At 58.5% G+C, this 57,671-nt stretch carries 51 protein-coding genes (1 of these 51 running past the window's edge); 27 read left to right on the top strand and 24 right to left on the bottom strand.

Features of this window, described 5'->3' with window-relative positions:
- From tpiA to uvrA, 3 genes are all read right to left on the bottom strand, one after another.
- Positions 1 to 382: the start of a triose-phosphate isomerase gene (tpiA, locus tag IEW17_RS14310; protein WP_188562732.1), read on the bottom strand. It extends 386 nt beyond the left edge of the window; the window shows 382 of its 768 coding nt (coding positions 1-382); the start codon lies at positions 380 to 382; its stop codon lies beyond the left edge, outside the window.
- A 95-nt stretch (positions 383 to 477) separates the two neighbouring features.
- Positions 478 to 1,359: a TspO-related membrane protein gene (locus tag IEW17_RS14305; protein WP_188562731.1), complete on the bottom strand. Its 882-nt coding sequence runs from the start codon at positions 1,357 to 1,359 to the stop codon at positions 478 to 480.
- A gap of 154 nt (positions 1,360 to 1,513) precedes the next feature.
- Positions 1,514 to 4,402: an excinuclease ABC subunit UvrA gene (gene uvrA / locus IEW17_RS14300; protein WP_188562730.1), complete on the bottom strand. Its 2,889-nt coding sequence runs from the start codon at positions 4,400 to 4,402 to the stop codon at positions 1,514 to 1,516.
- Positions 4,403 to 4,570: 168 nt separating this feature from the next.
- On the opposite strand from uvrA, the gene IEW17_RS14295 reads away from it, so the two are divergent.
- From IEW17_RS14295 to IEW17_RS14265, 7 genes are all read left to right on the top strand, one after another.
- Positions 4,571 to 5,965 carry an alpha/beta hydrolase family protein gene (locus IEW17_RS14295; RefSeq protein WP_188562729.1) on the top strand — a complete coding sequence of 465 codons (1,395 nt, stop codon included), beginning with the start codon at positions 4,571 to 4,573 and terminating at the stop codon, positions 5,963 to 5,965.
- 170 nt (positions 5,966 to 6,135) lie between these two features.
- Positions 6,136 to 7,614: an alpha/beta hydrolase family protein gene (locus IEW17_RS14290; RefSeq protein ID WP_188562728.1), complete on the top strand. Its 1,479-nt coding sequence runs from the start codon at positions 6,136 to 6,138 to the stop codon at positions 7,612 to 7,614.
- Positions 7,615 to 7,732: 118 nt separating this feature from the next.
- Positions 7,733 to 8,785: a ComEA family DNA-binding protein gene (locus IEW17_RS14285; RefSeq protein ID WP_188562727.1), complete on the top strand. Its 1,053-nt coding sequence runs from the start codon at positions 7,733 to 7,735 to the stop codon at positions 8,783 to 8,785.
- A gap of 265 nt (positions 8,786 to 9,050) precedes the next feature.
- Positions 9,051 to 9,692, top strand: coding sequence for a (2Fe-2S)-binding protein (locus tag IEW17_RS14280; protein ID WP_229749011.1), 642 nt, complete (start codon positions 9,051 to 9,053; stop codon positions 9,690 to 9,692).
- A gap of 9 nt (positions 9,693 to 9,701) precedes the next feature.
- On the top strand, positions 9,702 to 10,682 hold the full coding sequence (locus IEW17_RS14275) for an FAD binding domain-containing protein (protein ID WP_188562726.1): 981 nt from the start codon (positions 9,702 to 9,704) through the stop codon (positions 10,680 to 10,682).
- Between the two features lie 17 nt (positions 10,683 to 10,699).
- Entirely contained in the window at positions 10,700 to 13,033 is a 2,334-nt protein-coding gene (locus IEW17_RS14270) for a xanthine dehydrogenase family protein molybdopterin-binding subunit (RefSeq protein ID WP_188562725.1), read from the top strand.
- On the top strand, positions 13,030 to 13,674 hold the full coding sequence (locus IEW17_RS14265) for a nucleotidyltransferase family protein (protein ID WP_188562724.1): 645 nt from the start codon (positions 13,030 to 13,032) through the stop codon (positions 13,672 to 13,674). Before IEW17_RS14270 ends, IEW17_RS14265 begins: the two co-directional genes overlap by 4 nt.
- Before the next feature lie 46 nt (positions 13,675 to 13,720).
- Here IEW17_RS14265 and IEW17_RS14260 read toward each other — a convergent pair whose 3' ends face one another.
- Positions 13,721 to 15,010, bottom strand: coding sequence for an MFS transporter (locus tag IEW17_RS14260; RefSeq protein ID WP_188562723.1), 1,290 nt, complete (start codon positions 15,008 to 15,010; stop codon positions 13,721 to 13,723).
- 130 nt (positions 15,011 to 15,140) lie between these two features.
- On the opposite strand from IEW17_RS14260, the gene IEW17_RS14255 reads away from it, so the two are divergent.
- The 4 genes from IEW17_RS14255 (at position 15,141) to nth (ending at position 17,510) form a co-directional block, all read left to right on the top strand.
- Positions 15,141 to 15,545: a hypothetical protein gene (locus IEW17_RS14255; protein WP_188562722.1), complete on the top strand. Its 405-nt coding sequence runs from the start codon at positions 15,141 to 15,143 to the stop codon at positions 15,543 to 15,545.
- Between the two features lie 285 nt (positions 15,546 to 15,830).
- Positions 15,831 to 16,466, top strand: coding sequence for an RNA polymerase sigma factor (locus IEW17_RS14250; protein WP_188562721.1), 636 nt, complete (start codon positions 15,831 to 15,833; stop codon positions 16,464 to 16,466).
- On the top strand, positions 16,444 to 16,635 hold the full coding sequence (locus tag IEW17_RS14245; protein WP_188562720.1) for a hypothetical protein: 192 nt from the start codon (positions 16,444 to 16,446) through the stop codon (positions 16,633 to 16,635). Before IEW17_RS14250 ends, IEW17_RS14245 begins: the two co-directional genes overlap by 23 nt.
- A gap of 200 nt (positions 16,636 to 16,835) precedes the next feature.
- A complete protein-coding gene (gene nth, locus IEW17_RS14240; RefSeq protein WP_188562719.1) occupies positions 16,836 to 17,510 on the top strand; it encodes an endonuclease III in 675 nt (224 codons plus the stop codon).
- A gap of 136 nt (positions 17,511 to 17,646) precedes the next feature.
- On the opposite strand, the gene IEW17_RS14235 is transcribed toward nth, so the two are convergent.
- Both IEW17_RS14235 and IEW17_RS14230 read right to left on the bottom strand, forming a co-directional pair.
- On the bottom strand, positions 17,647 to 18,855 hold the full coding sequence (locus IEW17_RS14235; RefSeq protein WP_188562718.1) for a glycosyltransferase family 4 protein: 1,209 nt from the start codon (positions 18,853 to 18,855) through the stop codon (positions 17,647 to 17,649).
- Between the two features lie 82 nt (positions 18,856 to 18,937).
- Positions 18,938 to 19,960 carry a gliding motility protein GldB-related protein gene (locus IEW17_RS14230; RefSeq protein ID WP_444542861.1) on the bottom strand — a complete coding sequence of 341 codons (1,023 nt, stop codon included), beginning with the start codon at positions 19,958 to 19,960 and terminating at the stop codon, positions 18,938 to 18,940.
- Between the two features lie 80 nt (positions 19,961 to 20,040).
- Between IEW17_RS14230 and IEW17_RS14225 the strand changes: the two genes are divergently transcribed.
- The gene (locus tag IEW17_RS14225; RefSeq protein ID WP_188562716.1) at positions 20,041 to 20,733 is read left to right on the top strand and encodes a porin family protein; all 693 of its coding nucleotides are present in this window, start codon (positions 20,041 to 20,043) and stop codon (positions 20,731 to 20,733) included.
- Positions 20,734 to 20,851: 118 nt separating this feature from the next.
- Here IEW17_RS14225 and IEW17_RS14220 read toward each other — a convergent pair whose 3' ends face one another.
- The 3 genes from IEW17_RS14220 to IEW17_RS14210 all read right to left on the bottom strand — a co-directional run bounded on the left by IEW17_RS14220 (position 20,852) and on the right by IEW17_RS14210 (position 24,175).
- Positions 20,852 to 22,456, bottom strand: a complete 1,605-nt coding sequence (locus tag IEW17_RS14220) for an Rne/Rng family ribonuclease (protein ID WP_188562715.1) — start codon at positions 22,454 to 22,456, stop codon at positions 20,852 to 20,854.
- 342 nt (positions 22,457 to 22,798) lie between these two features.
- A complete protein-coding gene (locus IEW17_RS14215; protein ID WP_188562714.1) occupies positions 22,799 to 23,719 on the bottom strand; it encodes a tetratricopeptide repeat protein in 921 nt (306 codons plus the stop codon).
- A 147-nt stretch (positions 23,720 to 23,866) separates the two neighbouring features.
- Entirely contained in the window at positions 23,867 to 24,175 is a 309-nt protein-coding gene (locus tag IEW17_RS14210; RefSeq protein WP_188562713.1) for an HU family DNA-binding protein, read from the bottom strand.
- 189 nt (positions 24,176 to 24,364) lie between these two features.
- Between IEW17_RS14210 and mutY the strand changes: the two genes are divergently transcribed.
- From mutY to recG, 4 genes are all read left to right on the top strand, one after another.
- The gene (gene mutY, locus IEW17_RS14205) at positions 24,365 to 25,447 is read left to right on the top strand and encodes an A/G-specific adenine glycosylase (RefSeq protein WP_229749010.1); all 1,083 of its coding nucleotides are present in this window, start codon (positions 24,365 to 24,367) and stop codon (positions 25,445 to 25,447) included.
- 139 nt (positions 25,448 to 25,586) lie between these two features.
- Positions 25,587 to 26,021: a single-stranded DNA-binding protein gene (locus tag IEW17_RS14200; RefSeq protein WP_188562712.1), complete on the top strand. Its 435-nt coding sequence runs from the start codon at positions 25,587 to 25,589 to the stop codon at positions 26,019 to 26,021.
- Positions 26,022 to 26,347: 326 nt separating this feature from the next.
- Entirely contained in the window at positions 26,348 to 26,926 is a 579-nt protein-coding gene (gene gldD, locus IEW17_RS14195; protein ID WP_188562741.1) for a gliding motility lipoprotein GldD, read from the top strand.
- A gap of 9 nt (positions 26,927 to 26,935) precedes the next feature.
- The gene (gene recG / locus IEW17_RS14190) at positions 26,936 to 29,035 is read left to right on the top strand and encodes an ATP-dependent DNA helicase RecG (RefSeq protein ID WP_188562711.1); all 2,100 of its coding nucleotides are present in this window, start codon (positions 26,936 to 26,938) and stop codon (positions 29,033 to 29,035) included.
- Positions 29,036 to 29,096: 61 nt separating this feature from the next.
- Here the strand turns inward: recG and IEW17_RS14185 are convergent, their stop codons facing one another.
- Positions 29,097 to 29,327 carry a hypothetical protein gene (locus tag IEW17_RS14185; protein WP_188562710.1) on the bottom strand — a complete coding sequence of 77 codons (231 nt, stop codon included), beginning with the start codon at positions 29,325 to 29,327 and terminating at the stop codon, positions 29,097 to 29,099.
- A 359-nt stretch (positions 29,328 to 29,686) separates the two neighbouring features.
- Here IEW17_RS14185 and IEW17_RS14180 point away from each other — a divergent pair, with 359 nt between their 5' ends.
- Positions 29,687 to 31,141: a hypothetical protein gene (locus IEW17_RS14180; RefSeq protein ID WP_188562709.1), complete on the top strand. Its 1,455-nt coding sequence runs from the start codon at positions 29,687 to 29,689 to the stop codon at positions 31,139 to 31,141.
- Between the two features lie 154 nt (positions 31,142 to 31,295).
- On the opposite strand, the gene IEW17_RS14175 is transcribed toward IEW17_RS14180, so the two are convergent.
- The 6 genes from IEW17_RS14175 to IEW17_RS14150 all read right to left on the bottom strand — a co-directional run bounded on the left by IEW17_RS14175 (position 31,296) and on the right by IEW17_RS14150 (position 40,555).
- A complete protein-coding gene (locus IEW17_RS14175) occupies positions 31,296 to 33,086 on the bottom strand; it encodes an acyl-CoA dehydrogenase FadE (protein WP_188562708.1) in 1,791 nt (596 codons plus the stop codon).
- 301 nt (positions 33,087 to 33,387) lie between these two features.
- Positions 33,388 to 34,578, bottom strand: a complete 1,191-nt coding sequence (locus tag IEW17_RS14170; RefSeq protein WP_188562707.1) for an acetyl-CoA C-acyltransferase — start codon at positions 34,576 to 34,578, stop codon at positions 33,388 to 33,390.
- A gap of 96 nt (positions 34,579 to 34,674) precedes the next feature.
- Entirely contained in the window at positions 34,675 to 37,083 is a 2,409-nt protein-coding gene (locus IEW17_RS14165; protein WP_188562706.1) for a 3-hydroxyacyl-CoA dehydrogenase/enoyl-CoA hydratase family protein, read from the bottom strand.
- A 180-nt stretch (positions 37,084 to 37,263) separates the two neighbouring features.
- Positions 37,264 to 37,743 (bottom strand): MarR family winged helix-turn-helix transcriptional regulator, encoded by a 480-nt coding sequence (locus IEW17_RS14160; protein WP_188562705.1) that lies wholly within the window; start codon positions 37,741 to 37,743, stop codon positions 37,264 to 37,266.
- Between the two features lie 122 nt (positions 37,744 to 37,865).
- Positions 37,866 to 38,681: a carboxypeptidase-like regulatory domain-containing protein gene (locus tag IEW17_RS14155; protein ID WP_188562704.1), complete on the bottom strand. Its 816-nt coding sequence runs from the start codon at positions 38,679 to 38,681 to the stop codon at positions 37,866 to 37,868.
- Positions 38,682 to 38,791: 110 nt separating this feature from the next.
- Positions 38,792 to 40,555, bottom strand: coding sequence for an AMP-dependent synthetase/ligase (locus IEW17_RS14150; RefSeq protein ID WP_188562703.1), 1,764 nt, complete (start codon positions 40,553 to 40,555; stop codon positions 38,792 to 38,794).
- Positions 40,556 to 40,753: 198 nt separating this feature from the next.
- Between IEW17_RS14150 and IEW17_RS14145 the strand changes: the two genes are divergently transcribed.
- The 4 genes from IEW17_RS14145 (at position 40,754) to IEW17_RS14130 (ending at position 43,836) form a co-directional block, all read left to right on the top strand.
- Positions 40,754 to 41,911: a formimidoylglutamase gene (locus IEW17_RS14145; protein ID WP_188562702.1), complete on the top strand. Its 1,158-nt coding sequence runs from the start codon at positions 40,754 to 40,756 to the stop codon at positions 41,909 to 41,911.
- A 107-nt stretch (positions 41,912 to 42,018) separates the two neighbouring features.
- Positions 42,019 to 42,276 carry a cytochrome b5 domain-containing protein gene (locus IEW17_RS14140; RefSeq protein WP_188562701.1) on the top strand — a complete coding sequence of 86 codons (258 nt, stop codon included), beginning with the start codon at positions 42,019 to 42,021 and terminating at the stop codon, positions 42,274 to 42,276.
- 70 nt (positions 42,277 to 42,346) lie between these two features.
- Positions 42,347 to 43,144, top strand: a complete 798-nt coding sequence (gene murQ, locus IEW17_RS14135; RefSeq protein ID WP_188562740.1) for an N-acetylmuramic acid 6-phosphate etherase — start codon at positions 42,347 to 42,349, stop codon at positions 43,142 to 43,144.
- A 107-nt stretch (positions 43,145 to 43,251) separates the two neighbouring features.
- The gene (locus tag IEW17_RS14130) at positions 43,252 to 43,836 is read left to right on the top strand and encodes a hypothetical protein (RefSeq protein WP_188562700.1); all 585 of its coding nucleotides are present in this window, start codon (positions 43,252 to 43,254) and stop codon (positions 43,834 to 43,836) included.
- A gap of 62 nt (positions 43,837 to 43,898) precedes the next feature.
- Here IEW17_RS14130 and IEW17_RS14125 read toward each other — a convergent pair whose 3' ends face one another.
- The 3 genes from IEW17_RS14125 to era all read right to left on the bottom strand — a co-directional run bounded on the left by IEW17_RS14125 (position 43,899) and on the right by era (position 46,758).
- On the bottom strand, positions 43,899 to 44,150 hold the full coding sequence (locus tag IEW17_RS14125) for a hypothetical protein (protein ID WP_188562699.1): 252 nt from the start codon (positions 44,148 to 44,150) through the stop codon (positions 43,899 to 43,901).
- A 184-nt stretch (positions 44,151 to 44,334) separates the two neighbouring features.
- On the bottom strand, positions 44,335 to 45,663 hold the full coding sequence (gene der, locus IEW17_RS14120) for a ribosome biogenesis GTPase Der (RefSeq protein WP_188562698.1): 1,329 nt from the start codon (positions 45,661 to 45,663) through the stop codon (positions 44,335 to 44,337).
- 198 nt (positions 45,664 to 45,861) lie between these two features.
- Positions 45,862 to 46,758, bottom strand: a complete 897-nt coding sequence (era, locus tag IEW17_RS14115) for a GTPase Era (protein WP_188562697.1) — start codon at positions 46,756 to 46,758, stop codon at positions 45,862 to 45,864.
- Positions 46,759 to 47,020: 262 nt separating this feature from the next.
- On the opposite strand from era, the gene hemH reads away from it, so the two are divergent.
- A complete protein-coding gene (gene hemH, locus IEW17_RS14110) occupies positions 47,021 to 48,064 on the top strand; it encodes a ferrochelatase (RefSeq protein WP_188562696.1) in 1,044 nt (347 codons plus the stop codon).
- 5 nt (positions 48,065 to 48,069) lie between these two features.
- Here hemH and IEW17_RS14105 read toward each other — a convergent pair whose 3' ends face one another.
- The 5 genes from IEW17_RS14105 to glmM all read right to left on the bottom strand — a co-directional run bounded on the left by IEW17_RS14105 (position 48,070) and on the right by glmM (position 53,170).
- Positions 48,070 to 48,738, bottom strand: coding sequence for a hypothetical protein (locus tag IEW17_RS14105; RefSeq protein ID WP_188562695.1), 669 nt, complete (start codon positions 48,736 to 48,738; stop codon positions 48,070 to 48,072).
- 129 nt (positions 48,739 to 48,867) lie between these two features.
- A complete protein-coding gene (locus tag IEW17_RS14100; RefSeq protein ID WP_188562694.1) occupies positions 48,868 to 49,311 on the bottom strand; it encodes a PRC-barrel domain-containing protein in 444 nt (147 codons plus the stop codon).
- A gap of 26 nt (positions 49,312 to 49,337) precedes the next feature.
- Complete coding sequence (locus IEW17_RS14095; RefSeq protein WP_188562693.1) at positions 49,338 to 49,997, bottom strand: hypothetical protein; 660 nt, start codon at positions 49,995 to 49,997, stop codon at positions 49,338 to 49,340.
- 476 nt (positions 49,998 to 50,473) lie between these two features.
- Positions 50,474 to 51,634, bottom strand: coding sequence for a cysteine desulfurase family protein (locus IEW17_RS14090; RefSeq protein ID WP_188562692.1), 1,161 nt, complete (start codon positions 51,632 to 51,634; stop codon positions 50,474 to 50,476).
- 138 nt (positions 51,635 to 51,772) lie between these two features.
- Positions 51,773 to 53,170 carry a phosphoglucosamine mutase gene (gene glmM, locus IEW17_RS14085; RefSeq protein WP_188562691.1) on the bottom strand — a complete coding sequence of 466 codons (1,398 nt, stop codon included), beginning with the start codon at positions 53,168 to 53,170 and terminating at the stop codon, positions 51,773 to 51,775.
- Between the two features lie 74 nt (positions 53,171 to 53,244).
- On the opposite strand from glmM, the gene mazG reads away from it, so the two are divergent.
- From mazG to IEW17_RS14060, 5 genes are all read left to right on the top strand, one after another.
- Positions 53,245 to 54,102, top strand: a complete 858-nt coding sequence (gene mazG, locus IEW17_RS14080; protein WP_188562690.1) for a nucleoside triphosphate pyrophosphohydrolase — start codon at positions 53,245 to 53,247, stop codon at positions 54,100 to 54,102.
- Between the two features lie 268 nt (positions 54,103 to 54,370).
- Positions 54,371 to 55,258 (top strand): MotA/TolQ/ExbB proton channel family protein, encoded by an 888-nt coding sequence (locus IEW17_RS14075; protein ID WP_229749008.1) that lies wholly within the window; start codon positions 54,371 to 54,373, stop codon positions 55,256 to 55,258.
- Between the two features lie 85 nt (positions 55,259 to 55,343).
- Positions 55,344 to 55,979, top strand: a complete 636-nt coding sequence (locus IEW17_RS14070; protein WP_188562689.1) for an ExbD/TolR family protein — start codon at positions 55,344 to 55,346, stop codon at positions 55,977 to 55,979.
- Between the two features lie 57 nt (positions 55,980 to 56,036).
- A complete protein-coding gene (locus IEW17_RS14065; RefSeq protein ID WP_188562688.1) occupies positions 56,037 to 56,573 on the top strand; it encodes an ExbD/TolR family protein in 537 nt (178 codons plus the stop codon).
- Positions 56,570 to 57,397 carry an energy transducer TonB gene (locus tag IEW17_RS14060; RefSeq protein WP_229749007.1) on the top strand — a complete coding sequence of 276 codons (828 nt, stop codon included), beginning with the start codon at positions 56,570 to 56,572 and terminating at the stop codon, positions 57,395 to 57,397. The genes IEW17_RS14065 and IEW17_RS14060 overlap by 4 nt, the downstream gene beginning before the upstream one ends.
- Positions 57,398 to 57,671 lie beyond the last annotated feature (274 nt).

The following is a 57,671-nucleotide window of genomic DNA, read 5'->3' as shown; positions in this document are numbered from 1 at the left end:
GTTTGAGGCCAGCGGCCAGCGCGGCCTTCAGCTTCTGGCCGAGCAGCTTGTCGTCCTCGCCGAAGTACTGGCGACGCTCCGAGTGGCCCAGAATCACGTATTCGCAGCCCACCGATGCCAGCATAGAGGCCGACACTTCGCCGGTGAAGGCGCCGCTTTCTTTCTGGTGGCAGTTCTGCGCGCCCAGGTGGAAATTAGCCGATTTGGGCAGCAGTTGCCCCACGCCGTGCAGCAATGGAAAAGGCGGGCAGATAACAACTTGCGGCGCGTTGGCGGCCGGAGCGGCCTCGCCGGCCAATCGAGCCATTTCTTCTACCAGAGCCATCCCCTCAGGGTAGGTCAGGTTCATTTTCCAGTTGCCGGCAACGAGGTTTTGGCGCATAATCAAGCGGGACAGGTAAGGGGAAGTACTACCCGCAAAGCTAAGCCCCAAACCACTGCGTGGGAGGAATGAGCGTGTGGAAGAACGTCCTGTTCTCAGTCAACCCGTCGGCTCGCGTTGCGGGCGGCGATTTCGGCCTCCGCAGCGGCCGCAGCTTCGTCGCGCAGCTGCCAGGGAGTTTTGCGGCCGCCCATCCGTGAAAACACGAAGCCGGCCACAACGCTCACGGTGGCCCCGACCAGCGCGGCCCAGCCCAGCTCGGGCACTTCGCCCAGCCGCGCCACCCACAGCCAAGCCAGCGCCCACGCCACCACCAACGGGAATACCAGGTCGCGGAATACGCGGCTCATCAGCAGCCCTATGGCTACCACCGCGAAAATCAGCCCCAATGTGAGCGTCACGGACAATCCTGCGGCGGGCTGCCAGCCCAGCTGTTGCAAGCCAATGGTGATGTTGATGACCGAGGCCACCGAAATCCACCCCAAATACAGCGAGAAGGGTACGCCAGCCAAGACGGGAGCAGCCTCGGCGAAGATGCGCCGTCGGGCCCGGCCGTAGGTCACAATGAGGCAGCCCAGAATGAGCACCATGACGCCCACGCTGGGCAAAATCATTTCGTTGGCAAACAGCACCACCCAGCTCGCGGTAGCCACACTGGCCAGCGTGAGGGGCTTGGCCAGCGCATCAGGCAGCGACAGTTTCTGCTGCCCGGGCAATAACTGCCACACGGCGTACACCGCCAAGCTCAGAAAAATCAGTCCCCAGATGCTAAATGCATAACCAGCGGGCGTGAGCAACGTTGGGTATTTGGCTGACACCATTCCCATGGTTTGCCCCGCAAACGGACGCGTATTGGCGTAGTAATTGAGGAAAATATTGCCAAAAATGGCGGCGGCGGCTAGCCAGCGCCACGCCCGGCCAGTGGCCGTGCGGTCGGGGGTGGCGTAGTGGTCGGGAGCGGAAGCGGTGAGCGGCATGATGGCGCGATAGGTGGGTGACCTACGAAGCTGCAAGTGAATCGGATTAGGTGCCAGAGGCACTCAAGGCGACGCACTGGGAGCGCGGGCGGTGGGGTAGAAACAGACATCGAACCTGCGCAATTAATCAGGCGACAGGCTCAGTGCCGCAACATTACACTTTCTCCGCTAGAAAACGCGCGGTATGGTTCGAATCTTTCAATTTCACCAACTCCTCCGGCGTGCCTTCAAAAAGCAAGTGGCCGCCGTTGAGGCCGCCTTCGGGGCCCAGGTCGATGAGCCAGTCGGCGCATTTAATGATATCGACGTTGTGCTCGATGATGAGCACGGAATTACCCTGCTCGATGAGCGCATTGAGGGCTCCCAGCAGCTTGGCGATGTCGTGGAAGTGCAGGCCGGTGCTGGGCTCATCAAAGATGAACAGGATTTTATCTTGGTGAAGGGTAGCGCCTTTGGTGAGGAAGCTGGCCAGCTTCACCCGCTGGGCCTCCCCGCCCGAGAGCGTGTTGGCCGACTGCCCCAGGCGGATATAGCCCAGGCCCACATCCTCCAGCGGCTTGAGGCGCTCGGCTACTTTGGGCTGGCTTTTGAAGAACTGAACGGCATCGGTCACAGTCAGCTCCAGCACTTCGTCGATGCCCTTGTCCTGGTACTTAATGTCCAGAATGTCCTGCTTGAATTTTCGACCGCCGCAGCCTTCGCAGGTCAGGTAGATGTCGGCCATGAACTGCATTTCGATTTTCACCTGGCCTTCACCCTGGCACACTTCGCAGCGCCCGCCGTCCACGTTGAAGGAGAAGTGCGACGGCTTGAGGCCCCGAGCCTTGGCCAGCGGCAGCTCCGAAAACAGGGTTCGGATGGCATCGTACGCCTTCACGTAAGTCACTGGGTTCGAGCGCGACGACTTGCCGATGGGGTTCTGGTCCACAAACTCGACGTGCGACACCTGCCCGTTCACGCCGGTGAGACGGTCGAACTTGCCGGTGCTTTCGCCCGCGCCACCGCCCAGCATCTTCATCAGGGCCGGGGCCAGAATGCGCTTGATGAGCGTGGATTTGCCCGAGCCCGACACACCCGTCACCACGGTCATCACGCCAAGCGGAATCTTCACGCTCACGTTTTTGAGGTTATTTTCGCGGGCTCCCGTTAGCTCCAGCGCGTTGCGCCAGGGGCGGCGCACGGCGGGCACGGCCACTTCCATGCGGCCGCTCAGGTACTGGCCGGTGTACGTGGTGGTGTCCTGCAGCAGCTCGGCCATGGTGCCCTGAAACATCAGGTTGCCGCCGCCGCTGCCGGCTTCGGGGCCGATGTCGATAATCTGGTCGGCGGCTTCCATCATTTTCTCCTCGTGCTCCACCACCACCACGGTGTTGCCGAGCTGCTGCAACGAGCGCAGCACGCCGATGAGTTGCTCCGCATCCTTCGGGTGCAGGCCAATACTGGGTTCATCGAGCACATACATGGAGCCCACCAAGGCTGAACCCAACGAGGTGGCCAGCGAAATGCGCTGACTTTCGCCGCCGCTGAGCGTGTTGCTCAAGCGGTTCAAGGTCAAGTAGCCCAGTCCCACGCGGTTGAGGTAACCGAGTCGATTGGTGATTTCCGTCACGAGGCGTTCGGCCACTTTGGCGTCGTGCTCGCTCAGGCTCATGTTCTGAAAAAACGTCAGCGCGTCGGAGATGGGCAGCAGCACGATATCGGCAATGCTGCGGCCGTCGATGCGCACATACTGGGCATCTTTGCGCAGGCGGGTACCGCGGCAGTCGGGGCAGGTAGTGCGGCCCCGGTAGCGGCTTTGCAGCACGCGGTACTGGATTTTATGGGTTTGCTCGCTCACCCATTTGAAATATTTGTCCAGGCCGTCGAAGTGCTTGTTGCCGGTCCAGAGCAGGCGCTGCTCGGCTTCGCTCAGGTCGTTGTAGGGCCGGTGAATGGGGAAGTCGAAGCGGATGCCGTTTTTCAGCAGCGGCTTCAGCCACTCGCCCTGCTTCTCGGTGCGCCAAGGGGCAATCGCGCCTTCGTACACCGTCAGGCTCTTATCCGGAATCACCAAATCCTCGTCAATGCCCAGCACCGAGCCAAAACCCTCGCAGGTTTGGCAGGCGCCGTAGGGGTTATTGAAGGAGAAGAAGTTGACGCTGGGTTCTTCAAACACCAGGTCGTCCAGCTCAAACTTATCAGAGAAAGTTCTCGTTTCTGGTGCCGGGCTTTTCTCTGTTGAGGCGATAGCTGCCGCTTGCTCACTGCTGACTATTAACTGAACCTGGCAAGTGCCGTGGCCTTCGAAAAAAGCGGTTTGCACCGAGTCCGCGAGGCGGAAGAGCAGGTCCTCGTCATCGGGGCGCAGCACGGCGCGGTCAATCATAATAAAAACGTCGCCCTTCACTTCGGGCTGCCCCTCCCCTATCAGGTCCTCAATCTGGGAAGTCACGCCGCCGGCCACCACGCGGCTGTAGCCTTTTTGCAGCAGCAGGTCCAGCTCCTTATTCATGGTGCGGGTGTGGTCGGCGCGGTGCAGCGGGGCCAGAATCATGACCTTGGCGCCCTCGGGCTGCGCGGCCAGAAAATCGACCACATCGGCCACGTTATCCTTGCGCACCTGCTCGCCGCTGACGGGCGAAAACGTGCGGCCCACCCGCGCAAACAGCAGCTTGAGGTAGTCGTAAATCTCGGTGCTCGTGCCCACCGTCGAGCGGTTGTTCTTGATGCTAACCTTCTGCTCGATGGCAATGGCCGGCGAGATGCCCCGGATATAGTCTACGTCGGGCTTGTCCATGCGGCCCAGAAACTGGCGGGCGTAGCTGCTCAGACTTTCCACGTACATGCGCTGGCCTTCAGCATACAGTGTGTCAAACGCCAGGCTCGACTTGCCCGAGCCGCTCAGGCCCGTGATGACGATGAATTGGTTGCGCGGCAGGGCTACGCTGAGATTTTTAAGGTTGTGAACCCGAGCGTTTTTGATGAGGATAAATTCGCGCGGGTCGAGGTTATCAATGGCGTTGTCGGCGGGGGCCGAAACTTGCAGCGAGTCTTTTTTGGGCATAAACGAACTAACAATGGGAGGGGGCCGGAAGGTTTCGGCCCAGGCCCATTTGCTTGGGGCCACGAAGGTACGGCCGGTAGGAAGGCAGGAATAAATTGTTTTTAATAATTAGAGGCTTGCCTAATCATCTTTGTACTATTGCATGTCCATTCTCACCTTCCACTTCCCATGCGCACACTTACCCGCTTTCTGTTCGGCACCTGCTTCGCCCTCATTGCCGCCCGCACCCACGCCCAAACCGCCCGCCCCAGCCTCACCGGCAACTGGGCAGGCACGCTAATGGGCACGCTGGATTTTACCGCCCATCTCACCGACCCGGCCAGTGGGCCGCGCACGGCCACGCTGGATATTCCGGCGCAAAAGGCGCAAGGGTTAGTCATGCAGTTTACCACCCCCGCCGACAGCGTGTACCTGCGCATGCGCCAGCCCGTGGCCGCACAATTTGCCGGCCGGCGCTCAGTCGATGGGCAGCAGCTGGTAGGCGAATGGCAGCAGGGGCTGCGCTCGTTCCCGCTCACGCTCAGCCGCCAAGGCAGCACCGGAAAAGTATCGGGCCCCAACCGCCCCCAAACGCCGCAACCGCCCTTCCCCTATCAGTCGGCCGATATCACCTTCAAAAACGAGAAAGCCGGCGTGACGCTGGCCGGCACCTACACCGTGCCCGCCGACATGGGCCCGTTTCCGGCTGTGGTGCTGCTCACCGGCTCGGGGCCGGAGGACCGCAACGAAACCATCCTTGGCCATCAGCCCTTCGCGGTGCTGGCCGACTACCTCACGCGCCGGGGCATTGCCGTGCTGCGGTTTGATGACCGGGGCGTGGGCCAATCCGGCGGCACGCTGGCCGGCACCACCAGCGCCGACTACACCGCCGATGCCCAGGCCGCGCTGGCGTGGCTGCGCGCCCAGCCGGGCATTCGCAAAAACCAGGTGGGCCTGGTGGGCCACAGCCAAGGCGGCACGGCCGCGATGGGGGCCGCCATACTGCCCGCCGGGCCCGACTTTCTGGTGTTGCTGGCCACGCCGGGCATCCCCGGCGATGAGCTGATTGTGCAGCAGTCGTTGGCCATAGCACGCTTGCAAACCACGGATGCCGCGCAACTGGCTACCACTGAAAAGATGCAACGGGCCATGACCCAGATTGTGCAGAAAAACCCCGATAATGCCCGGGCAAAGGCCCAGCTCCGGGCCTACTATACCGCCATCGACCCGCAGCTGGCGGCCCGGCTGGAACCGCAACTGGCGATGCTAACCTCGCCCGACTACCGTAGCATTCTGGCCGACCGGCCCGCTCAAACGCTGGCGAAAGTGCATTGCCCGGTACTGGCCATCGGGGGCAGCAAGGATGTTCAGGTGCCCGCTACGGCCAGCCTCGCGGCCACTGCGGCGGCCCTAAAAACGGCGGGCAACCGCGACGTGACCGTGAAGGAATTGCCCGGCCTCAACCACTTATTCCAGACTGCGGACACGGGCAGTACGGCCGAGTACGGCACCGTTGAGGAAACCTTCGCGCCGGCTGCTCTTCAGGTAGTAGGCGACTGGATTACGCAGCACACCCGCAAGTAGAGTAGGCCGCATTTATGGCTGATGATTTTCAAATGGTCGGCCCCGTAGGCTGACCAGCTGCTTTTTAACACCGCTCAAAAGCCGGGCATAAATCAATTGCCAAAAGAAAAGATTTGTTGTACTTTTCAGCCTCAATATGCCCAAATCTACGTCTATTATAGGCTGATTCCATGATACGATTTCTGCTTGCCGCCCTTTTTCTGCTTCATTTTCTTCCTTCGGCTGGCGCAGCCACTCTACCTACTCCCGTTCCGCTCAACGGCCAATGGAAAGGCCCCCTGAAGCTGCTCGGCGGCGAAATCTCCCTCATTATCACCATTGTGCCGCTCACCGACGGCACTTTTTATGCGGCCCTCGACGCGCCGCAGCAGCGCATCAGCCGCATGCCGGTGGAGGTAGAGCTGAAAGACGATAACCTCACCCTGCGCATCGAGCAGGCTGGCAGCAGCTTCGTGGGCAAGGTCCTCGATGGCGGGGCTACCCTGCAAGGCACCTGGAAGCAACCCGGTGTGACGGCTCCCATGGTGCTCACGCGGGTGGTGGCCTCCACGCAGGCCGTCACCCGGTTTAAAGCCACCCCGCCCTACCGCGAGTCGGAGGTCAGCTTTGTGAATCCCACCACCAAAAGCCACCTCAGTGGCACGCTCACGGTGCCGGCCGGCGAAGGCCCATTTGCGGGCGTGGTGCTGCTTACCGATTCGGGCCCCCAAACCCGCGACGTGGAGGTGAACGGCTACCGCATGTTTGGCCAGCTCGCCGATTACCTCACCCGCCACGGCATCGCCGTGCTGCGCTTCGACGACCGGGGCGCGGGCAAATCGACCGGCAATTATGCCACTGCTACCACCGCCGGCTTCGTGACCGATGCCCAGGCCGCGCTCACGTTTCTGCGCTCACGTCCGCTGGTATCGGCGCACCGCGTGGGCTTGCTCGGGCACGGCGAAGGGGCCAACGTGGCCCTGCTCACGGCCGCCGAGCCGGGCCGGGCCCCGGCCTTTGTAGTGTCCTTGGCCGGCTACGGCCAGCCCGGCGACGAAGTGCTCCGGCGGCAGCAGGGCGAAATCATGCGCCTGATTGGGGCCGACCCGTCGCAGGTGAAAGCCGCGCAGGACGTGTACCAGCGCACGGTCGACGTTATCCGCCAAACGCCTGACAACCCCACCGCCCGCACCAAAGTAGCCTCGCTGCTCACCGGAGCCAACATGGGCGTTGATGCCAGCATGGCCCGCGCCCGCGCCGTGCAGCTGACCTCGCCGTGGTCACGGTATTTTTTCGATTTCAACCCCCAGGCGCAGCTGGCCAAGGTGCAGTGCGCGGTGCTGCTGCTCAACGGCACCGCCGATTTGCAGGTATCGGCCCGGCGCAATATGACGCCGCTCTACAAAGCCCTGCGCCGCGCCAAGCGCACGGCCGTTTCGTATAAGCTCGACGGCATCAACCACCTGTTTCAACCCGCGCCCGCCCGGTGGCCGATGATAAACGGCGTGCAGCAAGCCGTTTTCTCCCCGGATGGGTTGAAGCTCATCCAAACGTGGGTAGCGCAGGAAACCCGCCTGCCCGGCGGCCCGCTACCCGTCACGGTGAAGCGCCCCCCGTCCTCGGCCCGTAAGGTGAACCGTACGCCCAGCACCACGAAATCACGCAGCTGATTCAACCGGTTGGGGTGAGTGGTTTTGCGGGCATTTTGCCTATACTTGCAGCTACTGCCGAAGGTGAATCGGCCCACGCCGAACACCTTCGCCACCCTCATCCTTCGTTTCTACCACGATGCCGCCCTCGCCGCCACCGCGTCCCCGCCGGTTTTGGGATGCTATTAGTCCCACGCGCTGGCTGCGGCGCTACTTCGGTTACTCGCGCGGCGAGGCCCGGGGCGTGGTTGGGGTGTTGCTGCTCATGCTGGCCTTCATCGTGGCCCCCATGCTGCTGCGCCCGGAACTGCCCAAGTACCTGCCCGCCGCTGACCAGCAAGGACTGAATGAGCTGGCCGCGCAACTAAAAGAGCACCGCACGGCCGAGCAAGGCTTTGCGAACCGCTACCCCCGGCGCGACTATAAAAAGTTTGCGCGCGGCGGCTCGCGCTACCCCAAAGTCGCGCCGGTGCGCCTCGCTCCTTTCGACCCCAATGCCCTGACCGCCGAGGGCTGGGAGGCCCGCGGGGTGCCGCATTTTGTGGCGGCCCGCATCGTGAAATACGGCGCGGCGGCCGGCGGCTTCAAAGCCAAAGCGCAGGTGAAGAAAATGTACGGGCTCGATGATTCGGTGTACCAGCGGTTGGCTCCCTTCATGCAGCTGCCCGACGCAGCACCGAAGCGCGAGTACGCCGCCAACCGGCCGGGGCCGGATGGCAAGTTCCCACCCTTCGCCAGCCCCGATGCTGCGGCTGGCAAGTTCCCCCGCAAGCCCCGTAACCTCCAGCCCTTCGACCTGAACACCGCCGATACCACGCAGCTAATGCAAATTCGCGGCATTGGCGCGGGGCGCGCCAAGTGGGTGGTGCGGTTCCGCAACCAGCTCGGCGGCTACCTGCGCGAAGACCAGCTCGACGAGGTATTCGTGCTACGGGATGCCCCGGATTTGCGTGACAGCCTCAAAAAATACACGTTCGTGACGGCTGGCTACGCTCCCAAAACTTTGAATGTAAATATCGCCACCTTCGATGAGCTGTACCTGCACCCCTACATCGGCAAGCCGCGGGCACGGCTCATCATAGCCTACCGGCAGCAGCACGGCCCGTACAAAACGGTGGAGGATTTGAAGCAGATTCCAATTCTGAAGCTGACCGACTGGGAAAAGATGCGGCCTTACGTGCGCTGCGAGTAGCAGATTAGGTAAGCTACCCATACTGCAATAAATGCAGCAACTGAAACCACAAGAATCAAGGTATTTTTGTGGTTCACCTAGTGGTGGTTAGCCTTGCCCTAGTGGCACCTGTCTGCATAAACCAGTAAAAAGTCTTGCTGATTAATGCCCTTGGTGAATAGTATGACCGTACACAAGTAGTTAAACCCAGCAACGCTGGCTGTGCTGCCAGCCCAACCAAAGGCCGTTGGGCCGGTTAGCTTTCTCAATTCAGCCCCTTATCGCTATGATGGATACCAACACGCCCGATTCTGCCGCGCAGCCCGACGGCCCCGTCCCGCAGGACAGCCGCCGCAGCTTTATCAAGCAAGCCTCCGGACTGCTGGGGCTGGCCCTGGCTCCGCCGCTCATCAGCCAGGCCGAGCGCCTCACCGCCATGTCGAAGAAGGTGGAGGGCGTGAGTGAGATGCGCCTGAAGGTGAACGGCACCGTACGTACCATTCAAGCCGAGCCGCGGGTGTCGCTGCTCGATGCTTTACGCGAACAGCTGGACCTCACCGGCTCGAAAAAAGGCTGTGACCACGGCCAGTGCGGGGCCTGCACCGTGCTGGTTGACGGCCGCAGCGTGAACAGCTGCCTCACCCTGGCCGTGATGGTGCAGGGCAAAGAAATAACCACTGTGGAAGGGCTGGCCAAGGGCGAGGAGCTGCACCCACTGCAGCAGGCCTTTATTGAGCACGACGGCTTTCAGTGCGGCTACTGCACGCCGGGCCAGCTCATGTCGGGCGTGGCCTGCCTGAAAGGAGGCCACGCCAAAACCGACGCCGACATCCGCGAATGGATGAGCGGCAACCTCTGCCGCTGCGGGGCTTATCCCAACATCGTGGCCGCCATCCGGCAGGTCGAGAAAAGCGGTTTCAAGTCCTAGTCCCCTGCCATGAACAACTTCAGCTACATCCAGGCCAATTCGGCCAAAGAAGCCACCGGCATCCGGCAGGCCACGCCCCAGGCGGCGTACATCGCGGGCGGCACCACGCTGCTCGATTTGATGAAGGCCCATTTGGCAGAACACCCGCAGCTGGTAGATATCAACGCGCTGCCCTTCAAAGGCATTGAGCAAACGAGCGACGGGCTGCGCATCGGGGCCATGGAGCGCATGAGCGACGTGGGCGAGCACCCGCTGGTACTGCAGCAGTACCCGGCCGTATCGGAGTCGCTGCTGCTGGCGGCCTCGCCCCAGTTGCGCAACATGGCCAGCATCGGGGGCAATATTTTGCAGCGCACCCGTTGCGGCTATTTCCGCGACGCGGCCTTTCCGTGCAATAAGCGCGTGCCCGGCTCTGGCTGCCCGGCCCTGGAAGGCGACAATCATAACCTCGCCATTCTGGGCACGAGTGATGCCTGCATCGCTACCGCCTACCCCGGCGACTTATCAGTAGCCTTGGCGGCGCTGGATGCAGTACTAACCCTGGAAAACGCCAAGGGCAAGCAACGCCGCGTGCCCGTAACCGAATTCTACGTGCTGCCCGGCAAAACGCCCCAGCGCGAAACTGTATTGGAGCCCGGCGAGCTGATTGTAGCCGTGACCATTCCGGCCGCCGCCCATGCCCGCCGTTCTACCTACCTCAAGGTGCGCGAGCGCGCCAGCTATGCCTATGCGTTGGCCTCGGCCGCAGTGGGGCTCGATGTGCAGGGCGGCATCATCCGCTCGGCCCGGGTGGCGCTGGGCGGCGTGGGCACCAAGCCCTGGCGCAGCCCCGAAGCCGAAAAAGTACTGACCGGTGCGCCCGCTACGGAAGCCACTTTCCGGGCCGCCGCCGCCGCCGCCCTGCGCGGAGCCCAGCCGCGTGATGATAACCGCTTCAAGGTGGAGCTGGCGCAGAACACGCTGGTGCAGGCACTGCTGAAAGTGGCGTAACCCTCATATCGCTCCCTATGGATACCGAACCAAAATTTTTCGAAACCAACCCTACCGCCGGTGTGGTGGGGCAGCCGCTGAACCGCGTGGACGGCCGGGACAAGGTGATGGGCCGGGCCAGGTATTCGGCCGAGTTCAACAACCTGCCGGGCTTGGTGCATGCCGTGCTCAAAACCAGCGACGTGGCCAAGGGCCGCATCACCGGTTTCGACACCACGGCCGCGATGAAGCAGCCGGGCGTACTGGCCATCATCACGCATCAAAACCTACCCAAGCTGGCTAAAACGCCCAACGATGCCGAAGGCAAGAAGGCCATTGGTGCGCCCATGGGCTACCTGCCACTCACCGACGACCAGATTCACTACGCCGGCCAGCCCGTGGCCGTGGTGGTGGCCGATACGCTGGAGCGGGCCCAGTACGCTGCTGCCCTGCTGAAAGTGCAGGTAGCCGCCGAAAAACCCCTGGCTTCCTACGAAGACCCCAGGGCCCAGCTGTTTGACCCCACCAAAATTCAGGACGGCAAGGCCCAGGCTCATGTGGTGCGCGGCAATGCCCAGGCGGCCTTCGCGGCGGCTCCCATCCAGCTCACCCACAAGTACACCCACGCCACCAACCACCACAACCCGATGGAGCCCGGCGCGACCACCGCCCATTGGGAAGCGCCTGACCGCCTCACGGTGTATGAGTCGACCCAGGGCGTGACGCGCACCCAAAAGGCGCTGAGCACCATGCTGGGCCTCGCAACCGAGCAGGTGCGAGTGGTCACGAAGTACCTCGGCGGCGGCTTTGGCTGCAAAGGCTCGTGCTGGCCGCACACCATCCTTACGGTACAGGCCGCCAAATTCGTGGGCCGTCCGGTAAAGCTGGCGCTTACCCGCCCGCAGATGTTCACGAGCATGGGCCACCGCGAAGACCAGACCCAAACGCTACGCCTGGGGGCGACCAAAGAAGGTAAGCTGACGGCACTCATCCACGAGAAAACCTCCACCACCTCGCCTTGGGACAACTACGCGGAGTCTAACAGCAAAATCGTCAATATGCTCTATGAGTGCCCCAATTTCGAGGCCTCGTATCAGCTGGCCCGGGCCAATGTGATGACGTCGACCTTTACCCGCGCCCCCGGCGAGGCGCCGGGCTCGTTCGCCATTGAGAGTTCGATGGATGATTTGGCGTATCAGCTGGGCATCGACCCCGTTGAAATCCGCCTGCTTAACTACGCTGAAAAAGACTCCAGCACCGGCCAGCCGTGGAGCAGCAAGAGCCTGAAGCAGTGCTACGCCCGCGGGGCCGAGCTCTTCGGCTGGAGCAAGCGCAATCCCAAGGCCGGAGCCACCCGCAACGGCCGCCTGCTGGTGGGCTGGGGCATGGCCACGGCCAGCTACCCGGTCCACAATTCACAGGGCACTGCCCGCGCCCGCCTCTACGCCGACGGCCATGCCGTGGTGCAGTCCGGCGCGACCGACCTCGGCACCGGCACCTACACCGTGATGACCCAGGTAGCGGCCGATGCCCTGGGCCTGCCCGTGGAGAAAGTCCGGTTCGAGCTCGGCGACACCAAGCTGCCCACGGCCCCCAACTCGGGCGGCTCGGTGGCGGCGGGCACGGTGTCCTCATCGGTCTACATGGCCGTGCAGGACCTGTGGCAGAAGCTCATCAAGGTGGCGGTGCTCGATAAAAAGTCGCCCCTTTACCGCGCCAAGCTTACCGATGTGGAGGCCAAACAAGGCCGCTTGCAGCTGAAAGCCGACCCGAAAAAAGGCGAGGATTTCGCCGCCCTGATGAAGCGCGCCGACATGGCCGATGTGGAAGGCAACGGCCAGGGCCGCTACGGCAGCGGCTACGAAGATGCCCAGGCCGCCGCCAACGCCGACCCCGCCAAAAAGGACGAGGCCGCCCACCACTCCATGCACTCCTTCGGCGCGCATTTTTGCGAAGTGCAGGTCGACCCCGACCTCGGCACCGTGCGCGTTACGCGCTGGGTGAGCGTGCACGGGGCCGGCCGCATTCTCAACGCTAAAACTGCCCGCAGCCAGATTATCGGCGGCAGCGTTTTCGGTATTGGCGCGGCGCTGATGGAAGGCACCGTGCGCGACCAAAACCTGGCCCGCTACACCAACGCCTCACTGGCCGACTACCACATCCCCGTGAATGCCGACATCCCGGACATGACCGTGGAGTTCATCGAAGAGCACGACCCTTACATCAATGCCATGGGCGTGAAAGGAATTGGCGAGATTTCGACGGTGGGCGTGGCCGCTGCTGTGGCCAATGCCGTGTTCCATGCCACCGGCAAGCGCGTGCGCGAGCTACCCATTACGCCCGATAAAATACTGGGCACCAAATCGGTGTGACGTCCACTCTTGCATCAATCAAAGCCAGCGCCACCGTTCCGGAACCGTCCGGGGCGGTGGCGCTGCTGTTGCTGGCCGCTGGGGCTTCCACCCGCATGGGCCGGCCCAAGCAGCTACTGCCCTACCACGGCCGCACCCTGTTGCGCCACGCCGCCGAAACGGCCGTATCCGCGGGCTGTGCGCCCATCGTCCTCGTCACCGGGGCCCTGCACGATGAATTGCTGGCAGAAATCGTGGGCCTACCCATCCTGGCCGAGCGTAATCCCGATTGGGAAACGGGCATGGCCTCGTCTATCCGCGCAGGCCTGGCTGCCGTGGCAGCGGCCGCGCCCCGCGCCGTGCTCGTCATGCTAACCGACCAGCCACTGGTGACGCCTGAGCTGCTCCAGCAGCTCATCGTGCAGCAGCAAGCGACCCAGGCCCCCATTGTGGCCGCAGCCTACGGCGAAACACTGGGGGTACCCGCTATTTTTGATAAATCTTTGCTGCCTGAGCTGCTGAAGCTGCAAGGCGCGCAGGGAGCTGGCCGCCTCATTGCGCGGCTAGGCGCGGCCGTGGGGCAGGTAGCGTTTCCGGCCGGTTTGCTCGATGTGGACACGCCCGCGCAGTACACGGCCCTGCTGCAAGGGTCGCTCGAATAACGCGGTGGCCTTCGCCATCGGCGGTTGGCCGTATTCAAGGATACTTCTACTTCGTGCCCGACTCCAGCTTGCGCAGCTTGTCGGCCTTTAAGGCCGTCACGGCCACCACCACCAGCGTCATCAGGCCGCCAAATACCACGCTGGGTACCGTGCCCATGAGCTTGGCCGCCGCGCCGCTCTCAAAGCCCCCAATCTCATTGCTGGAACCGATGAAGATGTTATTTACCGCCGACACCCGACCCTTCATATACTCCGGCGTGTAGGTGTGGATGAGCGTAGAGCGCACAATGACCGAGACCGAGTCGAACACCCCCGTCAGGAACAGCAGGAACAGCGACAGCGCGAAGCTTTTCGACAGGGCAAACCCAATAGTAGCGAGTCCGAAGCCCGCCACGGCCCACAGCAGTTTGCGCCCCGCACCGCGCTTCATGGGCGAATAGGTGAGCCACACGGCCATCAGCACCGAGCCCACGGCCGGGGCGGCCCGCAAGTAGCCCAGTCCGTCGGGCCCGGTTTGCAGAATATCCTTGGCGAAGATGGGCAACAGCGCCACCGCCCCACCAAAGAGCACGGCGAACAGGTCCAATGACAGCGCCGCCAGCACAATCTGATTGGCAAAAATGAAGCGTACGCCGCTCAGAATACTCTCGCCCAAGTTCAGTTGTTCGCCCTCCCGGGTGGGCAGCGCCCGGCCGGCAATGCTCAGAAACAGCAGAAGCGAGAGCAGCATCAGCCCCGAATCAATGCCATAGGCGAAGCCCTTGCCCATTTTGGCAAACAGCAGCCCGCCAATGGCCGGCCCCAGCACCGCCGCCGCCTGCCAGCTGCTCGAATTCCACGTCACCGCGTTCGAGAGCAACGCCCGATTGGGCAGCAGCTGCGGCATGAAGGAGAACACCGCCGGACCCAGAAACCCGCGCGCAATGCCACTCACGAACAGCACCGCGTACAGCATCACCACATACAGCGGAAAAGCGAGCACCTGCTGGTTGGCAAACAGCGCCATGCCGCTCGGCCGGGTCAATAAAAACAAGCTCAGCGAACACAGGAACAGCACTATCATCGTCGGCACGATGATGCGCTTGCGCGGCACCGAATCGGCCACGTGCCCGGCATAGAGCGACACCGCGATGCTCGGAATGGCCTCGGCCAGGCCAATCAGACCCAAAGCCAGCGGGTTGTTGGTGAGTTCGTAAATCTGCCAGCCCACCACCACACCCTGAATCTGGCTGGCGACGGTGAATAGCACCCGGGCCGACACCAGCCGACGAAAATCAGGAATACGAAGGGCCGCGTACGGGTCGTGGGCCGGCGAGGAATCAGCAGATGGGAGCATAGCGCGCAAAAACCGCCGGTGCGGCGGCCAGTGGCAAAGGTAGCCCGGGCCACCCGTCGGCCGTTTGGCTTAGCCGTGGGTTTGGCCTACATTGCACCTTTCCTTTTCACTGCCCGCGCAGCCCCAAACAATGCACTCCCACGGCCTGGAAATAACGCCCCGCCCCGACCTCCCGGCCATCGTGGCCCGCTGGCAGCGCGAAATCACGCCTATTGAGCTGCAAACTGGCTATTTCGCCATCCTGGCCGCCGCCGATGAGCTGGGCTGCTGGCGCTGGCTGCTCGACCTGCGCCGCCGCGAGGAACTGGCCTCGCCCGCGCTTACGACCTGGATGAACGCCGATTTTTTCCCCCAGCTCGTCGGCCGCTACGCTAATCCCGTGCGCATTGCCTTTCTGATTTCACCGCTGCGGGCTGCCCACGGCCAGTCCGATAGCTCGGTGGCGGTCATCAGCACTGCTGTACGGCCCGATTCAAGCTATTTTACCTCGCTTTTTACCGATGAAGCTGTTGCCTATCGGTGGTTAGCCCAATAGAAGAGGGGGATTTTTTTCGGCAATTGAAACTTTTTTTACTTTTTTTATTCCTTCAGGATTACAAAAAGTGGTCTGGATGAAGTTTTGAGGAAGGTTGCTCCTTGGAAGCAAAAAGATTTTGTCTTTTTTCGCTTTCCTCTGTTGCAGATATTCATTCCCTCGCTCTACATTTGGTCCGATAGTAGCGGGGTTTAACACACCCGCATTCGTCGCTCCCCCAGTTTTTTTCTCGGTAACTGCATACTATGGCCTAAAGCTCTACGTTCCCCTCATCCGTAGCCCTTTATGGACCTCTTGCAACCGAGCGACTCCGCGCTCATCTCGCTCTACCTGGCTGGCCAGGAATCCGCCTTCGCCATCCTGTTGGAGCGGCATCGCAGTCGTGCGTTCACGACCATCCTCCTCATCGTGCGCGACGAGGACGTGGCCGAGGACCTGTTGCAGGACACCTTCATCAAGGCCATTCACACCATGAAGAGTGGCCGCTACAACGAAGAGGGCAAGTTTGCCCCCTGGATTTGCCGCATTGCCCACAACCTGGCCATCGATTCGTTCCGGCGCGGCAAGCGGATGCCCCACATCAGCCTCACCGACAACGACCGCCTCGCCAATACCCTTACCATCGCCGACGACGGCCCGGACGATATTCTGTCCCGCGAAGAAACCCATACGCGCCTTCGGGCGTTAATTCAGCAACTGCCCGCCGCTCAAAAGGAGGTATTGCTGATGCGCCACTACGGGGATATGAGCTTTCAGGAAATTGCCGACGCAACCGGCGTGAGCATCAACACGGCCCTGGGCCGGATGCGCTATGCGCTGATTAACCTGCGGAAAAAGATGACCGCCAACCATCCTTATTATGATTCAAACCTTACCCCATTCGACACTACTCCAGTATGTGTACAACGAATTGCCGGCTGAAAGGCAGCGCGAGGTAGAAGAGGCCCTGCAGCACGACCCCGACCTGGCCGCCAGCTGTGCCGACCTCCTTTTGGCCCAGCGGGCGCTCGACGGTGTCCGTCGCGAGCCCCGGCCCGAAACTTCCGAGGCCATTTTGCGCTACTCGCGCACTTTTTTAGCCAGGTCCTAAGCCCGTTTATCTTTCTATTGCTGCCGCTCCGCGCGCGGCGGAAAGCATAGCTTACGTCTTTAGAAGTCCGGTCATGCTGGATTTGTCGACGCATCGTAACAGCAGTGGCTAACCCAATTGATGGGAGTACTGTTGTGGTCGCGCTGCTTCGACAAGTCCAGCATGACCGTTTTATTTCCGCCTGTTTATCTCCACTCCGCATGCTCCGCGCCGACCGGTTTCGTCACTTCCTCGACTACTTCACCACCAATTTTCCGGAGCCCAAAACCGAGCTGGCCTACCGCAGCCCCTATGAATTAATTGTGGCCGTGGTGCTCAGCGCCCAGTGTACCGACAAGCGCGTGAATCTGGTGATGCCGGCCCTGCTGGCCGAATTTCCCACGGCCGCCCACTTGGGTGCGGCCACGGCCGATGACATTTTTCCCTTCATCCGCAGCGTTTCTTATCCCAACAACAAGGCGAAGCACCTGGCCGGCTTGGGCCGCATGCTCACCGAGGAGTTTGGGGGCGAAGTACCGAGCCAGATTGACGAGTTGCAGCGCCTGCCCGGCGTGGGCCGCAAAACGGCTAACGTGGTGGTTTCCGTCATCTACAACCAGCCCGCAATGGCCGTCGATACCCACGTTTTCCGGGTATCACACCGCATCGGGCTCGTGCCCAAAACTGCCACCACTCCGCTGGCCGTGGAGAAAGGATTGGTCCGCTACATTCCGCAGGAACTGATTGCCAAAGCCCACCACTGGCTCATTTTGCACGGCCGCTACGTCTGCGTGGCCCGCACGCCCAAGTGCGGCATCTGCCCGCTGGCCCCCAGCTGCGCCTACTTCGCGAAGAATGCAGTGGTACCAACTGCCAAAAAAATAGCGGCCGCTTAGCCTTGCAATGGCAGCCTGACGGCCCCATTCTAGCCGTTACAAATGTGTCCGATGCAGACGGCCGCACATGGCAGTATAAGCGCGGCACTACCAACCACAAAACGCTGCTTGTTAAACTGTAATGCGCATCACTCTTTTATGCCTGCTGAGCTGCGGCCTCCAGTATTTGCTGCACTTGTTGGGCTAACTGCTGCCGGTCGAATTCCCGCTCTGCCAGCCGCCTACCATTGAGGCCGGCTGCTGCTACCTGTTCGGGCTGTTCCAGGAGGCTTTGCAACTGCGCCACCAGTGCGGCTACATTGCCGGCCGGCACGTACCAGCCGCACCCATGCTCGTCCACCAGCGCCTTGGTCCAGCCACGATTAGTGACGATTACCGGCGTGCCCACCGCCAGCGAATCATAGAGCTTGGCCGGAGAGTTAGCATCAAGCACCGGCAAGCCCAAAAATGAAACCACCGACACCTCGGCCAACGCAAACCAACCGAAAACCTGGTGCCGCGCCTGCCCGCCCACCAGTCGGATATGCGCCGGCCACCGCGCCGCTGCCGCTGCAATCAGCGGCTCGTAAAAGCCGTGCCCCAGAAATACCCACACGGCATTAGTATCGGCGGCAGCCATTGTTTCCGCAGCCGCTACCAGCTCCGGAATGCCATTGGCCCGCCCGAAGGCACCTGCATACAAAATAACTTGCTTACCAGTCAGCCCCTGTGCTCGCCGCAGGTTCTCAACCACCGCAGGCGTGGCGCGGGCGGCCAGTTCCAGGTCGGTGCCGTTGAGCACGGTGGTCACTTTTTCAGGCGCAATGCCCAAATCAGTCACGTAGCGCGCCATATCAGGCGAGAGCGGCAGAATGTGAGCCGCGCTTTTATACAGCCGTTTTTCCAACTGATAAAGCTGCCGCCGAGCCAGCGCCGTGGGCACCGCCCCCATCGCAATCGGGAATGACGGCCATAAATCCTGCACCTCAAACACCCACGGCACGCGGCGGAACCGCGCGACCTGCGCCGCCGCCCACGCCGCCGTCAGTGGCGTACTGATGCCCCAAACCACATCGGGCTTGTCAATTCGCAAGCCTTCGCGCACGGCCCAAGCGGCGTATTGCGCAAATGCCAGCGCCCGCCGGGCGGTCCCCATTTTGTTGTCGTAGGCTACCTGCGCCTCGCGGATTTCTACCCCCGCCGGCACCCACGGAAACTCCTGCGCGAGTTGTTGCCCACGCCAGGCGGGCGTGGTCAGCAGGGTTACCCGGTGCGTTTTGGCCATGTGCGCCAGCAGCGTGTAGTGCCGGCTGGTGGCCGGGCAGTCGGGGCTGGTATGGTACTGGCTAAAAACGACGATGTGCATGGGAGTCAAAGAATGACCGAGTAACTGAGCGAGTGACTTGCTGAGGTGATTCCTCCACTCAGTCACCCACTAATTCACTCAGTCACCGTTTTGGTCGATAGTGCGACTCGTTCAGCATGCGCTGGGCATCCTTTTCCCCCATCAGGCGCGCTAAGCTCACTTCGGGGTGCTCGGCCACGTACTTGCGCACTATTTGCAGGCCTACCCACTGCCCTACCCGGCCGGGGCACGTTTTGTCGATTTCGGGCACATTGGGACGCTCGCCTACGTATTTCTGAAGCAGAAACGGCGTGGTGGCATACAGCAGATTTTTCTCCAGAAAATGTCCCCACACCCGCGCCTCGTTATCTTTAAGGCCCGCCAGCTCACGCCCGGTGTAGCCCATCAACAGCGAATCGGAGGCGCAAGGCAGTACTTGGCTGGCGAAGTACAGAGCCTTGCCCGCGTGCACCATGGCATCGAGCACAGTATTGGCCGTGAGTTCGTGGCGGTTGTATTTGCTCGACACGTTCTGGGCCAGCATGGGTAGCAGGCCAGCCGGCGTGTAGCGCCGCAGCATATACTGCGGCAAGTCAGGTCGCTTGCTGGCTTTCGGACCCACAAACCAATCCAGACTCAGTACCAATAGGCTGTCGTTCACGTAAATATCCTTATTCAGGAAGCCGCTCACATACGTCACCGTTGGCGGCACCCGAAAATCGGGGAAGTAATAGTGCACCCGCCGAAACAGTTCGCCCAAATCCTTGGTGAGAGCGGCACTGTCTGGGAAAGCCGCGGCCGTTTCGCGGCCTAACTGCTGAAAGGCGGCATTAGTAGCCAGTTGCGGCAGGCCACCTGCTAATTCTTTCTCATTGGCGGGTTGGCGCTGCAAATAGTACCGGGCAAATGTCCGGTTCGCATCCATAAACTGCTGGGCATCAGCCGGAGTCTTTATCCCAAAGAGAACCGGTTCCAGGCGTTGCACCCGCATGGCTACCGCCGGAGCCCCGGCAGCAGCATCGGGCCGGCAACCGTCGGCGGGGCCGCTTTTACAAGCTCCCAGGCTTAGGCTGAGCCCAAGAAATAAGGGCAGCCAACGCCGCCAGGCAAAATTATTCGTGTCCACGCGCATTACTTTTGGGTAAAATTAGCCAAAACCCACCGCCGGTTAGTGCCTTCCCTAATTAATCCGTTCATTCGCGTCACATGAAAAAAATATTCCTTGCCCTGGCAGCTCTGGTAGCTTCGGTCAGCACTGCATCAGCCCAGGTTGAAATTGGCCTGAAACTTTCGCCGTCCATTACCAGCCTACGAGCCGAATCAACTTCCAAAAACAGCTTTGCCAGCGACGGAAGCCAACTCGGTTTTAGCGGTGGGTTGGTTGTTGATTATTTCTTTGGCGAAAACTACGCCTTTAGCACGGGCCTGGAACTGGCCGGCAAAGGGGGCACCATCCGCTATACCGACTACCTGAATAGCGGCAGCGGCAATGGTAATCCTGTTGCGGTTTCGATGAAAATCAGCACCCAATACTTGCAAGTTCCGCTTTCGGTGAAACTCTTTACCAACGAAATTGCCCCCGCTACGCGCCTTTACTTCCAGGTGGGCGGCTCGCTGAACGTGCCCATCGGCACGCGCATCAGCGGCAGCAAATTTTATAAGGACCCCGTCACCAACGCTGAAAACAAGGGCAGCGACTACGTCTACCTCTTTGATGCCGACGCTTTGGTGGCAGCTGGTGCCGAATACACGCTGGGTAAAAGCACGAAGCTTTTTGCTGGACTCGGCTACCACCGCGGCCTGGTCGACATTGACCGTTACTTTGAAAGCAAGCGCGGCTTTTCAGATGTAACTATAAAAAACAGCTCGTTCGGACTCGATTTGGGCATCAAGTTTTGATAATCACGCCCAATGCACTGCGAGTGCGGCACCATATAAATAAATAGCAGGTCACAAAAAGCCCCAACTCCGTCGGAAGTTGGGGCTTTTTGCTGAAGCGAGGATTTAATTCCTTCTCTTAATCCACGATTTCAACTTCGCGGTCCTGCAAACGGCTCATGGCCGCAGCCGATGAGCGCAGTTGTATTTCCTCGCCCCGCTCGTCTTCGATGCGGTAGTCGGTGAGGCCCAAACTGCTGTCTTTCACCACTTTCACCCATTTGTAGTACTTGAGGTACCACTTCATCTGGCGCGAAACCAGCCCTTTGGTGTAGTAAGCGTGCAGGAACGGATGCACCGACAGCGTGATGCCCGATTGGTTCTGGTTCACCAGCAGGTCGTCGATACTGTTATCAATATCATCCGTAACCTGGATGGAGGCCGAAATCTTACCGGTGCCACCACAAGTAGGGCATACCTCACCGGTGATGATGTTTTCGGCCGGCCGCACCCGTTGCCGGGTAATTTGCAGCAGACCAAACTTGGTGATAGGCAACACGGTGTACTTGGCTTTGTCAAGCTTCATCACATCGCGCACGGCATCTTCCACCTTCTTGCGGCTTTCAGCAGCGCGCATGTCAATGAAGTCGACCACAATGATGCCGCCCATATCGCGCAGCCGCAGCTGACGAGCCACTTCTTTGGCAGCCAGCATGTTAATCATCAGCGCCGTTGCTTCCTGGTCGTTTTCCTGGTTGCTCTTGCTGCCCGAGTTCACGTCGATAACGTGCAGAGCTTCAGTATGCTCGATGACGAGATAGCCGCCACCGGGCACAGTCACCGTCTTGCCAAACAGGGTTTTAAGCTGTTTTTCGATGCCCGTTTGCTCGAAGATTTTAATTTTCGAGTTGTGCAGCTTTAGCAGACCCAATTTATCGGGCGCAATTTTCTGGAGATAATCGCGCATTTCGTCATACATCGTCGGAGCATCGACCATGATGCTGTCGAACGACTCGTTGAGCATATCACGGAGCATCGACGATGTACGGCCGAGTTCGCCCAGCACTTTGTCGTTGGACTTGGCCGTGCGTAGCGTGGTGGAGAGTTGCTCCCACTTCGCCACCATGTCCTGCATGTCCTTATCCAACTCGGCTACTTCGCGGCCCTCCGCCACAGTGCGGATTATGACCCCGAAGTTTTCGGGTTTGATGCTGGCGATGAGCCGCTTGAGGCGGTCACGTTCGCCCTTGCTCACAATTTTCTTGCTGACGCTGATGGTGTTCGAAAACGGCATCAGCACGAGGTAGCGTCCGGCCATCGAAATGTCGGTGCTAACGCGGGGTCCTTTGGTCGAAATCGGCTCTTTGATGATTTGCACCACCATTTGCTGACCTTTCTTGAATACGCTTTCGGCCTTGCCCACTTTTTCAAGTACCGGCTCAAACTTAAAGTCGTTCAGCCCAGTACCCGACCGGCCGTTCTGTACCCCACGCGCCCACTTGGTGAGGGAAGGGTATTGTTCGCCAAGGTCGCCGTAGTGCAAAAACGCGTCTTTTTCGTAGCCAATGTCTACAAAAGCTGCGTTCAGGCCGGGCATCACCTTTTTCACGGTGCCCAGGAAGATGTCGCCTACTGAGTAGTTGGTGTCGTTGCGGTCAAAGTGGTACTCAATGAGCCGCTTATCCTGCAACAACGCAATCCGCTCGCCTTCCTGAGTAGAATTAATCACTAATTCATTACTCAAAGCGTTGATTTAGTTAAGGTAACCTGCGGGCTAACTCACCGAAGCACTACCCCAAAACTAGCAAAGGGAAGCCAGAACCGATGGTTCTGGCTTCCCTCGCGAGCCACGGGAAAAGCACCCAGTAAGCCACACCCGGGAGGCTACGTGAGAGATTGACAACTAGCTCCTTTCCCGTTAGGAAAACTGCCAGCCGCCGCTACGCCCCGTGAGGCTTATTTCTTCTTGTGACGGTTCTTGCGCAGGCGCTTCTTGCGCTTGTGAGTAGCAATTTTATGACGCTTTCTTTTTTTACCGCAGGGCATGATGCTTGGGGGTTAAGTTGGTGATTGTTTGTGTCGTAAACTATTTTAATTTGGCAATTTCCTCGTCTACCGAAGCGGCCAGAGCCGGGTCGGCGCTGAGGCTTTTGGCAGCCAGGAAGGCCGCCTTGGCTTCTTCTTTGGCTCCGGTACGGGCCAAAGTTACACCAAGGTAAAATTGGCCGTTCACGTTCTTCGGATTGACTTTCACCAAATCCTGAAACCGCTTCACAGCTTTATCAAACTGGTTGCTTTGAACCGCTAAGATACCCATATTGTAAAGGGCTTTCTCGTTGCGGGGGTCGGCTTCCAGCACTTCGCGCAGCAGCGCTACGCCCTGCACGGGGTTTTCGGAGGCCATATAGGCCATACCGAGGTTGGTTTTAGCGTCGAGGTTGCCGGGCTCGTCCTTCAGCACCTTGGTGTAAAGCTCGCGGGCTTTGCCGCCGAGCAGTTTCACCCGCTCATCGGTAGCCGCAAAGCTAAACGCCTGGAAGTAAGCATCGGCGGCCTGCTGCCAGTTTTGGGCGCTGGGCCGAGCCAATGCCACCTGCTCCAGGTAATACCCGGCGCTGTCGAACCGCTCCACGCTGTTGTAGCGGCGGGCCAGGGTGGTAGCCACTGTGGCTTTAGCTGCTGCATTAGGGGCGGCCTCATACTCAGCCAGCAAACGCGCCAGTTCCTGGCGTTGGGCTGCGGTAGCCGAAGTGTGCGGGGCGGCATCGGGACCGTTGTTCTCGGTGGCCGTGGCCGGCACAGGGCCAGAAGACGCCTCTGTTTTGGAGCCGTTGGTGGCCTTGCCGCCACCATCGCGATTGGCAGTAGCCGCCGCGTCCTTGCTCAGCTCTGATTTGCTTTCCTTGGGCTTCATGATGCCCTTGGGCAACACAAATAAGCCCCCGACCAGCGCGAGTGCGGCGGCGAGGACGACCAATTGATGCGTAGCGGAACGGGAAATAGCCATGGGCTGGAAAAGCCGGCCGCCGGGTTTTTCCTTTCGGAAAAGACACCGGCGGCCGGGCTGAAAATTCAGTAGCAAGTATCTAGCATTGAGCGAGTTCGGCAATCACCAAGCTCATGCTCAACACTAGACACTTAATTGCTTACAAAATTAGGCTTTGGCCGCAACGGCTTTCACCTTCTTGCTGTTTTTGATTTTTGCCACGAAGGTCTTCGATGGCTTGAAGCTCGGAATGTAGTGCTCCTCAATGATGAGCGACGTATTTTTCGAGATGTTGCGGGCGACTTTACGAGCACGCTTCTTGTTTACGAACGAGCCGAAACCGCGTACATAAATGTTGTGGCCCTCGGTCATCGAATCCTTCACGACTTTGAAGAAGGCTTCAACAGTCATCAATACATCAGCTTTCTCGATGCCGGTCTTCGTGGAGATTTCGGCGATTACCTCAGCTTTCGTCACGTTGGTATGGTACTTAGGTGGTTAAAAAAATACGTTGTTTGGGCAAAAAATCCCCGAATTCCAGCGTAAGCCCTTGCCCGGTAGGCGGTTCGCCCTTGAATTCGGGCCACAAAGGTAGCCCCCTTTTTTCGTTTTACCAACCCAGGTGTTGAAACAACCCCCTGGGCCAAATTATTCGCTTTCAAAATTTTGACAAAATCCAACCCTCAGCCATCCTTTCTGGCGGCCGCGCTTCTGACCTGGTATCCGCGGCATCACCGCGACTTGCCGTGGCGGCATACCCGCGACCCGTATGCCATCTGGCTGTCCGAAGTTATTCTGCAGCAAACCCGCGTGGCGCAGGGCCTCCCCTACTACGAAACATTCCTGGCCGCCTATCCTACCGTGCAGGCTTTGGCGGCCGCTCCCGAGGCCGAGGTACTGCGCTATTGGCAGGGCTTGGGCTACTATTCCCGGGCCCGTAACATGCACCACACCGCTCAGCAGGTAGTGAGCGACCATAATGGCCGTTTTCCAACTACTTATGCTGGCTTGCTCCAGTTGCGGGGAGTAGGGCCGTATACGGCGGCGGCTATTGCCTCTTTCGCCTTTGATGAGGCCGTGGCTGTGCTCGACGGCAACGTGTACCGGGTACTGGCCCGCGTTTTTGGGCTGCACTCGGACATTGCCGCGCCCAGCTCTCGCAAAGAGTTTCAGGCGCTGGCCGACCAGCACATTCCGGCAGCCACTCCGGCCGATTTCAACCAGGCCATCATGGAGTTTGGGGCGCTGCAGTGCACGCCAGCCAAGCCCGACTGCCTGTTTTGCCCGTTGCAGCAGCAGTGCTGGGCGTTTCAGCATGGGCAGGTGGCCCTGTTGCCAGTAAAAAGCAAGGCCAAGGCCTCGCGCACTCGCTATTTCCATTACTTCGTGCTGCGCCACGGCGAGCAAACCTACTTGCGGGAGCGCCGGGAGAAGGATATTTGGCAGGGCCTCTACGACTTTGCTTTGGCCGAAACCACCGTACCCGAATTGCCGCCGGCGGAGCTGCTGCGCCACCTCAATGCCCTTGGCGCCAGCCTCGATACCAGCCAGGCTGCCGAACCCAGCGCAACTTATCGCCACGTATTAAGCCACCAAAAGCTAGAGGCGCGCTTTCACCCGTTGGCCCTTGCGCAACCGCTGCCCGCTGCTACGTTGCGCGACTTGGGCCTGCGGGCCTATTCCGCTGCTGAGATTGAGGCGCTACCCAAGCCTAAGCTGATTGACAACTATTGCAACCAGAATCTGTAGCTCACTCCTCCTAATATCATTAGAATATCTGGCTGATATTTTTAGCAAAATATTGCTTTATCCCGACTTAATTTATTATCTTTGAATCAGAAAGAGCCGAGTGGCGTTTTCAATTCTGTATTTCCTAACGTGCAATGATATGGCCGGAGTGAACAAGGTGATTTTGGTAGGTAACCTGGGCAAAGACCCCGAAGTGCGCCATTTGGAAGGCGGGGTGAGCGTGGCTCATTTTACCCTCGCTACCAACGAATATTACAAAGACAAGCAAGGCACCCGGGTAGAACGCACCGAGTGGCACAACATTTCGGCGTGGCGAGGCCTGGCTGATATGGCTGACAAATACCTCAAAAAGGGCCAGCAAGTGTACATTGAGGGTAAGCTGCGGACGCGCCAGTACCAAGACAAGGACCAGCAGACCCGCTACATTACGGAAATCATCGCCGATGAGATTTCGTTGCTGGGCGGCCGGCCTCAGGGTCCGGGCACTCCGGTAGGCGAGGCCAATGGCACTGTAGCGGCCGACCCAGCGCACAGCTTTCGGCAAGAGCCGGAACTTGACCAGTTGCCGTTTTAACGGCGGATTATCTGTTTTCAATTGAAGCCCTGGCACCAGTCCGGGTCTCTACCCACATTTCTAAAGCCCTCCTGACCATGTGGCCGGGAGGGCTTTTTTGGACGTGTACCCGGTCGTTTCACTGTTGGCAAAGCGGTGCTGACTGGTGAAAAAGCACCCTCAACGCATCGCCACAAAACCGAAAGAAAGATATGGGCAAGGACGAGCACCAGTCCGGGGCTTTTTCCGTTGTGCCCGGCACGGGTGCACAGGTTACCTTTGATGTGTGGGGCACCAGCCAAGGCGGTGGTGCCGCGTTTCCAGCCTAACTATACGTGGTGTCGATACTGAATAAATTTCCGGGCCTGTTGGTGGGGCTGGCTTTGCTGGCAAGTTGCTCGGCGGCACCCGACTTTACGCCTAAGCCCAAGGGTTACAACCGCATTGACTTGCCGGCGCATCGCTACCAAGTACTGGGCGGCGGGCACCCGTATGAGTTCGAGTATTCCAAAGAAGCAGTCATTAAACGCGACTCGTCTTATATGGCGCAGCCGCACTGGCTGAATGTGTATTATCCCAAGCTGCAGGCCAACGTACAGATTACCTACATGGACGTGCAGCGCGACCGCCGCCTCTACAATAAAATGATGGAGGATGCACGCAAGCTCACGGGCAAACACGAAATCAAGGCTACCGCCATCGAAGAGCGGATTCTGAAAATGCCCAGCGGCATGCGGGCCTCGGTGTTTGAGTTGTCGGGCGAGGTACCGAGTCAGTTTCAGTTCTACACCACCGACAGCACGCACCATTTCCTGCGCGGGGCGCTGTATTTCCGAACGGCGACGGCCAACGACTCGCTGGCTCCCGTGATTGAGTACGTGAAAGCCGACATGGTGCGGATGCTTAACACCCTGAAATACAAGTAGACACGAAGAATGAGCAATTTCTTCAATACCCGGCTCGAACATTTGCGCTCGGTGGGCAGCACCCAGCGGGCCCAATTGCTGGGCAAAGAGCTGGGCTTGTTTACCTACGGCGACCTGATTCAGCGCTATCCGTTTCGGTACCTGGACCGCACGCAGGTGTACAACGTGGCCGACCTGAACGACGACCTGCCCTACGTGCAGGTGCGCGGCATGCTGCGCGGCAAGGAACTGATTGGTGAAGGGCCCAAGCAGCGCCTGACGGCTAAGGTGGGCGACGGCACCGGCGAACTGGAACTGGTGTGGTTTAAGGGCGTGAAGTGGGTGCAGCAGTACACGCGCAACAACCAGGAATACATCGTTTTCGGCAAGCCCACCATGTTCAATGGCCGGCCGCAGATGGCCCATCCGGAATTGGAGGAAATAACCGAGGCTAAGCCCGGCCAGAGCTATTTGCAGCCGATGTACAACACGTCGGAAAAGCTCAAGAACTACCACCGCGTAGACAGCAAGGCCATTATGCGCATGGTGGCTGAGCTGCTGAAGCTGGCATTGCCCCACGTGGTGGAGTCGCTGTCGCCGGCTTTGATTGAGCAGTACGCGCTGATGTCCAAAGCCCAGGCGCTGCAGCAGATTCACTTTCCGCAGAGTAACGAGCTGCTGGCGGCAGCCAAGTTCCGGCTGAAGTTTGAGGAGCTGTTTTACGTGCAGCTCAAGCTGCTCCGGCAGCGCGACCAGCGCAAGGTGACGCTGGCCGGCCAGATTTTCAACCAGGTGCCCACGCTGGTAGACTTCTACAAGAACCACCTCACCTTCGATTTAACCGGAGCGCAAAAACGCGTTATCCACGACATCTACAAGGATTTTTGCACTGGCCAGCAGATGAACCGGCTGTTGCAGGGCGACGTGGGCTCGGGTAAAACCATCGTGGCCTTCATTTCCATGCTGATGGCAGCCGACAACGGCGCGCAGAGCTGCATCATGGCCCCCACCGAAATTCTGGCCGACCAGCACTACACCGGCCTGAAAGTGTACGCCGACGCGCTGGGCATCCGAATTGGCAAGCTTACGGGCAGCACCCGCACCGCCGAGCGCCGCGTGCTACACGAGGCCCTGCGTGATGGCTCTATGCACATGCTGGTGGGCACCCACGCCTTGCTAGAGGACGTGGTGCAATTCCGCAACCTGGGCCTGACTATTATGGATGAGCAGCACCGCTTCGGGGTAGCGCAGCGCTCTAAGCTGTGGCAGAAGAACCCGCACGTCATCCCACACGTGCTGGTGATGACGGCCACGCCCATCCCGCGCACGCTGGCCATGACGCTGTATGGTGACCTCGACGTGAGCGTGATTGATGAGCTGCCGGCCGGCCGTAAGCCCATCGTAACGGTGCACCGGTTCGATGGTAACCGCCTGAAAGTATTCGAATTCATCCGCGACCAGGTGAAGCTGGGGCGGCAGGTCTACATCGTGTACCCGCTGATTGAGGAATCGGAAACGATGGACTACAAAGACCTGACCGATGGCTATGAAAGCGTGAGCCGGGCTTTTCCAGAGTTCCAAATCAGCATCGTGCACGGGCGCATGAAAGCCGAGGAGAAAGACTACGAAATGCAGCGCTTTATTAAGCGTGAAACGCAGATTATGGTAGCGACTACCGTAATCGAGGTCGGCGTGAACGTGCCCAACGCCTCCGTGATGGTGATAGAAAGCGCCGAGCGGTTTGGGCTCTCGCAGCTACACCAGTTGCGCGGCCGCGTAGGTCGCGGGGCCGACCAGAGCTACTGCATTCTGATGACGGGCTTCAAGCTGAGCAAAGACGCCCGCACCCGCCTCGAAACGATGGTGCGAACCAACAACGGTTTTGAAATCGCCGATATCGACCTGAAACTGCGCGGCCCCGGCGACCTGATGGGCACCCAGCAAAGCGGTGTACTCGACCTGCTTATTGCCGACCTGGCCAAAGACGGCCGCATTCTGAGCGAAAGCCGGGCGGCCGCTCAGCTATTGCTAAGCGAAGACCCCAATTTGGCCAGCCCGGAAAACGGCAATATTCGGCGGCACATCGAAAGCCTACCCGCCTCGGCAGTTAACTGGAGCCGGATTAGCTAAGCATCTGTTTCCCGCAGGGCAAAAAAAAACGACCTTATTAAAAGTCGTTGGTATTTTTCGGCTAGAACATCTCGGCGATTAGTCCGTTGCCGCTTTGCTGCGGCTGCAGCTGCTCCCGGGCCGGTTTCACCGGCTCAGAAGTGAGCACCTGATGCACCAAAACAACGGAGGTAGAATTATTAACACTTTTAGCTTCAACTGACTGCCTTACAGTTGCCTGAGTGGGCTGCTTGACAAGCTTACCGGTGACGATAAGTGATGCTAAAAGGGCAAACTTGAGAACTGACTTCATAACGATAATAGATAATTGCTGGTGCAAAGTTAAGCCGAAGCTTGTGTTTGTTAAAGAAAAACATTTAAAAGGCCAATATACCCGGCCAAAGCAGAACCGTTAGAATCGGAATTTGGTGACTCTTGGGCTTTATTTAGGAAGCTCCGATTGAGGCTCCTGAGCATATACGAAGTAAACGGATTTCCTGTACGGAAGTGACCACGGGAGTGTTATGGTTCGGCTACTTTTTTGTTAACTAACCCGAAAATTCTCCTGTCGGCAAGGACTGATTATAACGCGCAGCAACCCCAATACGCTTACTTTTGAGCGTACTGAGCCCATTTTGCCCATCCATTGATTTTCCACCTATCCCAAATTTTATGTTGCAGCGCGTTTTACTTACTAGCCTGATAAGCTGGACAATACTGGGTAGCATCGCTCCGGCTACAGCCCAAAAAGTAAAATCAACCCCGTTCAGCTACCTGCCCGAACAAGGCGCGGACCGGTACGACATGCGCGTGCCCCGCAAGACCCTAGCGCTGGCCGATGGCTCAGGCTTCGTGATTCTGGCCCACCAAAGCGCGGGCGGCTACGCGGTAGAGCGCTACGATGCCGACCTCAAAAAGCAGTGGAGCACTACCATTCCGGTCACGCCCGGCGAAACCCTGGAAGCTTTCGGGCGTGGGCCGCAACAGGCTTGGGTGGTGCTGCATCATAAAGATGACAATGGCCAGAATCTGGCCGTGGTACCCGTGAACCTGCAAAGCGGCCAGCGCGGCCCGGCCAAAGTGGTGATGACCGCCGCCCCACGCGACCGCCGGCTGGGCGTGTCCATTTCGCCCGATGGCACCCGCCTCCTGGCCTTCCGCTACCTCACCCGCGAGCAGCAGGTAAAAAGTATCGCGGCCACGCTGTTTGACCAAAACCTAGCGCAGCAGGAAGAAAAAGCCTATGATTTCCGCGACCAGGGCGACTTCTTCTCCCCCGCCGTGCACGTAGCCAACGACGGCACGCAGTACGTGACGCTGATAAGCGACGGCATGAAGAAACTAACCGTGCGCCGCTACCCGGCCGGCAAATCACCCGAAATCAAGGTGCTGGGCGTGCCGGTAGGCGGCACTTTCGGGGGCCGGCCGGTCACCATCCGCGATGCCAAATTCACGGTTTTAAACGACGGCCGCCTCTACGCCGCCGCCTTGTGCGCCGACTACGCCACCGGCGAGTACTACAGCCTGAAAGTGGTGAAATACGATTTCAGCGGCACCGGCGACATGAAGTTTTCCCCGGAATTCCGCTTCACTCCGGCTTACCTGACCGAAGTAGGCAAAGCCAGCGGGCTCGACGTAAAACGACTGGACGACATCTACCTAGGCGAAATGCTCCTGACTCCCGAAAAGCAGCTGGTAGTCGTAGCCGAAAAGCATTTTGAAGAAGGCGGCAGCGAAGCTCCGGTACACGCCCGCGAGCTGCACGTATTTGGCTACAACGAGTTTGGCGCGCCCACCTGGCACAGCATCGTAGCTAAAGACCAGGTGGCCCCGGCCGTAGATTCCTATACCGGCATTGGCTTCCGGGCAGCGGTGTTTGGCGGCACCGTACAACTCCTCACGCTGGAAAACATCAACAAGAAATCAGACCTGTACCTGCGGCGCGTGAATGCCCAGACCGGCGTAGTAAGCGCCCCCGAACGCCTGAAGCTGAACGTGGCCGACGACCAGCAGCTGGCTTACGTGAAGGATTTCACGGCTTGGCTTAATGAGAAAACCATCATCGGTGTGAGCCGGCCGAGCAAAAAATCGGCAGCCTTGCAGCTGGAGAAGATTGTGTTAAAATAGCGTTCTGGCAGCGCAAACGTCGGTTCCCGCAGAGGGCGCAGAAGAAACGCTGAAGGTCGCAGAGCGCAACGATAAAGGGCCGCCCCCATCGGGAGCGGCCCTTTTCGTCACCTACAAAATCCGACTAATCCGCCGAATCCGATAAATCTGCGGTTCAGACGGCGTACTCGTTAGCCGTAATCAGCTTAGCGGCGATGCGACGACGAGCCTCTTTCACGTTCAGTAATTCGGTTTTGGTAAAGCGCTTGAGGCCCATGAGCAGCAGGCGCTGCTCGTCGCCCTCAGCCATGCTGCCAATGGCGTCTTTGCCAGCTTTCTCCACGATGTCCACGGCATCGGACAAGTACACGCGGGCAATGTCAGCTTCTACGGCCATTGCCTCTTCACCCTTCGATGAAGCCTCCTTCTCCACGCGGAGCAGGGTGCTTTCGGCGATGTACACCTTAATGGACATGTCGGCAATGTTCATCAGCAGTTCCTGCTCCTTGGCGAGAGTAGCGGTGAACTTCTGCACAGCCGAACCGGCTACCATCAAAATAGCCTTTTTCAGGTTGGCGATGGTTTTCATCTCCTTGCTGAACAGGCCGGTTTCCTCGTCCTGGCTCATGCTCGGGATGCTCAGCAACTCCTGCTGCACGGCCTGGGCGGGGCCCATCAGGTCGATTTCGCCCTTCAAGCCCTTTTTCAGAATCATGTCAACGGCCAACAGGCGGTTAATCTCGTTGGTGCCCTCGAAGATGCGGTTGATGCGCGAGTCGCGGTAGGCGCGGTCCATCGGATAGTCGGCCGAGTAACCGTAGCCGCCGTAAATCTGCACACCCTCATCCACCACGTAGTCAAGCACTTCCGAGCCTTCTACTTTCAGTATGGCGCACTCCACGGCAAACTCGCGGGCAGCACCCAGCAGGGCTTCGTTCGAGCCTTTGCCTTCGGCTATGAGCTGCTGCTCCATGCGGTAGATGTCGGAGCCGGCGCGGTAAATAGCCGATTCCACGGCGTAGATGCGGATGGCCTGCTGCGCCAGCTTGTAGCGAATCGCGCCAAACTTCGAAATGGGCATCTTGAACTGCACCCGCTCGTTGGCGTACTTCACGCTCAGCGTGGCGGCCATTTTGGTGGCACCAAGGCAAGCCGCGGCCAGCTTGATACGGCCAATGTTGAGCACGTTGAAGGCGATGAGGTGGCCTTTGCCAATCTCGCCCAGCACGTTCTCCTTGGGGACGGTGCAATCGGACAAGAACACCTGCCGCGTGCTGCTGCCCTTAATGCCCATCTTATGCTCCTCGTTGCCTAGGCTCAGGCCGGGCGTGTCGCGGTCCACGATAAAGCCGGTGAACTTATCGCCGTCGACCTGAGCAAACACGATGAATACGTCGGCAAAGCCGCCGTTGGTAATCCACATTTTCTGGCCGTTGAGCACGTAGTGTGTGCCTTCCGTATTCAGCACGGCCTTGGTTTTGGCGCTCAACGCATCGGAACCGGAGCCGGGCTCGGTGAGGCAGTAAGAGCCCATCAGCGTGCCATCGGTGAGGCCGGGCAGGTACTTGGCCTTCTGCTCGTCGTTGCCGAAGTACAGAATGGGCAGCAGGGCAATGCCGGTGTGGGCCGCAAAGGCCACCGGGAACGAATGGCCTCCGCCCACGCCCTCTGTCACCCGCAGGGCGGTAGGGAAGTCCATGTCGAGGCCACCAAACTGCTCGGGCACGCTCACACCGAACAGGCCGAGCTGGCCGGCTTTCTCCATCAGGCCGCGCATAAGGCCTTCCTCGTGATTGTCGAGGCGGTCAAGCAGCGGGGTCACTTCGGCAGCTACGAAGTCCAGACAGGTCTGGTGCATCATAATCTGTTCTTCGGTAAAGTCGGCCGGGGTGAAGACGCTCTGCGCATCGGTCGGCTTGATGATGAATTCGCCGCCCTTCAGGCTGGCTTGTTGCGTTACTTCCATGACGGTTAGGATGAGATTGTGGAGTTGAAAAGTGTTAGGCTAGCCTACTAATTAACGAAACAATGGGCCGGCCGATTTAGTGTTGCAAGATAAGAAAAAATGTTAGGCGTGCCTACTACTTTGCCGAAAGAAAACCCCGGTTGCGCGGGGTTTTCTAGTTCTTTCAGAATATCATGCTGAGCGCAGTCGGAGCATCTTTACCGCAGAAGTAATTCATGCGATTGATTCACTACCCCAAGCGAGATACTTCGGCTGCGCGGACGCCAGATGAGCATGGCGTTCTAACTAGCAATATGATGGCTTATTTCAGCAGCTCATAAATGCCGGCCACACCCTGACCACCGCCCACGCAGGCCGTGACCATGCCGTACTTCTTGCCGCGCTCGCGCAGCTCGTCGAATAGCTGGATGCTGAGCTTAGCGCCGGAGCAGCCCAGCGGGTGGCCCAGGGCAATAGCACCGCCGTTCACGTTTAGTTTCTCGGGGTCGATGCCCAGTTCGCGCACCACGGCCAACGATTGCGAGGCGAAGGCTTCGTTCAGCTCGAACAGGTCGATGTCTTCGAGTTTCAAGCCGGCTTGCTTGAGGACTTTCGGCACGGCTTTAATGGGGCCCATGCCCATGATGCGCGGGTCCACGCCCTCGGTGGCGTAGTTCACCATGCGGGCGATGGGCTCCAGGTTCAGCTCCTTCACCATGCGCTCCGACATCACAAGGACGAAAGCCGCGCCGTCGGAGGTTTGGGACGAGTTGCCGGCCGTGACGGTACCGTTGGCGGCAAACACGGGGCGCAGCTTGCCTAGGGCCTCCACCGAAGTATCGGCGCGCGGGCCTTCGTCGGTATCCACCACGTAGGTGCGGTTTTTCTTCTTGCCGGTGGCCGCATCCACGTAGGTTTCTTCTACCGTGATGGGCACAATGCTCCTGGCAAATTTGCCGGCGGCGATGGCTTTGATGGCCTTCTGGTGCGAGTTGTAAGAGAATTCGTCCTGGTCCTGGCGGGTGATTTTGTAGTCGTTGGCCACGGCTTCGGCGGTGAGGCCCATGCCCATGTAGTAGTCCGGGTGCTTCATGGCCAGGCTGTAGTTGGGCACGGTTTTCCAGCCCACGGTGGGCACCATGCTCATGCTCTCGGTGCCGCCCGCAATAATGCAGTCAGCCATGCCGGCCGTGATTTTGCCCACGGCCATGGCTATGGTTTCCACACCGGAGCCGCAGTAGCGGTTCACGATGAGGCCCGGGACGTTGATGGGCAGCGCCAGTAGCGAAATCAGGCGGCCCATTTGCAGGCCCTGTTCAGCCTCGGGCACGGCGTTGCCGACAATAACGTCGTCGATGCGCGTGGGGTCGAGGGCGGGCACTTCGGCCACAAGGTGCTTGATAACGGCAGCGGCGAGGTCGTCGGGCCGGGTGAAGCGGAGACCGCCCCGGGGGGCTTTGCCCACGGCCGTGCGGTAGCCGGCTACGATGTATGCGGTGTTGGTGCTAGACATGATTGTAGGTTTTTTCACACAGAGTCAGATAGAGTTAAAAGAGGAGTTTCACGGAGAAGACCCCCCTCTTGACTCTGCCTGATTCTGTGCGAATAATTAATTGCGCAAAGGCTTACCAGTCGTCAAAATGCTCTGAATCCGCTCCAGTGTCTTGCGTTCGCCGCACAGGCTCAGAAACGCCTCGCGCTCCAAATCCAGCAGGTACTGCTCGCTCACTTCGGTGGGCGACGACAGGTCGCCACCGCACATCACATAAGCCAGCTTGTCGGCAATGAGTTGGTCGTGGGTCGAGATGTAGTTACCCTGCTGCATGGCGTATACACCGGTCTTGAACATGGCCAGTGCGCCTTTGCCGTGCACTTTCACGTTGGTTTTCTGCATGGGTTGGGTGTAGCCGGCATCGGCCATATCGATAGCTGCAGACTTAGCGGCGGCAATCACACGGTTCGAGTTCAGCACCACTTCGTCGCCCCGACGCAGGAAGCCCAGGTCGAAAGCTTCAGCGGCGGAGGTCGAAACCTTAGCCGTGCTGATGGTCATGTAGGTGTTGCGCAGCAGGTTGAATTCGGGCTCGCCGTCTTCGTACTTGGCGGCAGTGCGCAGGGTCATTTCCTTGGTGCCGCCGCCGCCGGGAATCAGGCCCACGCCGAATTCCACGAGGCCGATGTAGGATTCAGCGGCTGCTACCACGCGGTCGCAGTGCAGGTTCAGCTCGCAGCCGCCGCCCAGCGTGAGGCCGTGTGGGGTGCCCACCACCGGGATGCTGCTGTAGCGCATCCGCATCATGGCCTGCTGAAACTGCTGAATCATCATGTTCAACTCGTCGAAATCCTGGTCGAGCGCCTGCATGTACACAAGACCGAGGTTGGCACCGGCCGAGAAGTTCGGCGCGTCGTTGCCCACCACGAGGCCGCGGTAGCCGGCTTCGGCCATTTCTACGCCCTTCAAGAGGCCCTGGATGACGTCGGTGCCCAGCGAGTTCATCTTCGAGTGGAACTCCACGTTCAGGATGCCGTCGCCGAGGTCGATAACCGAAGCGCCTGAGTTTTTCCACAGCACTTTGCCGCTGGCGCGCAGATTGTCGAGAATGATGAAATTCTCCACCCCCGGCACCTTCTGGTAGCTTTTCGAGGCGATATCGTAGAACTCGCGCACGCCGGCTTCGGTCACGCGGTAGAAGGTTTGGTGGCCGGCAGCCAGCATTTCTTCCACCCAAGGGGCCGAAGTGCGGCCAGCGGCCTTGGCCAGGTCGAGGCCAGCCTGCACGCCTAGCGCGTCCCAGGTTTCAAACGGACCCATTTCCCAACCGAAACCGGCCCGCAGCGCATCATCCAGCTTGAACAGTTCGTCCGAAATTTCGGGAATACGGTTACTCACGTAGGCGAACAGGCTACCGAAGCTTAGACGGTAAAACTCGCCGGCCTTGTCCTTGCCCGCCACCAGCACCTTGAAGCGGTCGGCCAGCTTCTCGATGGTTTTGGTCAGCTCCAGCGTGGCAAATTTTACCTTCTGGCTCGGCTTGTACTCCATCGTGGAGAGGTCCAGCGCGTGGATTTCCGACTTGCCGCCTTCGCCCTTCACCTTTTTGTAGAAGCCCTGGCCGGTTTTGTCGCCCAGCCATTTGCTCTCGCCCATTTTCTTCACGAAATCGGGCAGTACGAATACGTCCTTGGCCTCATCGTTCGGCAGGCTCTGGGCCAGGCCATTGGCCACGTTAATGGTCGTGTCTAGGCCCACTACATCGGACGTGCGCAGCGTGGCCGACTTCGCGTGGCCAATCACCGGGCCGGTCAGCTTGTCGGTTTCTTCCACGGTCAGACCCAGCTTCTGCATGGTCTGCATGGCGTCGAGCAAAGCAAACACGCCCACGCGGTTGGCGATAAAGCCGGGGGTATCCTTGGCCAAAACCACCGTTTTGCCCAGGTACAAATCGCCGTAGTGCTGCAGGAAAGCCAGCACGTCGGGGTTGGTATCCGGCGTCGGAATTATTTCCAACAGCTTCAAGTAGCGCGGCGGGTTGAAAAAGTGCGTGCCGGCAAAATGCTGCTTGAAATCCTCGGAGCGGCCATCGGCGAGCAAGTGAATCGGGATGCCTGACGTGTTGCTGGTAATCAGGGTGCCCTTTTTGCGGAACTGCTCTACCCGCTCATAAAGGCTCTTTTTAATGTCAAGACGCTCGATTACCACTTCAATCGTCCAGTCGCAGCCGGCAATTTCCTTGAGGTTGTCGTCGAAGTTGCCGGTCTTGATGCGGCTGGCGTCGGCCTTGCGGTAGAGCGGCGAGGGGTTGGCAACGATTGCGGCTTGCAGCGCGGCATTCACAATGCGGTTGCGTACGGCCGGGGCCTCCAGTTTCAAGCCTTTCTTCTCTTCGTCGGGCAGCAGCTCTTTGGGAGCGATGTCGAGCAGCAGTACCTGCACGCCGATGTTGGCGAAGTGGCAGGCAATGCGCGAGCCCATAACGCCGGAGCCGAGCACGGCAACTTTCTTGATGGTTCGATTCATCCTCTTTGTGGGGTGATGAGGTGGGTGGTAATTTATTGGGAGAATGTCATGCTCATCTGGCGTTCGCGCAGTCGAAGCATCTCGTTCGCATCGTTAAACGATTGGTTTACTGCCACACGCGGGATACTTCGACTACGCGGACACCAGATGAGCATGACGTTCTACTTTTATTTATGATTCTTAAGAAGCCGCCGACTCTTGCCGCAGCGGCTTGAGCACGAATTCTTCGAAAAGCGTTTTTACTTCAATCATGCCCGTAATCTGGGCCGCTACTTTGAAGAAGACATCGAGCTGGCTCTGCGGTATTTTCTCCCGGATTTTCAGGTTGAAGTGCCGAACCGTTTGGCGCGAAACCTCTTTTTTCTCCAGCCCCAGCGGGGTCAGGAAAATGCGAACTGAGCGTTTGTCCACCGAATCGGCCTGCTTATAAATCAGTCCCTTTTCCTCCATGCTGCGCAGGATGCGGGTAAGGCTACGGGTTTCCAGGCCCAGCAAAGGGGCGATTTTGGTGGCCGGCGTGCCGCGCTCCTGGTCGATGTTCAACAGGACGAAGCCGATGCTGGTGGTGATATCGTTTTGCGCGGCCTGCGTGTTGTACATCCGCGAAATCGCATGCCAGGCCACTTTTATATTATAATCGACGGTTTCTTCGGGTTTCATGGGCGGGCTGTAAGTGCGGTAAACTTACGAAAAATTTGTTAGGCTTGCATACTATATTAAGTTAAAAAAAAAGAGACTGGGGCTTCCAGTCTCTTTCTTGTGTGTAAACGCTGAGGGTAAATTTAAGGCACTACAATAGTTGCCGTTGGGGAAGCGGTTGTATTCAGGGCCGGGTACACAAAACGGCCCGTGGAGGGGTCGGGATACGAAAACAACAAGGAGGTAGAGCCATAAGCGGCTAAGTTCACCGTGGTGCCGGACGCAAAACCGGCATTCGTAAAGGTAATCCGGTTCACAGTTGTACTAAATGTTAAAGTATTCATTCCGCTTGTAGTAGGGAATACGTTACCCGTAAACAAGAGTATTCCGTTGGTTGGACCTGCCGGCGAAGTAGCGCTGGCATACAACGCATACCGAAATGCACTGGGAGGCGTTGGACTCGATATGGTGAAAGTAAGCATGACCGTTCCGGCCCCGGTATTGGGAACAGCTGAAAAACCCGTCACGGTTTGAGTCGAAACCTGGGTAATTGTGAGAGTTCCCAAGTAGGTGGGCTGGTCGCCGCCTACATGCCCTAGGCCAAACCGACGGAAGGTGGCCAAGCCGGCCCGAGAATAGGTCAGGTTATACGTTCCATTACGCACATTCGCGAGGGTATACTTGCCATCGACATCGGTGGTAGCCGTAATAGCGGGGTTGGCACCGTCGATGCTGACAGTTACTCCGCTCTTAGACAGCAAGGTCCCGTTTTCATTTATTGGGTTAACATAACCGATAAGGTTACCCGTCAGGTTCTGGCCCGATGTACCCGTTGGACCTTGAGTGCCCGTAGCACCTGCAGCACCGGCCGGACCGGGGTCGCCGTCTTTGCCTTTACAGCCAGTGAGTAGGACAGCTGCACCGAATACGATGCAGGCAAATTTGGAGATGTGACGCATGTGTAAAAAATGAAAAAATGGATGACTCGATAACAAAGCTAGAGCATTACAATCAACGCTCAATGTAGAAAAGCGCATTTTTCTTGCCAATACGCCAGCTTATCTTCTCCTTATTTATACATTCCTTCGATTACGTCCTGGTTATTGGCAGTAATAATCTTACGCTTCACTTTCATAGTTGGCGTCATTTCGCCGCTTTCCACGGTCCAAAGTTCGGGTAGCAGTACAATGCGCTTCACCTGCTCCCACTGCGCAAAGCTTTTGTTGTACTTCTTCACCAGCCCGTCGTACAGCTCCACTATCTTCTCGTTTTTAATAAGTTCTTCGTTGGAAGCATCCGGCACGCCGTTGCGCTTACACCAGCCCTTGAGGTCGGGGAAGGACGGAATGACGAGGGCGGAGGCAAATTTCTGGTCGGCCCCCACCACCATGGCCTGCTCGATGAGCGGGTCCTCCTTCAGCTTGCCTTCGATGACCTGCGGGGCAATGTATTTGCCACCCGACGTCTTGAACATCTCCTTCTTACGGTCGGTGATTTTCAAAAACTTGCCGTTCACCAGCTCACCGATGTCGCCGGTGTGGAACCAGCCTTCCTCGTCGAATTCCTTCGCCGTAAGCTCGGGCTGATTATAGTAGCCTTTCATTACGGAGGCCGACTTGGTCAGAATCTCGCCATCGGCGGCAATTTTGACCTGCATGTTATCGATGAGCGGCCCCACGGTACCAATCATATTGTTCTCCGGTTCGTAGCCACCCACGGCAATTACCGGCGAGGTCTCCGTCAGGCCGTAGCCTTCCATCACGCGGATGCCGGCCGCCCAGAACACGCGGGCCAAACGCGGTTGCAATGCACCGCCACCACTCACGATGCAGCGCAGGTTGCCGCCCAGCGCCTCGCGCCACTTGTTAAAAATCAGCTTATTGGCCAGCGCCAACTGGGTATTGTAAAGGAAGCCCTGGTCCTTTTGGGTATCGTACTTCAGGCCCAAATCCAAGGCCCAGAAGAACAGACCTTTCTTCACGCCATCCAGCCCGTGGCCTTTCGCCACAATTTTATCGTACACCTTTTCCAGCAGGCGCGGCACAGTGGTGAAAATCTCAGGCTTCACCTCGCGCAGGTTGTCGGCGATGACGTCCATATTTTCGGCGTAGTAGATGCTCACTCCATTTATCATGTAGAGGTAAGTCACCATGCGTTCGAAAATGTGGCAGAGCGGCAGGAAGCTCAGGGCCTTGTCGTCTTTCGTCACGGGCACAAAGCGCTGCGAGTTGCGGCAGTTGCTCAGGATGTTATCGTGCGTCAGCATCACGCCCTTGGGCTGGCCGGTGGTGCCGCTGGTGTAGATGAGCGTGAGCAAATCGTCGGGTTGCACGGCAGCTTTCAGGGGTTCCAGGTCGGCTAAGTTGCCTTTCTTGCCCAATTCCAACAGCTCACTGAAATGACGGGCCCCTTCAATTTTATCGAAGGTGAAGACGTTTTCGGCGGGGATATCGAGGTCCGCAGTGGCCTCCTTCACTTTGTCGAACAGCTTTTGGTCGGCCACGAATACGGCGCGCACGCCGGCGTCGGCGAAGATGTACCGATAGTCCTCGACGGTGATGCTCGGGTACATCGGCACGCTGGTAGCCCCGATTTGCGAAATACCGAAGTCGGCCAGCATCCACTCGGGCCGGTTCATGCTGATGATGGCTACTTTATCGCCGTGCTTAAGGCCCAGTGACACCAGCCCGAGGCTGACGAGGTTGGCCTGGTCCTGCACCTGCTGGGTGCTGACGGGCACCCACTGGCCGTCAATTTTAGAGGCCAGAGCGTCTGATTTCGGGAAGTTGGCTAGTTGGTGAGCTAGGATATCAAAGGCGCGGCGAACGTCCATGGGTGGGGCTGGATAAGGCGTAGTGAATGAAATTCAGCTTAAATAAAGAGCTTTTTTTTTGGCTATGCTACCCAGAGGCAAGACCGGCCCCAACACCACGGCCCCGCACCAAAACCAAATCAGTAACGCAAACCGCCAAAAAGCCCGAAAACCCGGTCTTTTCCTGCGTAATTTTGGCTCCTTGCATTTCCGTTCCCAATGAATCTGGCCCTGTTTTTTGACCCGCTGCCGGAAACGCTGACCGAGGCCGTGCCCGCGCCCACCACGCTGGCCGCCTACGCCTCCCGCTTCACCGAGAACTTCCCCGACTGGCGCACCGCCGACGTGGCCCTTATCGGGCTGGACGAGTGGCGGGGCAGCGCCGCCGGTGCGCCCGCGCCCGACCGGCATGGGGCCAATGAAGTGCGTCAGCGCTTCTACCAGCTCCAAAAGGGCACCGGTAACGTGCGCCTGGTAGACCTTGGCAACCTGCGCCCCGGCCTCACCCTGGAAGACACCTACCAGCGCCTGCGCGAAATAATTGGCGCACTGCTGGAAGAAAACACCGTGCCTGTGCTGATGGGCGGCAGCCATGACCTCGACTATGGCCAGTTTCTGGCCTACGAGAGCCAGGACCGCGCCATCAACTTTACCATGGTGGATGCCCGACCCGACATGGCCGAGCCCGGCCCCGGCACCCCGCCCGAAGACAGCCACCTGCGCCGCCTGCTGGTGCACGAGCCCAACTTTGTATTCAGCCTGGCCCACCTGGCCCACCAGCAGTACCTCACGCCGCCCGAGGTGATGGTGGCGCTCGAAAAACTGCACTTCGAGACGATGAGCGTGGGTGAAGTGCGGGCCGACCGCCGCCAGGCCGAACCCTTGGTTCGCCAAGCCGACTTCATGAGCGTGGACATTGCGGCCCTGCGCTGGCAGGATGCCCCCGGCTACTACCCCGCCAACCCTTTTGGCCTGGGCAATGAAGAAGCGACTCAGCTTTGCTGGTACGCGGGTCACAACGAGCAATTGAGCTCCTTCGGACTCTACGGGTACCGCGCCAACTACGACCCGCACGGACTGGCCGCCGCCACACTGGCCACCATGCTCTGGTATTTTATAGAAGGATTTTATCACCGCAAGCCTGAAACGGGCTTTGGCACGTTCCGCTTCCTCACCTACACCGTGGTGCTGCCCGGCAACCCCGACAAGCTGGTCTTCTACAAGTCGCGCCGCGCCGACAAGTGGTGGATGGAAGTAGAGCGCCTCGGCGACAACGCCGTGAAGCGGGTAGTGCCCTGCACCTACGAAGACTATTTGAACGCCTCGCAGGGCGACCTGCCGCAGCGCTGGATTCGACTGCAGGCGTTGTTGAGCTAGCAGATTATGTCAACAGCACGTCATGCTGAGCGTAGCCGAAGCATTTCTACTGAACAACTAATTTCATCGATTCAACGAAGCGGAAGAGATGCTTCGACAAGCCCAGCATGACCGTTTCGGAAAACCAAATCGAGCCCAAAGCCTACACTAAGAACCAGCTTGCCCTGCGCAACGGCCAGGACCGCGACGAAATCTGGGTAGCTTACCGCGGCCGGATTTACGATGTGAGCCGCTCGCGGCTGTGGCGGCGCGGCAACCATTACGAACACTGGGCCGGCCAGGACCTGACCGCCGAGTTGGACAAGGATGCCCCCCACACGGCCAATGTTTTCGATAACTTCCCCATCATTGGCCGATTAGCGTAGAACTGGCTTTTTCGTCCCTGCAACGACAACCCATAATCTAGAGCAAGCCCCGGCTTGTTCTCCTGCTATGATGACTACCGAAGCACCTTCCGAATTCAACAACCTCGAAACCCTGTCGACGGCTGACCTACTGGCGGGCATGAACCAGCTCGACCACACGGTGCCCCAAACCGTGGCCCGTGCCCTGCCCCAGATTGAGCGGCTGGTGGAGGCTGCCGTGGCGCGGCTGGGCGCAGGCGGGCGGCTGTTCTACATCGGAGCGGGCACCAGCGGGCGGCTGGGTGTGGTCGATGCTTCGGAATGCCCCCCCACATTTGGGGTGCCGGCCGAGATGGTAGTAGGCATCATGGCCGGGGGCGACGGGGCCATTCGGGTAGCGGTGGAGGGTGCCGAGGACGATGCCGAACAGGCCTGGCGCGATTTACAAACGCACAACATCGGGGCCGGCGATGTGCTGGTGGGCATTGCCGCTTCGGGCCGTACGCCCTACGTTATTGGCGGGCTAAATGCAGCGCGGGCCGCCGGCCTGGCCACGGGCTGCGTGGTGTGCAACGCCGGCTCGGCGGTGGCAGCGGCGGCCGAGTTTCCGGTGGAAGTGGTGACCGGGCCGGAATTCATCACCGGCAGCACTCGGCTCAAAGCCGGTAGCGCGCAGAAAATGGTGCTCAATATGCTCACCACCGCCACTTTCATTCGCCTGGGTTACGTGCGGGGCAACAAAATGGTGGACATGAAGCTCTCCAACATCAAGCTAGTGGAGCGCGGCGAACGAATGCTGATGGATGAGCTCGGCATTGATGAGGCAGAAGCGGCGCAGCTACTGCAACAGTACGGCAGCGTGCGGGCAGCCCTTGTGGCCCGGCTGTAGCAGATGCTTCGGCTTGTGTCTCACAGGCTTATTTTTTCTCTCGAACGATTCGGGATTTCTGGCGTTTCTAAGAAGGCACCAGCTACTGCAAGTGCCAATACCGTCCTATGCACACCATCGAGCCCCACTACAATTGGATTGAGCAATACTCGGCCTCCGAGGACCCACGCTCACCGCTCTTCGAAGCCGAAAATAGCCTCGATACCTACACCAATACCATTTATGGCTATTATATCCACCCGCAATGGGACAGTCTGGGGTCGGAAACGCTGTTTTGCAAAATCCTGTTTGCGGACTACGAAACCGGCTTGGCCGTGCTCGAATTCATCGGCGAGTGGAACGACGCCATCGAAAACGACATCATGGCGCTTAAGCGCAACATCGTGGATGTACTGGTGCACGAGGGCATCCGCAAGTTTATCCTCATCGGCGAAAACGTGTTCAATTTCCACGGCTCCGACGATGATTATTACGAGGAATGGTTTGAGGACGCGGAAGATGGCTGGATTGCGGGCGTGAACTTCCAGGAGCACGTGCAGCGCGAAATGCGCCAGTACAACGTGGATAACTACGTCAACTTCGGCGGCGAGCTCGACGACCTACCTTGGCGCACCTACGAGCCGCGACGCCTTTTCGAAATAGTGGATGGCCTGCTCAACCGCCGCCTTGGCCTACCGGAAACCACGCTCTAGCACAAGCATAAAAAAGCCTCTCCGTTGCCGGAGAGGCTTTTTTAATTGCAAAGCGGCAAGAATTACTTCTTAACTTCTTCAGCGGGCGTCTCGGTGGCAGGAGCCATTTTGTCGGCCGCATTCTCCATGGCATCCGACTTAGCGTCAGCCGAGTCACGAACGGCATCAGCCTGGTTCTCCATGGCATCAGCTTTAACTTCACCAGCGTTTTCTACGTTGTCGGCAGCCTGCTCAACAGCCTCTTCTTTCTTGCTTTCGCAAGCGGTGAACGAGAACGAAACAGCAGCCAGGGCGAGGAACAATACTTTTTTCATCTTGGGTTGGGTTAAAATGGGTTGAATTTCAGTTGCTTATTGAAGGTATGCCGATGGCAAATCTTCAAATTCGGGGTTTTATACCCGCGCAACTCAGAGGTAACCCATCGGTTATGAAGTTTATGAAGTTTTCGTGAAAATAATTTTTTACGAAAACTTCATGAATTGCATGGTCCCTAGCCGGTTACTTCTTGCGGTACACGATGCCGATGGGCACACCGGTGAAGTCGAAATGCTCGCGCATCCGGTTCTCGAGGTAGCGCGTGTAGTTGGTTTGCACGTACTGCGGCAGGTTGGCAAAGAAGGCGAACACCGGGTTGTGCGTGGGCAGCTGCGTCACGTACTTAATGCGAATCATCTTGCCCTTGAGCGCGGGCGGGCCGTACTTCTCAATCTCCTTCAGCATCACGTCGTTCAGCTGCGAAGTCGGGATTTTGCGGCGCTTGTTGTGGTACACTTCAATGGCCGTTTCGATGGCCTTGTGCACCCGCTGCTTGTTCAGCACCGAGATAAAAATGACGGGGATGTACGCGATGGGCGCAATTTTTTCCAGAATCTTCGCCTCGAAATCTTTGGACGTATTGGTTTCCTTGTTCTCCACCAGGTCCCACTTATTCACCAGAATTACGATGCCCTTGCGGTTTTTGTCGGCCAGGGTGATGATGTTCACGTCCTGGGCCTCAATGCCGCGGCTGGCGTCGAGCATCACGATGCAGACGTCGCACTCTTCCAGGGCGCGCAGGCTACGCATGTTGGCGTAGAACTCCACGTCCTCGCTCACCTTGGCTTTGCGGCGCAAACCGGCCGTATCAACCAGGATAAACTCGTTGCCGAAGGCATTGTACCGAGACGAAATCGAGTCACGGGTAGTGCCGGCGATGTCGGTCACGATGCTGCGGTCTTCACCAAGCAGCAGGTTCACGAGGCTGGACTTGCCCACGTTGGGGCGGCCCACTACGGCAATGCGCGGGATTTCCAACTCCGGCTCTTCCACGCCGGGGTCATCGAAGCTGCTCACCACGGCATCCAGCAATTCGCCGGTGCCGTGGCCGTTGGCGCTGCTCACGGCGTAGATTTCGCCGTCGCCCAGGCCTAGCGAGTAGAACTCGCCCACGCCATTGGCGCGCAGGTTGGTATCGGCCTTGTTGGCTACCAGATAAATCGGCTTTTTGCCGATGTAGCGGCGCAGCACGTGCGCAAATTCCTCGTCGAGGCCGTGCACGCCGGCTTCGGCGTCTACCATGAACAGGACGACGTCGGCCTCTTCAATGGCCAACTTTACCTGCTTGTTGATTTCACCTTCGAAAATATCTTCCGAATTGTGCACGTAACCACCCGTATCGATAACGGTGAAGTTCTTACCAATCCAGTCGCCGTAGCCGTAGTGGCGGTCGCGGGTTACGCCGCTCTCGTTGTCCATGATGGCCTTGCGCTGGCCCACGAGGCGGTTGAATAGCGTGGATTTGCCCACATTGGGCCGCCCCACGATGGCGATGGTGTTTTGCGTTGACATGTTATGGTGGCCCCAGCCGCCGACCCGACCTAGATTCGGCAGTGCCCGGGGTTATTTTAGTTGTAGATGGTCGGTTTGTTACTCCTTGATGGTCAGAACGTCATGCCGAGCGCAGCCGAGGCATCTCGCTCGCATCGTTCAACGATATCGTTGCTGCGGCACGCGAGATGCCTCGGCCGCGCTCGGCATGACGTTCTTCTATTGGTAGCCGAACCGGCTCAACGCTTTGGGGTCAGTGCGCCAGTTCTCGTTCACTTTCACATACATTTCCAGAAATACTTTCTTCTGGAAAAACTTCTCCATTTCCTCGCGTGCCCAGGTGCCTACTTTCTTCAGTGCCTCGCCGCCCTGGCCGATAACGATGCCTTTCTGCGAATTGCGCTCGACGTAGATAATACCCCGAATCCGGATGATATCCTCTTCTTCCTTAAACTCTTCGATAACAACTTCGCAGCTGTAGGGAATCTCCTTCTTGTAGAGCTTGAAGATTTTTTCGCGCACCATTTCCGCGGCGAAGAAACGCTCCGGCTTGTCGGTTAGTTCGTCTTTGGGGTAATACGGCGGGTGAACGGGCAGGCGCTCCATCACCAGCTGCAGTACGCCGTCGGTACCGAAATGATTGAGGGCGGAGATGGGCAGCACTTCGGCGGCGTTGGGTAGCTGCTCCTTCCAGTAGGCCAGCTTGGCTGCCACTTCTTCCTGGTTGGCCTGGTCGATTTTGTTGACCAGCAGGATGATGGGCGTGTCCACCATCTTGCGCAGGCGCTCGACAACGGGTTCCTCGTCGTGCTTCTCGTAGATGTCGGTCACGAACAGCACCACGTCGGCATCTTCCAGCGAGGAATACACGAACGACATCATGGCGTTGTGCAGCTCGTACTTGGGCTGGATGATGCCGGGGGTGTCGGAATAAATCAACTGGAAATCCTCGCCGTTGAGGATGCCCAAGATGCGGTGACGCGTGGTTTGGGCCTTGCTGGTGACGATGCTCAGCCGCTCGCCCACCAGCGCATTCATGAGCGTGGACTTGCCCACATTAGGCTTGCCAATGATGCTCACAAAGCCGGCGCGGTGGGGTTTGGTTTCGGGGTTCACGAGGGATGGGTTTGATAATCAGGGCCGCAAAGGTACGGCTTACGGGCCGCAAAAGCTACCAGAGCGAAAAAGTACGCTGCTAGATGGCATGGGTAATGTTCGGTTTGGAGCCGGGGAAAGCGGTAAAAATCACCTGGTAACGCTCGCGGCAATGGTGGGGTCTCAAACCATGACAGGGCATGGCTGTTTGCTTAGCCAATGCGTAGTTCGGCCTGTGGCAGTTTTTGTGGCAGTCCGCTAGTTATCCCTGAACTTTGTTCCAATGAATCCTTCCATTACCTCCGGCCGCCGCATCGGCGTGCTGCTCGTCAATCTGGGCACCCCCGACTCGCCCAACACGCCCGACGTGCGGCGCTACCTCAACGAATTCCTCACCGATGGCCGCGTGGTGGACATGCCGGCGGCTATCCGCTACCCGTTATTCCAAGGGCTAGTCGTGCCGCTGCGGGCTCCAAAATCAGCCAAGATTTACCAGCAATTGTGGACGGAGCGCGGCTCGCCGCTGCTCTACCACGGCCTCGATTTGCAGAAGAAAGTGCAGGAAGTACTGGGTCCCGAATACGTGGTGGCCTTCGGAATGCGCTACCAGAAGCCCAGCGTCGAGAAGGCGCTGGATGAGCTGCGCGAAGCCGCAGTGGAGCGCATCATCGTGCTGCCGCTATTCCCGCAGTACGCCTCGGCCAGCACGGGCTCGGTGCAGGAGAAGGTGATGGACATTGTAAAGGACTGGTGGATAGTGCCGAGCATCAACTTCATCAGCCAGTTTGGCTCCGAGCCGGGCTTCATTGCCACCATTGCCGCCCGGGGCCGGGCCGAAATGGAAAAGCAGCACTACGACCACGTCGTGTTCAGCTACCACGGCATTCCGGAGCGCCATGTAAAAAAAGGCGACCCCACCAATTACTGCCGCTTCGGCAGCTGCTGCGACACGCTCACCGACCAGAACCAGTACTGCTACCGCGCCCAGTGCTTCGCCACTTCACGCCTGATAGCTGCTGAGCTCGACCTCGCGCCGGAGCAATACACCGTGAGCTTCCAGAGCCGCCTGCAGAGCCGCCTGCGCGACCCCTGGCTGCAGCCTTACACCGACGAAGTGCTGAAGGAAATGCCCGCCAAAGGCATCAAGCATGTACTGGCCTTCAGCCCCGCGTTTGTGGCCGACTGCCTGGAAACGACCATCGAAGTGGGCGAGGAATTCAAGGAATTATTCGAGGAATCGGGCGGCGAGCACTGGCAATTGGTGCCGTCACTAAACTCAGAGCCACAGTGGGTGGAGACGGTGGCGACGATGGTTCGGCGCAGCTAGGAAATCTATTTCGCTCCCTTGCCGAGTATAACGTGCAGCCCCAGCTGCCCCACCAGGGGGTTCACGGTGCCAATGGCTGCCGAGCTATTCAAAAAACGCTGCACGCCGAAGCTGCTGGAAAAGGCCAGCCACCGCAACACCCGCCAGCTATACTGAAAGGTAGGCTGCATAAAAGTGCCTTGGTGGCCCGCGTAGCTGGTGGCCAGGATTGGGCCGCCTAGGACTTCGGCGCGTAGCTCAGTGAGCTCATGGTAGTAGGCGCGCCCCATCCGCAGGCCAAAGCCCCAGGTTTGGTTGGTGGTTTGAAGCAGAGCCGTGGGCTGCACGTAGGCGTAGGTGTAGCGCACCTCGTATTCCGTGCCGGGGGTACCAACGCACTCAAAACAGGCGCTGCTGCCTGAGGTACCGCTGCCGTAAGCAACTCCTGCGTGCCCGCCCAAGCGCCAGTAGCCGTTGGGCGGAGCGTAGTAGTAGCCCGCGCCCAGGTCGGCGGAGCGAAAGCCTTTGCCGTCGCCCGAGCGGCGGTTCCGGTAGTTGAGCAGAGCCGCGTGTAGTATCAGTTTATCGGAAGCCTGGTAACCGGCCTGCAGCTCGCTGCCATTGAAGCCCGTGGAAACGCGAATTTCGGCTTGCCCACGGTCCCGGATAGTTGGCAGATACGCTGTGTGGGGCACCAATGTCGGAGCGCACCCCGTCAATAGCGTTGCCGTAAGTCCCGCCGCTAAATATTTTCCTGCCATAATCATCGGAGCCTTACTAGGCCCGAAAGGTTGCTTATCCGCCTTGTTATTCAACATTTATCCTTACCGGTGGCCACGGTAAAAAGTAGTGGCATCATGCACCGGCGTACCGTAGAAGTCGCCATCGGGCACCGGCATTAGGCCCAGCGCCCGCATCATGGCCGTTTCGTAAGTGCGGGTCACCTGGATTTCGACATAAGGCGGGTAATGCAGCACGGATTCGGCGTTCAGCGCGGGCACGAACACGTTGTCGCCGTCGGCATCGAGCGAGGCTACCCCGATGGGCAGCAGAATATGGTTTTCGTATTCCTTGATTTGAAAGCGGGTGTCCAACTCAATATCCAGGTAGCGCACTTTTAGGATTTCCGGGTCCACAATCAGCTCGAACACGGTGCCCAACGCCTGACCGTCGTTGCCGCGTACGGTCCAGCCACGCACATCGGGATTGTCATCGGCCACTTCAAAGTCGGTCAGGTCGCACAGGCGGCGTAATATTGGGGCTTCCATATAATTAACGGGTAAATACCTGACAACTAACGATTGGGTTCGCTGAGCACCCGCACCGCGGCGGCGGCCTGGGTCAGGAATTGTTGATTTTGCTGCTGGTCGGCGGCCGTGGCACTGCGGCCCGATAGCTGACCCGCCAGGCTCACCAGGTCGTTGGCGACACCTTCCATCTCGGGGTAGGCTTTCTGCTGCATGGCCCGGATGAGGCCCGCCGCCGCCACAAAACCAGGGCGCAGGCTGGCGTTGGGTTCGCCGAGACGGCTGGTGGCGCTGGTCAGGTTATCGCGCTGCTCCGTGATGGTGGGGTCGCGCAGGTCGTCGCGGTCGGTGAGGGCTACCAACTGGCCCGCAAGCTTTTGCAACCCGTTCAGCGCATAATCGGGGGCAGCGGGATTGGTGGCGGCCTGGCTGGTTAGCGACGCCGCTGCATCGGACGAGGATTCCAAAGGTGCTGCTGCCGCGGCTGAATCATTGGCCGTTGTGGCGGCTTCCAATGTCCGCTGGGCAGTGGTATCAGCGCCCAGCGCTGCGCCGGTAGTCCCGGGACCGGCTGGCGGAGTGGGCTCATCAGCGGGGCCGGTTTTCAAAAAAAAGTAGGCGGCTCCGGCCAGCAGCACCGCTGCTAATACGACCAGCAGCCAGGGGCTAGGAGCCGATTTTTTGCGTTGAATGTTGATGTCTGCCATAAATGGGATGCGGGTGATGCTCCGAATTACAAAGCACACCGAAAAATAGTCGATTCGCCCGCAAGGACGGCACAACTCGCCAATGCAGCGCTCCATATGCTCCGCCGGGTTGCCCCAATGAATACACCGTACTTGCAGCTGAGCCGCTACTCCTCCGTTGGCTTGTTCGCTTCATACCGTCGTCGCTCCCACCCGACCCTTACCTACTGGACTTGCAGGCCAGAGGCCTGCTCCCACCCGAAATTGCCGCGGTACTTGGCCGGAGCAGTACTGATGGTTGCGGCCGGAGCCCTGCTGCGGACATTGCGGCCAGCACGCTTCGGCCTCACTTCCCTGCCCGATGACGAGCCCCGCCACTTTAACCTCAAAACCTGATTCAGGCCCAGACGGCCCACGCACCGAGCGCGCCCGCTACGGGCAGCTTCGAGTTTGGGGGCGGGCAGTTGGGTGGCGGCGGGGCCACGGGGCAGTTCTAATCAGACGGCCACCGGGCTGTACAGCTTGGCCAAAGTAGCCACGGCGTAGTCGACCTCGGCGGCGGTGTTCATCTTACTCATCGAGAAGCGCACCGTCGCCCGGCCGGGGTCGCAGCCCAGCGCTTCCAATACGTGCGAGCCCGTCTGGGCCCCACTGGTACAGGCCGAGCCGCCGGAAGCCGCTATTTTGCTAATATCCAGGTTAAACAACAGCATTTCGCTGATGGCCGATGGCGGCAAACTCACGCTCAGCACGGTGTAGAGGCTTTCGCTGGCCCGCTCCGACAAGCCGTTGAACTGCACGTCGTGAATTTCGGCCTTCAGCTTGGCAATGAACCGGTCCTTCAGGCCTTGCACGTGGGTGTGGTGGGCTTCAACATCCCGCACAGCAATTTCCAGTGCCTTGGCCAGGCCCACGATGCCGTACACGTTTTCGGTGCCCGAACGCACGTTGCGCTCCTGCGAGCCGCCGAGGATGAGCGGGCTCACCTGCATTCCGCTGCGGGTGTAGAGAAAGCCCACACCCTTCGGCCCGTGAAACTTGTGCGCCGCACCCACCAGGAAATGGACTTTCAACTGTTGCACGTCGTGCCGGTAGTGCCCCATCGTCTGCACGGTATCGGTGTGAAACACGGCATCGTACCGGGCGCAGATTTCGCCGATGGCCCCGAGGTCGTTCAGGTTTCCGATTTCGTTGTTGGCCTGCATCAGGCTCACGAAGGTGCGGGGCTGAGTGGCCAGCAGTTCTTCGAGGTGGCCCAAATCAAACTTCCCCTGTGCGTCGTGCTTCAGGTAATGCAACTCGATTTCGCCGCTTTTAGCCATCATCTGCAACGGGTGCAGCACGGCGTGATGCTCCAGGCGCGAGGTAATGGCATGTTTCAGTCCCAGGGTACGCACGCTGCCGAACGCGGCGTAATTGTCGGCCTCGGTACCACCGCTGGTGAAGGAAATTTCGGCCGGCGAGGCGTTGAGCAGGTGCGCGACCGTCTTGCGCGCGTTTTCGATGGCGGCCCGCACCTGCCGGCCCGGCCCGTGCAGACTGCTCGGGTTGCCGTAGTGCTGGCTCAGAAACGGCAGCATGGCCTCCAGCACCTCGGGGTCGAGGGGCGTGGTGGCCGCGTTATCAAAGTAAACGAAGGCAGGGGCGGTTGGGGTCATCTGAAGAGGTAAAAGCAAGCCGCCGGACGTGGGTGCGCCCGGCAGCAGGAATTGTTGGTGTTGTTGTTCTACAAACCTCGCGATTTGGACCGAAACCAGCCCAGTGCACTACTACTACAAACCATTGACAGGCACTGATTAGGTCTTCTGCGCGATGATTTCCTTGATATCACCAATAATTTTCTGCGCCAGATAATTGGCTGTCGCGTTCGAGTCCGACTCAGCGTAGATGCGGATAATCGGCTCGGTGTTGGACTTGCGCAGATGCACCCATTCCTTATCGAACTCGATTTTGACGCCATCAATCGTGTTTACTGGCTGCTTGGCGTAGCGCTGCTCCATTTTGGTCAGCACGTCGTCGGTATTGATGTCCGGCGTCAGCTCAATCTTATTCTTGGAGATAAAATAGCCCGGGTACGAGTTGCGCAGACGGCTAACCGTAAGACCCGACTTAGCTAAGTGCGTCAGGAAAAGGGCAATACCCACCAAGGCATCGCGGCCGTAGTGCAGCTCGGGGTAGATGATGCCACCGTTGCCTTCGCCCCCAATCACGGCGTTGGTTTCCTTCATTTTGGTCACCACGTTCACCTCGCCCACGGCGGCGGCGGCGTACTGGCCACCGGCTTTTTCGGTCACATCGCGCAGGGCGCGGGTGCTACTCAGATTGCTCACGGTGTTGCCGCCGCCGAGCGCTTTCAGCACGTAGTCGGCCACGGCCACCAGCGTGTATTCTTCGCCAAACATCTCGCCGTTTTCGCTCACCAAGGCGAGGCGGTCCACATCGGGGTCCACCACAATACCAAGGTCAAAACCGCCTTTTTCCAGCACCTTGGCGATGTCGCGCAGGTGCTCAGGTAGTGGCTCGGGATTGTGAGCGAAGTCGCCGGTGGGCTCGCAATGCAGTTTCTCGATAGTCGTCACGCCCAACGCTTCCAGCAGCTGCGGCACGGCAAAGCCCCCCGAGGAGTTCACGGCATCTACCACCACCCGGAAATTGCGAGCCCGGATGGCTTCCACATCCACCAGTGGCAATGCCAAAATGGCTTTGATGTGCTTTTTGAGGAAGGTATTGTCCGTAGTGTACTCCCCGAGCTTGGTTACCGGCGCGAAATCGAAGTCTTCATTTTCGGCCAATGCCAATACGTGCTGCCCATCAACTTCAGAAATAAATTCTCCGGCGGCGTTCAGCAATTTCAGCGCGTTCCACTGCTTGGGATTGTGCGACGCGGTGAGGATGATGCCACCGGCCGCTTTTTTGGCCGGCACGGCCATTTCTACCGTGGGAGTGGTGCTCAGGCCCAAGTCGCACACGTCGAGGCCAAGTCCTTGCAGCGTAGCGGCCACCAGCCGGCTCACCATTTCGCCCGAAATGCGGGCATCACGCCCAATCACAATAAGTTTGCTGTCGGTGGCCTGGGTTTTCACCCACGTGCCGTAGGCGGCGGCGTACTTCACCACATCAAGCGGCGTAAGGCCTTGGCCGACCGGGCCGCCAATGGTGCCGCGAATGCCGGAGATAGATTTTATTAAAGTCACGAAGTAGTTTTTTTGAAAGACCAAAATTAAGCATTGGCGAGCAGTTGGCGCCGCGGGTATTTATCTTTGGAACAATGCAAAACCCCAATCTCCTAAATAACCCCCTGCTTATCAGCGCCCGTCGGCCCGCGCAGCTCGAAGCCTTTGGCCGCCTGCTCGATGTGCTGGACCGCCTCCGCACCGAGTGCCCCTGGGATAAAAAGCAAACGCTGCAGACCCTGCGTCACCTCACCATCGAGGAAACTTACGAAATCAGCGATGCGATTTTGCGCGACGACCTCCCCGACTTGAAAAAAGAATTGGGCGACGTGATGCTGCACCTACTTTTTTACGCCCGTATCGCGGCCGAGAAAGGGGCCTTTGATATCGCCGACGTCCTCAATGCCCAGTGCGAAAAGCTCATTTACCGCCACCCGCACATCTACGGCGACGTGCAGGCCGACGACGAAGACACCGTAAAACGCAATTGGGAGCAGCTCAAGCTCAAAGAAAGAGGCACCGCCACGGGCGTGCTCAGTGGCGTACCCACCTCCTTGCCAGCGTTGGTGAAAGCCATGCGCATCCAGGAGAAAGCCCGCGGGGCGGGCTTCGACTGGGAGCAGCCCGAGCAGGTGTGGGACAAGGTGCAGGAAGAATTAAACGAATTTGGTGACGAGTACAGCCACGGCCAAGCCGACAAAATGAACGCCGAAAAAGCCGCCGATGAGTTCGGTGATTTACTTTTTTCCTTAGTCAATTTTGCCCGCTTTGCCGGCATCAACCCCGAGGAAGCATTGGAGCGCACTAACCGCAAGTTTATCAGCCGCTTTCAGTACCTAGAAACCGCCGCCGCCGCCAACAATGAGCGCCTGGCAGACCTCACCCTAGCCCAGATGGATGTGTATTGGGAACAGGCCAAGCGCCAGCCCCCCCAACCCGAGGTCCGCAATTAGCATTGGTAGCTTTCAATTGTCCTTTTACCACCTGCGGCAGGGCTTTAGACAAGTTTTCTTTGGTCAGCCCGCACTTATTGGCTAGGTTTGCCTAGCCAAGAGGAATCGATAGGCAGTTTAGACTTCGATAAGTGCTATTTACAGTCCTTATACAGCGGGATTTTTGACTGCTTTGCGAAGCATTTTGTGCCCCCAACCAACTTTTTGCTTTTTCTTTACCCAACAAATTCAACTACTTCACTCAACAACCCCCAAACACTCCGGAATAATGGAACAGAAAAATGCCATGAATACGAGCCCCCGGCCCGCCGCTCCGGCCGCCAAAGCCGAAGCCCAAAGCAGCGGTGGTGCCTCGCTGTTCTCCGTCCTGGTTATCATCCTGGCTTTTATCGTCAGTGTTATCGTTTATAAATTTGTCTTAGGTGACGGCAGCCACTTCCAGGGCGGCGACAACAAAAACAACCCCCTGCCCGGTGATTACCTCGGGATTGTATACAAAGGCGGTGTTATCGTACCCGTGCTGATGACCATGCTGCTTTGCGTGATTACGTTCTCCATCGAACGGATGCTCACCATCGGCAAGGCCAAGGGCACCAAGAGCATTGAGTCTTTCGTACGTACCGTCCGTCAGAAACTGAATGCCAATGACATCAACGGTGCCCTCGTTGCCTGCGACCAGCAGAAAGGCTCGGTAGCCAACGTGGTGAAAGCCGGCTTGATGAAATACAACGAAATGTCGCGTGAAACCAGCATGGCCACCGACCAGAAGGTTCTCGCTATCCAAAAAGAAATCGAAGAAAGCACCGCGCTCGAGCTGCCGATGCTGGAGAAGAACCTGGTTATCATCTCGACGCTAGCTTCCATCGCCACGCTGACGGGTCTGCTCGGCACCGTATTCGGTATGATTAACGCCTTCGCCGCTCTGGCACAGGCTGGTAGCCCCGATGCAGTAGCCCTGGCAAACGGTATTTCGGAGGCCTTGATTAACACGGCCCTGGGTATTGGTACTTCGGCCTTGGCCATCGTAGCCTACAACTACTTCACCAGCAAAATTGACGAGCTGACGTACAGCATCGACGAGGCTGGCTTCAGCATCATCCAGACCTTCGCCGGTCAGCACGGCAACAGCGCAAACCAGCCGGTTCGGACGGTTTAATTCCGGCTTTTACTGATGCACTAAAATGTGGGGCGATTCGTTCACGAGAACAGAACGAATTGCCCCCTTTTAATCCCACCTCGCAATGCCTAAAGTAAAACCGCACCGTACCTCGCCGTCGCTCGACATGACGCCGATGGTGGACCTGGCCTTCTTGCTGGTGACGTTCTTCATGCTCACCACCAAGTTTGCCCCCGAAGAGACGGTGGTAGTAGACACGCCATCGTCGGTCTCGGAGTTGAAACTGCCTGAGAGCAATGTTATCACCCTCACCATCGACAAGAAGAAAAACAGAGTGTTTTTCGGGGTCGATGACACCAAAACCAAGATTCAAGCCTTGCAGAATGTGGCGGCCAAGTACGGGGTCAGCTTCACTGCAGCGCAGGCCAAGGAATTCGGCAACCTGCCCAACTTCGGCTTGCCCATCAACCAGTTGGGGTCCTACCTCAATGTGGATAAGGAGGCCCGCAAGGAGTTGAATGCGCAGCAGCCCGGCATTCCCATGGACTCGCTCAACAATCAGCTCATTGATTGGGTGCTGGAGGCCCGTAAGGCCAACCAAGCCATTTTCAAGAAGCCTACCTATATCGCTATCAAAGGCGACGGCAATGCCGACGTACCAACGGTGCAGGCCGTCATCAAGCTTCTGCAGGAACGCGACATCAACCGCTTCAACCTCATCACGGACCTGGAGAATAAGCCCGTAGCCGCTGCCAAATAAGTTCGGGCAACCCGTGCGAGCCATTTATTTCCTAGTCCATTCACTTTAGTAAATCCCATGGCAGAAATTCAAGGAAAAGCCGATTCCGGTGGGAAAGGCGGGAAAAAGCGGGCCAAAAAAATGTCGACCAAAATCGACATGACACCGATGGTGGACTTGGCCTTTCTGTTGCTCACCTTCTTTATGCTGACCACCACCTTTGCCAAGCCCAACGTGATGCAACTCACGATGCCGGTGAAGAAGACCGACGACGTAGAGGACACCAAAATCAAGAATTCGCAGGCCATGACCATCCTGCTGGGCAAAGACAACAAAGCGTACTACTACTACGGTATGAATACGCCCAACGACCCAACGGTGCAGAAACCGGAGCTGAAGGTTACAAATTTTTCGGCCAACGGCATCCGGCAAATCATCATGACACGCCAACGCCAACAGCCGGAGCCTATCATTCTCATCAAAGCAACTGAAGACGCCAAGTATAAAAACATGGTGGACATTCTGGACGAGATGAACATCACGAACCAGAAAAAGTACGCGCTGGTGAAGGTTCCTCAAGTAGACCTGGACCTTATTAAAGAATCCGCCTTATGATGGATAACTCGCAAATCGCCAAGGCCAGCCTAAACGACATCGTTTTTGAAGGCCGCAACAAGGCATATGGAGCCTACGTGCTACGCCGCTTGTACCAGCGGCACGTCACGCGGGCACTGATTATTGCCACGGCGGTGTTCTTGCTGTTGATTGCTTTCCCGCTCATTTCGCAGTACCTGAAAGACAGGCTGCCGAAAGAAGCGCCGAAGAATCTCAAGGTGAACGAGCTCATGGACGCTCCTCCCTTGGACGACACCAAGCCCCCGCCCCCCCCGCCGCCCCCCGAGGCCCCGCCACCCCCGCCCCCCAAGCTAACCACCATCAAATTCACTCCTCCGGTGGTGAAAAAGGATGAGGAAGTAAAGAAGGAAGAGGTGCCGGACCAGGAAGAGTTGAAAGACAAAACCGTGGCTACCGTAACCGTAAAAGGTAACACGGATGCCCCCGACCTTTCGGAGCTTTCCGGTACTGGTGACAAAGTGGTTGAAGAAGTTGTAGAAAACAAAGTCTACACCTACGTAGAGCAGATGCCGCAGCTGCCCGGTGGTGGTGGCAATGGTGCTATCGTAGCAGCCATTCAGAGGGCGACCAAGTATCCTTCGCTGGCACTCCGCAATCAAGTAGAAGGCCGCATCTTCGTTAGCTTCACGGTGAACCCGCAGGGCGACGTTTCGGATGTGAAAGTGGTGAAGGGTCTGGGTTCCGGCCTGGACGAGGAGACGATTCGGGCCGTGAAAACGCTACCCAAGTTTATCCCCGGTAAGCAGAACGGTCGTGCGGTAAGCGTATCGTTTACTGTTCCGATTACCTTCAAGATTCAATAAATAGTGACGCTGGCTTTGGCCAGTATCAGCAGAAACCCCGGATTGGGCCTCACGGTCTGGTCCGGGGTTTTTCATTAGTGCTTTTTTTCTCACAGCACACTCATGTACTAACTGCGTCGGCTCTGCGTTACCATCAGCGCCGAGCAGAGTTGCAAGAGTAAATATCAGTTTACGTACTACGGATGACGACATTACGGCGGAATACTACTTCCTATGTTCAGACACGACCTCTTAATTTAGGTCAATGAAGGAAAGGAGTGGAGTAAGATTCTAA

It is taken from the genome of Hymenobacter frigidus (assembly GCF_014640435.1).
Taxonomy (GTDB): domain Bacteria; phylum Bacteroidota; class Bacteroidia; order Cytophagales; family Hymenobacteraceae; genus Hymenobacter; species Hymenobacter frigidus.
Note: the sequence above shows the minus strand (reverse complement) of the source record. Positions and strands in the feature narration are given on the sequence as shown.

Coding starts and splice junctions, on each gene's coding strand:
- IEW17_RS14305 (WP_188562731.1), bottom strand. CDS start 1,359: ATGCCGCTCACCGCTTCCGCTCCCGACCACTACGCCACCCCCGACCGC.
- uvrA (WP_188562730.1), bottom strand. CDS start 4,402: ATGCCCAAAAAAGACTCGCTGCAAGTTTCGGCCCCCGCCGACAACGCC.
- IEW17_RS14295 (WP_188562729.1), top strand. CDS start 4,571: ATGCGCACACTTACCCGCTTTCTGTTCGGCACCTGCTTCGCCCTCATT.
- IEW17_RS14290 (WP_188562728.1), top strand. CDS start 6,136: ATGATACGATTTCTGCTTGCCGCCCTTTTTCTGCTTCATTTTCTTCCT.
- IEW17_RS14285 (WP_188562727.1), top strand. CDS start 7,733: ATGCCGCCCTCGCCGCCACCGCGTCCCCGCCGGTTTTGGGATGCTATT.
- IEW17_RS14280 (WP_229749011.1), top strand. CDS start 9,051: ATGATGGATACCAACACGCCCGATTCTGCCGCGCAGCCCGACGGCCCC.
- IEW17_RS14275 (WP_188562726.1), top strand. CDS start 9,702: ATGAACAACTTCAGCTACATCCAGGCCAATTCGGCCAAAGAAGCCACC.
- IEW17_RS14270 (WP_188562725.1), top strand. CDS start 10,700: ATGGATACCGAACCAAAATTTTTCGAAACCAACCCTACCGCCGGTGTG.
- IEW17_RS14260 (WP_188562723.1), bottom strand. CDS start 15,010: ATGCTCCCATCTGCTGATTCCTCGCCGGCCCACGACCCGTACGCGGCC.
- IEW17_RS14255 (WP_188562722.1), top strand. CDS start 15,141: ATGCACTCCCACGGCCTGGAAATAACGCCCCGCCCCGACCTCCCGGCC.
- IEW17_RS14250 (WP_188562721.1), top strand. CDS start 15,831: ATGGACCTCTTGCAACCGAGCGACTCCGCGCTCATCTCGCTCTACCTG.
- nth (WP_188562719.1), top strand. CDS start 16,836: ATGCTCCGCGCCGACCGGTTTCGTCACTTCCTCGACTACTTCACCACC.
- IEW17_RS14235 (WP_188562718.1), bottom strand. CDS start 18,855: ATGCACATCGTCGTTTTTAGCCAGTACCATACCAGCCCCGACTGCCCG.
- IEW17_RS14225 (WP_188562716.1), top strand. CDS start 20,041: ATGAAAAAAATATTCCTTGCCCTGGCAGCTCTGGTAGCTTCGGTCAGC.
- IEW17_RS14215 (WP_188562714.1), bottom strand. CDS start 23,719: ATGGCTATTTCCCGTTCCGCTACGCATCAATTGGTCGTCCTCGCCGCC.
- IEW17_RS14200 (WP_188562712.1), top strand. CDS start 25,587: ATGGCCGGAGTGAACAAGGTGATTTTGGTAGGTAACCTGGGCAAAGAC.
- recG (WP_188562711.1), top strand. CDS start 26,936: ATGAGCAATTTCTTCAATACCCGGCTCGAACATTTGCGCTCGGTGGGC.
- IEW17_RS14185 (WP_188562710.1), bottom strand. CDS start 29,327: ATGAAGTCAGTTCTCAAGTTTGCCCTTTTAGCATCACTTATCGTCACC.
- IEW17_RS14180 (WP_188562709.1), top strand. CDS start 29,687: ATGTTGCAGCGCGTTTTACTTACTAGCCTGATAAGCTGGACAATACTG.
- IEW17_RS14175 (WP_188562708.1), bottom strand. CDS start 33,086: ATGGAAGTAACGCAACAAGCCAGCCTGAAGGGCGGCGAATTCATCATC.
- IEW17_RS14170 (WP_188562707.1), bottom strand. CDS start 34,578: ATGTCTAGCACCAACACCGCATACATCGTAGCCGGCTACCGCACGGCC.
- IEW17_RS14165 (WP_188562706.1), bottom strand. CDS start 37,083: ATGAATCGAACCATCAAGAAAGTTGCCGTGCTCGGCTCCGGCGTTATG.
- IEW17_RS14160 (WP_188562705.1), bottom strand. CDS start 37,743: ATGAAACCCGAAGAAACCGTCGATTATAATATAAAAGTGGCCTGGCAT.
- IEW17_RS14155 (WP_188562704.1), bottom strand. CDS start 38,681: ATGCGTCACATCTCCAAATTTGCCTGCATCGTATTCGGTGCAGCTGTC.
- IEW17_RS14150 (WP_188562703.1), bottom strand. CDS start 40,555: ATGGACGTTCGCCGCGCCTTTGATATCCTAGCTCACCAACTAGCCAAC.
- IEW17_RS14145 (WP_188562702.1), top strand. CDS start 40,754: ATGAATCTGGCCCTGTTTTTTGACCCGCTGCCGGAAACGCTGACCGAG.
- IEW17_RS14140 (WP_188562701.1), top strand. CDS start 42,019: ATGACCGTTTCGGAAAACCAAATCGAGCCCAAAGCCTACACTAAGAAC.
- murQ (WP_188562740.1), top strand. CDS start 42,347: ATGACTACCGAAGCACCTTCCGAATTCAACAACCTCGAAACCCTGTCG.
- IEW17_RS14130 (WP_188562700.1), top strand. CDS start 43,252: ATGCACACCATCGAGCCCCACTACAATTGGATTGAGCAATACTCGGCC.
- IEW17_RS14125 (WP_188562699.1), bottom strand. CDS start 44,150: ATGAAAAAAGTATTGTTCCTCGCCCTGGCTGCTGTTTCGTTCTCGTTC.
- der (WP_188562698.1), bottom strand. CDS start 45,663: ATGTCAACGCAAAACACCATCGCCATCGTGGGGCGGCCCAATGTGGGC.
- hemH (WP_188562696.1), top strand. CDS start 47,021: ATGAATCCTTCCATTACCTCCGGCCGCCGCATCGGCGTGCTGCTCGTC.
- IEW17_RS14100 (WP_188562694.1), bottom strand. CDS start 49,311: ATGGAAGCCCCAATATTACGCCGCCTGTGCGACCTGACCGACTTTGAA.
- IEW17_RS14095 (WP_188562693.1), bottom strand. CDS start 49,997: ATGGCAGACATCAACATTCAACGCAAAAAATCGGCTCCTAGCCCCTGG.
- IEW17_RS14090 (WP_188562692.1), bottom strand. CDS start 51,634: ATGACCCCAACCGCCCCTGCCTTCGTTTACTTTGATAACGCGGCCACC.
- mazG (WP_188562690.1), top strand. CDS start 53,245: ATGCAAAACCCCAATCTCCTAAATAACCCCCTGCTTATCAGCGCCCGT.
- IEW17_RS14075 (WP_229749008.1), top strand. CDS start 54,371: ATGGAACAGAAAAATGCCATGAATACGAGCCCCCGGCCCGCCGCTCCG.
- IEW17_RS14070 (WP_188562689.1), top strand. CDS start 55,344: ATGCCTAAAGTAAAACCGCACCGTACCTCGCCGTCGCTCGACATGACG.
- IEW17_RS14065 (WP_188562688.1), top strand. CDS start 56,037: ATGGCAGAAATTCAAGGAAAAGCCGATTCCGGTGGGAAAGGCGGGAAA.
- IEW17_RS14060 (WP_229749007.1), top strand. CDS start 56,570: ATGATGGATAACTCGCAAATCGCCAAGGCCAGCCTAAACGACATCGTT.